We start from the raw sequence: 48,993 nt of genomic DNA on the forward strand, positions 1-48,993 counted from the left end.
TGAGTCGCTGGCACCGCTGATGATGGCGCAAATCTTACAGCAGCTCGATTTTTGTCAGCCGCAGGGCTGGACAATCCCCGCGCGACTGCAACAGCTGGGGATCGACCCGCGTTTTACCCGGCTGTTGACGCGCTGGCACGTTATTTTGCATCAGGAAGGCGTACTGCAATTGCAGCAGGATCGCTGGCAGCTCAGTGACTGCGCCGCGAATGCGCGGACACTGGCGCAGCGCCTTGATGATGGTCAACACCGTTTGCGGCAATTCCTCAGCTGGCTTGAGGATGGGCAGCTGTTTGCTGACTGGCTGTTTGCCAGCGGCGAGGCGATTGAAGCGGTACTGAAACAGCCGCAGCTGGCGAGTACGTTGCTGTTCCCGGAGGGCGACAGCCGTGCCTCTGAGGCGCTGTATCAGCGCAATATTATTGCCGATTATCTCGGCGCGATTGCCGCCCGGCTGTTAACGCCGTTGCTGAGCGATCATGCCGCGCCACAGGTGATGGAGATCGGTGCCGGTATCGGCGGACTGACCGCCAGCACCTTACCGGCGTTCAACGAGCTGGCGACGGCCGGTGAATATCATCATACCGATGTCAGCCCATGGTTCTCTCACTATGCCGAACAGCATTTTGGCCACTATGCGCCGCTGCGCACCGGGCGTTACGATATCAATCAGCCCGCAGCAAACCAGCGATATGTTGCCCGTTCGATGGACGCGATTCTGGCAGCCAACGTACTGCATAACGCCCATCAGATTGATGCCACGCTGAGTGATATCTGGCAGTTGCTGAAGCCCGGCGGCGCGCTGGTGATGCTGGAAGCCACCGGGGATAAACAACTGCAATGGGTAACCGCCGCGGCGGTGCTGGAGCATGCTGCCGACGGCGGCGACAATCAGGGCGATTCACCGCTACTCAGCGAGTCGCAGTGGCGCGATGCCTTGCAGCGTAATGGCTTTGAGCTGGTTGATGTCTGGCCGCACGCTCACACGCCGATGGCATTTACCGGTCAGCAGCTGTTTGTTGCCCGCCGTCCGTTGCTGGCCATCACGCTGGACGATCTGCATCAGCGCCTCGGCCAGCGCTTACCCGACTATATGCTGCCCGATCATCTGATTAGCGTGGAGAAAATACCGCTCAGCGCCAATGGCAAAATTGACCGCAAAAAACTGCCGGCCATGGCTCAGACCCTTGCGTCACGCGGCAGCATGTTGACGCCGCCGCAAACCGCCAGCGAACAGCGACTGGCGGCGATCTGGTGTGAGCTGTTGCGCATCGGGCAAGTGGGGCGTGAGCAGGAATTCTTTAGCGCCGGTGGTGACAGTCTGTTAGCCACCCGACTGGCCAGCCGTTTGAGCAGTGAATGGGGACGCCGCGTGCCGATTCGGCTGATTTTCACCCATCCGCAACTGCACCAAATGGCGGCTGCGCTGGATGCCAGCAGCCCGTCGGGCCTGCAACTGCCACTGGTCGAGCTTAGCGAGCCACAGGCGCAGCGCCTGATCTGTCTGCATGCCAGCGACGGTTTTACCCATGCCTGGCAACGGCTGGCTGGCGCGGTTGCTCAGCAGTTGCAGTGTATTGGCGTGCAGGCCAGTGGGCTGGTTGACGGCGAAGCACCGATTAGTCAGCTGGATCGTCAGGCCGAACGCGCACTGAATGCTTTGCGCCAGCAGGGAATCAGCGGGCCGTGGCATCTGGCGGGCTGGTCGATGGGCGCTTATCTCGCCATCGAAATGGCGCGTCAGCTGCGGCAAGAGGGCGAGCAGATTGCTTCGTTGATCCTGATTGACCCGACTCCGCAGCAGGCGATGCAGGCGTGTGCCAGCAGCGAGTATGCGCTGTGGCGCTCGATGGCCAATACACAGCAGGCCAGCGAGGTGGCGCAGTTTGATCGGCTGTCGGCGGCAGAAAAACTGGCCTGCTGGCGTCAGGTGCTGCCCGCCGCTGCGCTGCCGGACGATAACGAGCTGCAACGGCTGATTGCGGTGGTCCGCGCCAATGTTGCCGCGATGGTCAGCGCGCCCTGTCAGCCGCTGGATATTCCCGCACAGATTATTACCGCCAGTAAGCGCGCCGCCGACTGGGGCGATGACGCTGAATGTCTGGCTGACTGGTTCAGTCAGCCGCCGCAGCGCCAGCGCATCGCCGACAGTAACCATTTCACCATCATCAACCAGCCGCAGCTGTTTGACGTACTGCAACAGATTACACAAGGAAAAATGTGAATGTCAGAGACCATTATTGATACCCAGGCGTGGCCGCTGGTGCACTATGTGATGCCCGAGCAGGTCGACGACCAGCACGCCGAACAGCATATTGCCGCGTTGCAGGCGGTGCTCGATCGCCAGCAGCCGTTTGTGCTGATTTTCAGCGGCGTCGAGTTACCAAAGAATTCGGCGGGTTTCTTCCGCCGGTATAAAGAGTGGGGCAAGCGTACCCGCGACGCCCAGCAGCGCTGGTGTCGCGGCGCGGTGCGCGTCGAGCCGGATGCGGCCAGGCGCCGTTCTTTCTGGCGTAACGCACTGCGCTACCTCACCAGCCGCACCATTCCTTATCCGTATAAGGTGGTGGCCAATCATCATGAGGCCGAACAACAGGCCCGGCTCTGGTTGCAGGACAACCGTTAATCTGAGGCCCAACCATGTCTTCAACTCAACGCAGTTCGCCGGTGCAGACCTTGCTGGCGCTGGTGAGCGGTGAGAAAAGCGCCTTGATCCGCGCGCTGGTGCTCGCCAGCCTGTCGGTGCTGATGGAGCTGATCCCTTACGGCATACTCTGGCTTGCGGCCAGTCTGGTGCAGCCGGGAATGGCAGTGGGCCACCAGCTGCTGCAACTGGCGGGCTGGCTGGCGCTGGCGTTAGTACTGAAATATCTGCTGCTGTCGCTTGCCGGTTACTTTAGCCATCTTGCCGCCTTTCGCGTGCTGTATCAGGTACGGCTGCGGATTGCGCGAGCGCTGTCGCGCCTGCCGTTAATGCAGCTGGCACCTTACAGCTCCGGCAGTTTACGCAAAATTATTATTAATGATGTCGAGCGGCTGGAGAGCTTTATTGCTCACCACACCGTCGATTTAATCTCGGCGCTCATCAGCCCCTTAACTGCGGCGATTTTTCTGTTCTGGATCGACTGGAAAATGGCGCTGGCAGCGCTGATCACCGTGCCGCTGGCGTTGCTGGCGCAGAAAATCTTCTCACGCGGCATGGCAGAACGCGTGCGCCGTTACCATCAGGCCACGGAACAGCTGAACAGCGCGATTGTCGAGTTTGTGCGCGGTATTCCGGTGATGAAGGCGTTTCGTCAGAGTTCCACTTCTTTCCGGCTGTTAAACGACAGCCTGAAACAGTACCACGCGCTGGTTGAGCAATTTACCCGTCGGGCGGTGCCTTCCTGGTCGGTATTTGTGGTACTGCTGAATGCCAATATTTTTATCCTGCTGCCGCTGGGGATCTGGCGGATCGGCCAGGGCACGCTGACGCTGACCGATCTGGTGCTGGTACTGATGCTCGGCAGTGGCTTGCTGAAGCCACTGCTGCGCGTCACCTTTCTCAGTTCCCTGATGCGTGAAGTGCTGGCCGGTATGGCGCGTATCCAGCCGTTTTTAACCGAACAGCCACCGTCAGCGGCGGTGGTAATGTCGCCCGGCAATCCGCTACGGGCGGAAAATATCAGCTTCGGCTATGAACAACGTCAGGTGATCGGCCAGCTGTCGCTGCAACTGCAACCCGGCGGTTTTTATGCGCTGGTCGGGCCGTCGGGTGCCGGGAAATCGACGCTGGCGTGGCTGCTGGCGGGCTTACTGCCACCCGACAGCGGGGAGATTTATCTCGGCGAGACGCCCTTGTCTCAGCTGGATGATGCCAGCCGCGCCGCGCAGTTCGCGCTGGTCAGTCAGGATGTGTTTCTGTTTAAAGGCACGCTGGCGGATAACCTGCGTATCGGCAATCCGCATGCCAGCCCTGAACAGATTGCGCAGGCGCTGGCTATCGCGCAGGCGGGCGATTTTGTTAATGCGCTGCCGCAGGGCATTGACACGCCGCTGCACGAGCGCGGTTTACGCCTGTCCGGCGGTGAACGGCAGCGTATCGCCATCGCCCGTGCGCTGCTGGCCGACACGCCGATACTGATCCTCGATGAAGCCACCGCGTTCGCCGATGCGTTAACCGAAGCCGCATTTTATCGTCAGTTGCGGCAGGCGCGCCCGGAAACTTGCGTGCTGACCATCGCCCATCGTCTGTTTGCGGTGCAGCAGGCGGATTGTCTGCTGCTGATGGAAAACGGTCAGCTGGTTGCCAGCGGCAGCCATTCACAGTTGCTGGCAGACAATCCACTTTATCAGCGTCTCTGGCATAGCCAGTATCAGCTGCAACACTGGCATATTCGTTCACAGGAGTGCAGCGATGTCGATGCTTAATCAGCTTCGCGCAGCAGGCAGTAAGGGGATTGGTCGTATCAGCTACGGGATTATGCTGCGGATACTGGCGCAAATTTGCGCTATTGCACCGTTTTTTATCGCCTGGCTGGCGTTGCAGCAGGTGGTTTATGGCGAAGGTAGCTGGCCGCACTGGCCGCAGCTGACGCTGGCGCTGCTGGTGTGCTTTATCGGCCAGTTAGTGTTTTCACACTTTGGCCAGCTCGGCTGTTTCCTCGGCAGTTACGACATCATGATGCGCTATCGCAGCGCCGTGGCGGATCATCTGCGCCATATTCCGCTCGGCTACTTTCAGCGGCATCGACTGGGGGAAACCAGCGCGCTACTGACCGATCATATGCGCCGCGTCGAAGAGATCTTCTCCCATCTGCTGCCGGAAGTGATTGTCGGGCTGAGTGCGCCGGTGATTTTTGTCCTGGTGCTGCTGACGGTGAATGTGCCGCTGACGCTGGCGTTGCTCTGTACGCTGCCGTTGGGTCTGCTGCTGCTGTGGCTGATGTCGCGCATGATGCTGCGTGCCACCCGACAGCAGGGTGAGCGTTTTGCGCTGGCTTCCGGGCTGCTGCTGGAGTTTATTGGTGGCATCAAAACCTTACGACTGTTTAACCGTCATCAGCCGATGCTGGATAAACTCGACCACACCTTTGGCGAGATTAAGCAGGCCAGTATGGGGATTGAAGCCTGGGGCGGTGGCGGGGTGCAATTGTTCCGGCTGTGTGCCGAGTCTGGACTGGTTACGCTGTTTATCTGCGCCGGTTATCTGGCGTTAGGTAATGCGCTCGATCCTGCCAGCTGGCTGCTGTTTGTGCTGGTGGCGTTCAAAGTGATCGATCCGCTGCTGGATGCGGCGGCGTATTTCACTCTGATGAGCGTAATGCGTCAGTCGTCGCAGCGGCTGAATGCTTTAATGGCCGAGCCGGTGCAGGCGGAGCACAGCGATCTGCCACTGCCGCTCAGCAATGAGATCGCTTTTGAGCGGGTGAGCTTTGCGTATCAGCAGCAGCCAGTACTGAAAGATATCAGTTTCCGCGTGGCACAAGGCACGGTGACTGCGCTGGTGGGGGCATCGGGTTGCGGAAAAAGCACTATACTCCATCTGCTCGGCCGTTTCCGCGAGGTGCAACAGGGGCAAATTACCCTTGGCGGCAGCGATATTTCTCAGCTCGGCAGCGCGCAACTGTATGAACGGATGGGTTTTGTGTTCCAGGATGTGCAACTGTTTGACGGGTCGGTGTTGGATAATGTGCGCATTGGCCGACCGGATGCCAGCGATGAAGAAGTGATTGCCGCCTGTAAAGCGGCCTGCTGCGAAGAATTTGTCCGGCAGTTGCCGCAGAGCTGGCACACGCCGCTCGGCGAGGGCGCGCAGCGGCTGTCCGGCGGTGAACGGCAGCGGTTGTCGATTGCGCGCATGATGCTGAAAGATCCGGCGGTGATTTTGCTGGATGAAGCCACCGCACTGCTCGATCCGCTGACGCAGTCAGAGATCCAGCTGGCGCTGTCGCGGCTGGCGGTCGGCAAAACGGTACTGATGATCGCGCACCGGCTGCGCACCGTCGAATACGCCGAACAGATTCTGGTGATGGACAGCGGTCAGATTGTTGAACGGGGCAATCATCAGCAGTTACTGGCGCAGCCGGGTATTTATCAACAATTGTGGCAGGCACAGGAAAGTGGAGATACCCAGGGATGAGTGAACTGGCGCAGCAGCAACGTCAGAAAAAACGGCTGTTTAGTGGATTTGCCCTGCTGCTACTGGTGGCGACGCTGGTTGCCATTGGCTGGTGGTGGTTTGTCTGGCGCAGCGTGGAAACCACCGATGATGCGTTTATCGACGGCCATCTGGCGCAGATTTCCGCGCAAATCGCCGGGCGGGTGACGGCAATTGCGGTGCAGGATAATCAGCATGTGCGGCAGGGCGATCTGCTGGTGCAGCTCGACCCGCGCGATCGGCAGATTGCCCTCGATAAAGCGCTGGCGGCGCGGAGCATTACCGAGGCGCGTTTGCAGCAAAATCAGGCGGAGCTGAGCGCGCTGCAAGCCAGTCTCGGTCAGGTCGAAGCCAATGTTCAGCTGGCCGAGGCGGAATATCAGCGCGACCAGAAACAGTATTTACGCTATAAAAATTCCGGTAACGCCGTCAGCCCCAGCGAACTCGATGCGAAAGCGGCCAGCGCCAAGACCAGCGCGGCGTCACTGCTGGCACAACAAAAGAGTATCAACTACAGCAAGGCGCAGCTGATGAAAGCGCGCGCGGCACTGGCAGAAAACCGGGCAACATTGCAGCAGGATGAGGCGGAAATCGCCAATGCCCGGTTGCTACTCAGCTATACACGGATTACCGCGCCAGCGGATGGCTATGTCACCAAACGCAGCGTGGAGCTGGGCAACACCATCAGCGCCGCCGGGGTATTGATGTATCTGGTCGATAATCATGTCTGGGTGACGGCTAATTTTAAAGAGAATCAGCTGGCAGCGATGCGTCCCGGCCAGACAGTTGAAGTCAGCGTCGATGCCTGGCCGCAGCAGCGTTTTCAGGGGCGGGTTGACAGTATCCAGCGCGCCACCGGCGCGGTTTTCAGCTTGCTGCCCGCAGAAAATGCCACCGGCAATTACGTCAAAATTGTCCAGCGCGTGCCGGTAAAAATCGTCTTTACTGACGATGCCATCAGCCGATTCCCGCTGGCACCGGGGATGTCCGTGGTGCCGTATGTCAACATTCAACCCTGAGTTACCGCGTTCGGCGGCAGGGCGGCACAACCCCTGGCTGGTGGCGATAGTGGCGTCGATTGCCACCTTTATGGAAGTACTGGATACCACCGTCGCCAGTGTGTCCCTCTACCATATCGCCGCCAGTATGGGCGTCAGCTATAACGAGTCGCTGTGGGTCATCACCAGCTATATGGTGGCGAATGCGCTGATCCTGCCGGTCAGCGGCTGGCTGGCGAATACGCTGGGTCGCAAGCGCTACTATATGATTAGCGTGGCGCTGTTTACGCTGGCCTCGTTGCTTTGCAGCATTGCGCCGACGCTGGAGTGGCTGATTGTGGCGCGGGTGTTGCAGGGGATTGGCGGCGGCGGTCTGGCACCGGTCGAGCAATCGATTCTCGTCGACTCCTTTAGTGAGAAAAAACGCCCGCAGGCGTTTGCACTGTATGGCGTGACGGTACTGGTCGCGCCGGCGATCGGCCCGCTGGTCGGCGGCTGGCTGACCGACGCGCTCAGCTGGCACTGGGTGTTTCTGATCAATGTGCCGGTTGGCCTGCTGTCGCTGCTGCTGTGTTACTACCTGATTGATGAACCGCCGTTGCTGGTTGAGGAGCGCAAACGGCGGCTGGCCAGCGGTATTCGTATCGATTATATCGGACTGCTGCTGATTATCATCGGCTTCAGCGCACTGCAACTGTGCCTCGATCGCTTTGATCTGTATGACGGTTTTGATTCACACTTTATTATTGTCACGGCGGTGATTGCCGGGGTTTGCCTGAGTTTTCTGCCGCTGTGGGAGTGGTTTCATCCGCTGCCGATGCTGGATGTAAAGCTGTTTAAGCACGCTAATTTCGCCATCGGTTCGCTGCTGATGTTTCTGATCGGCCTGTTGGTGGTCAGCACCACCCAGCTGCTGCCGCAGATGACGCAAGAACTGATGGGTTACGATGCCTGGACCGCCGGGTTAACCCTTGGCACCGGTGGCCTGTTTATTATGCTGGCAATGATGGTAACTGGGGCGATCGCCAGTAAAGTCACGGCGCAGCGGTATCTGGTGGTACTGGGACTGGCGCTGACGGCGTTTTCCATGTGGTATTTCAGCCAGCTGTCGCTGCAAATCGATTTTTCTACGCTGATGTGGGCGCGGGCATTGCAGATGATTGGCCTGCCGCTGATTTTAATTCCGGTTGCGGCACTCTCTTATCGCGGTTTAGCTGCGGATAAAAGTAACGAAGCCTCGGCGATATCCACGCTATTACGCAACTTAGGCGGCAGTATCGGTATAGCCTGGGTGGTCAATCTGCTGCATCAGCGCACTCATCTGCACTATGAACGGTTAGGTGAGCATGTTACTGAAAGCAGTGTCTCGTCGCTTAACCTCACTTCAGTGGCTGAGGCGCTGTATCAGCAGGCACGGATTATCAGTTATCTGGATATTTACTGGATTATGGCGATGGTGGCGTTAGCGCTGGTGTTGTTGCCATTGTTGTTCAGGGAGAAGTGAGTGAATAACAGATATAATAACTAAAGCCGTTAATATCATCTCAGGATAAAAAGGGTTATTAACATTAATTTTCCGCTAAAATAGAAAGGATCTGCGCAGATTTTAAGTTTTTAGCCCAGCCTCTCTTTTTGAAATTTTTAGAAAAAGCTAAATGATTTCATAAGATGTTTCACACGTTATATGTTGTAAATTGAGTGTTGGTAATTTTTCATAATTGTGATCGGTGATTATTATTGGTACTGTCACTTTGAGGTATAATCGTTGCTAACGGAGAGTCAGTAAAGAAGGCAAGGGAATGAGTGATTTATTTCTGAGAGTGCATAATGTCAGAGGCGAGTCCAAAGATTTTAATCATATGGGTTGGATTCAGATAAACTCATACAGCTGGGGGGTTCAACGATCCAGCAGACGCTATCTGCTGGTCAGTACGCAATTTAGTTTTGAGATAGACTGAATTATTCATATGTTAATTATTCCTTTATTAAACACATTTCGAATTGTATCTTTTTTGCTCAGCCCTGTATATAATCTTACTTGAAATAAGATGTTGAGGAGGGTGGAATGTTAGTATTAAAAAAGATAGCTGTATTTTTATCTTTGTTTGTTTTTTTCTTTTTATATATACCTGAATTTTTATTCTGGGGACTTTCCACTGATGATTTTTATGCTCTGATTGACTTCTTTAACATACTTCCGATGAGATCCTTTGATGCGATGTTTTTTGAACTTGCATTCTTCGCGTTTATTCTCGCCGGTGTATTTACGAAAGTAGTATTTAAGATTGCGCCCAAATTGATAGCGAAATGGCGACAGAAATCAACTGTACAGTGAAGCTCAGCCTCGATGAGGAGTTAACCATTTACTTAGAACAACGATTTTTGCACCTCAACGCTATAATATTGCGTTTGTTTAAGGTGTAACTTCTCCCGTTGGTTGGTCAAAAGATATCTCTCCATGCAGATTCTTACTCGTGATGCTGCTCAGAAGGTATTCCAGTGTGAACTCGGTTACGCGAGCAGGTAACATTACGTTTCTGCTGTCTTTGACATCACGCTCCACAATGCCGTCGGTGCTCAAGTTGGTGGCTGTTATTGTTACATCCGGAAGCCCTACAATTGAGTTTGCCACCAGACCCTATCCGACGGCGATATCCCCTCCACCAGAAAAGCAGCACTTTTTTACGCATCACCGCGCTGATATTGGAGTATTATCGGTTTATGATATTTTGCCGCGACAAAAAAGTACGCGGCATCAGCTAATTAACGATATGACTGATACGCCAATTTCCACTCCCATCTTTGATGGCCATAACGATCTGCTGTTGCGCTTATGGCTGAATGACGCGCCGGATCCGGTGGCGCTGTTCCTCGATCACACACTTGACGGGCATCTTGACCTGAAACGGATGCGGCAGGGCGGTTTTGCCGGTGGTCTGTTTGCCGTGTTTATTCCGCCCGCATCCTATATGCCGCAGCTTAAACCCAACGCCGCGCCACAACCGCACGATGCGTTAGCCATTACCCATGCGCAAATCGCACTGTTGCAGCGCATCGAGAGCCAGTCCGCTGGCCGGGCGAAAATCTGCCGCAGCGCGGCGGAAATTGAAGCCTGTATTGAACAGCGCGTGCTGGCAATGGTGCTGCATATTGAAGGGGCAGAGGCGATAGACGGCTCGCTTAGCCAGCTTGATGCGTTATATCAGGCCGGTTTGCGCAGTATCGGGCCGCTGTGGAATTTACCTAATCAGTTTGGCGTTGGCGTGACCGGCGATTTTCCCGGCTCGCCGGACAGCGGTGATGGCCTGACTGACGCTGGTCTGGCGCTATTGCGCGCCTGTAACCAGAAAAAGATGGTGATCGATCTGTCGCATATGAATGAGAAGGCTTTCTGGCAAACTGCGCAGTACAGTGATGCACCGCTGGTCGCCACCCATTCAAATGTTCATGCACTTTGTCCGCAGCCACGTAACCTGACTGATAAACAACTGGCGGCAATTGCCGAGAGTAACGGTTTTGTCGGCGTCAATTTTGGCAACGCTTTTCTGCGTGCCGACGGCAAGCGCGATAAGAGTACCGCGCTGGGGGAGATTGTCCGACACCTGGATTACCTGCTGGAGAAACTGGGTGCAGACGGCGTCGGCTTTGGTTCCGACTTCGATGGTATCTCGGTGCCGGATGCGCTCGGTGACGTCAGCGGTTTGCCGTTACTGATCGAAGCGATGTCTGCCGCCGGTTACAGCCGCGCACTGACCGAAAAAATCGCCTGGCGCAATTGGTTAGACGTATTAAAGAGAAGCTGGGGCGAGTAAGCCACGGCCTGCTATATCCCTGCTGCTTACAGGGTTGATATCGTGCGGCTTCAGGCGCAACATCTGCGCCGCGAAATTTCCGATACTTGACAATAAGCATCCTGGCTGCCGCAATGTATTTGGCAGTATATTTAAACTGTGAACACCAAGAGGAGTGAATAATGACTACGTGGACTAAACCTAAATTTGTTGATTTACGTCTGGGCTTAGAAGTTACGCTGTATATCTCTAACCGCTAAACCCTTATGCCCGCAGCATGCTGTGGGCATTTTTCTTTTCATTTCCTCCGGTGTTACACATGCAGATTAACGTTCTTGGTTCCGCGGCGGGCGGTGGTTTCCCTCAGTGGAACTGCAACTGTAATAACTGTCAGGGCGTGCGCAACGGCACCATGAAGACGTCCGCACGCACCCAGTCTTCGATTGCTATCAGCGATGACGGCACCGACTGGGTGTTATGCAACGCCTCGCCGGATATTTGTCATCAGATTGCTGCGACGCCGTCACTGATTAAACATGGCGTGCTGCGCGGGACGGCGATTGGTTCGATCATTCTGACCGACAGCCAGATTGACCACAGCGCTGGCTTACTCAATCTGCGCGAAGGCTGCCCGCATCAGGTGTGGTGTACGCCGGAAGTGCATCAGGATCTGACCACCGGTTTCCCGGTGTTTACCATGCTTTCACACTGGAATGGCGGTCTGGTGCATCATGAGATGCAGCCAAATAAACCGTTTTCGGTTGCCGTTTGCCCGGCGCTGAAATTTACCGCGATTCCGATTTTAAGTAACGCGCCACCGTATTCCGAATACCGTGGAAAACCGCTGCCTGGCCACAATGTTGCGCTGTTTATTGAAGACACCCGCAGCGGCAAGACGCTGATGTACGCGCCAGGTCTCGGCGAGCCAGACGATGCGCTGCTTGGCTGGCTAAAACGTGCCGATTGTCTGCTGATTGATGGCACCCTGTGGCGCGACAACGAGCTGGCTAATACCGGCGTCGGACGCAATACCGGCAAGGATATGGGCCACCTGGCGCTGGCCGAAAAGCAGGGGCTGATGGCACTGCTGTCGTCGCTCCCCGCGGAGCGCAAGATCCTTATCCATATCAATAATACCAACCCGATCCTTGATGAATCCTCTGCTGAACGGCAGGCACTGACTGAAAGCGGTATTGAAGTCAGCTGGGATGGTATGCGTATCGAACTTTAGGTGAATCACCATGAATGCAAATAATCCCGCTCAGCCGATGACCCCGCAGCAATTCGAGCAGGCGCTGCGCGATAAGGGTGCTTATTATCATATTCATCACCCTTACCATATTGCGATGCATAACGGTCAGGCGACGCGCGAGCAGATCCAGGGTTGGGTAGCTAACCGTTTTTACTACCAGACCAGTATTCCGCTGAAAGACGCGGCGATTATGGCGAACTGCCCGGATCCGCAAACCCGGCGTAAATGGGTTCAGCGTATTCTCGATCACGACGGATATGGCGACAGTGAAGGCGGTATTGAAGCCTGGCTGCGCCTCGGTGAAGCGGTCGGACTGGATCGTGAGGTGCTGCTGTCGCAAGAGCGGGTGCTGCCTGGCGTGCGCTTTGCCGTGGATGCCTACGTTAACTTTGCCCGCCGTGCGGGCTGGCAGGAAGCGGCCTGTAGCTCGCTGACCGAACTGTTTGCGCCGCAAATTCATCAGTCGCGTCTCGACAGCTGGCCACAGCACTATCAGTGGATCGAAGCTGAAGGCTATGATTACTTTCGTGGCCGCCTGAGCCAGGCCAACCGTGACGTTGAGCATGGTCTGCAACTGGCGCTGGAATATTGTGACACTGTAGAGAAGCAGCAGCGGATGCTGGAAATTTTGCAGTTTAAACTGGATATCCTGTGGAGCATGCTGGATGCGATGACCATGGCCTATGAACTTAACCGCCCGCCGTATCACAGCGTGACGCAGCAGGCGGTCTGGCATCGGGGACGACTGCTGTGATTGAGATTAACCCGGATCAACTGCCGATGTTCCGTCGCGGTTTTCGCCTGCAATGGGAACCGACGCAGGATTGCCATGTGATCCTCTATCCTGAAGGGATGGCGAAACTGAATGAGAGCGCCGCAGTCATTTTGCAGCTGGTTGATGGCAAGCGGGCGCTTTCAGGAATCATTGCTGAACTGAATGGCCGCTTCCCGGAAGCCGGTGGTGTCGATGACGATGTGCTTGAGTTTTTTGCTCAGGCGTATGAACAGAAGTGGATAATTTTCCGTGAACCTGCTTAAACCTCAGGTCAATCCGCCGCTGTGGCTGCTGGCGGAGCTGACTTACCGTTGCCCGTTGCAGTGTCCGTACTGCTCGAACCCGCTGGATTTTGCTAAGCAGGAGCAGGAGCTGACCACTGCCCAGTGGATCAAGGTGTTTGAGCAGGCGCGGGAGATGGGCGCGGTTCAGCTCGGCTTCTCCGGCGGTGAGCCGCTGGTGCGTAAAGACCTGCCGGAACTGATTCGCGCGGCGCGTGATCTCGGCTTCTATACCAATCTGATCACCTCAGGAATTGGCCTGACCGAGAAGAAAATCGATGCGTTTGCCGATGCCGGACTCGATCATATTCAGATCAGTTTTCAGGCCAGCGATGAAACACTGAATGCGGCGCTGGCTGGATCGGCGAAAGCTTTCCAGCAGAAACTGGCGATGGCCAAAGCGGTGAAAGCCCATGGCTATCCGATGGTGCTGAATTTTGTGCTGCACCGCCATAATATCGACCAGATCGACCGCATTATTGAGCTGAGCATTGAGCTGGAAGCCGATGATGTCGAGCTGGCGACCTGCCAGTTCTACGGCTGGGCGCAGCTGAATCGCGAAGGTTTACTGCCGACCCGCGAACAGATTGCCCGCGCCGAACAGGTGGTGCATCACTACCGTGAAAAGATGGCTGATAAAGGCAACCTGGCCAATCTGCTGTTTGTCACGCCTGACTATTATGAAGAGCGGCCCAAAGGCTGTATGGGCGGCTGGGGCGCGATTTTTCTTAGCGTGACGCCGGAAGGGATGGCGCTGCCGTGCCACAGCGCGCGTCAGCTACCGGTGGAGTTCCCGTCGGTGCTGGAGCACTCGCTACAGCATATCTGGTATGAGTCCTTCGGCTTTAACAAATATCGCGGCTTTGACTGGATGCCGGAGCCTTGTCGCTCCTGTTCGGAAAAAGAGAAAGACTTTGGTGGCTGCCGCTGTCAGGCGTTTATGCTGACCGGCAATGCGGATAATGCCGACCCGGTCTGCGGTAAATCCCCGCACCATGGCAAAATCCTCGCGGCGCGTGAACAGGCTAACTGCACCAATATGCAGATCAGTGAATTGCAGTTCCGCAACCGCGCTAACTCGCAGCTGATCTACCGCGGTCAGCCATCCTGATGCAGCAACTGCTGACGCTGAGCAATGGTGTACGGGTCAGACTGATTCATGATCCGTCCGCCTCGCGCGCGGCAGCACTGGTGCAACTGGCGGCCGGAAGCCATCATGAGCCACCGCAGTGGCCGGGACTTGCCCATCTGCTGGAGCATGTGGTGTTTACCGGCAGCGCCCACTATCAGGGTGATGATCGCCTGATGAGCTGGGCGCAGGCGCAGGGGGCGCGACTCAATGCCACCACGCTGCCGACCACCACCGCCTGGTTTTTTGATCTTCGCGCCGCACAGCTCGGGCAAGGGCTGGCGCGACTGACGGATATGCTGGCGCAACCGCTGTTTGCCCGCGAGGCTATCGAGCAAGAAGTGGCGGTGATTGATGCTGAATATCAGCTGTTATCCACCCATGCCGACACGTTGCGTGACGCGGCATTAAGTCTGGCATTTGACGCGCCGGCGGCTTTACAGCATTTTCACGTCGGCGATGCTGTGCACTTTGGCACGGATTTCACGGCCTTACAGCAGGCGCTGCGTGACTATCATCAGCGCTATTTTCACGCGGCTAATCTGACGCTATGGCTTCAGGGGCCGCAATCCCTTAGCGAACTGGCGGCGCTGGCTGAACGCTATGCCACGCAGTTCCGGCCAGCCAGCACGGTGGCAGCTTTACCCGCGGCGCTGGCTCTGCAACCGGCGCGACACTTCGCTTTACAGCTTGCTGATACCCCGCGCTTACGTTTTTCCTTTCCGCTGGCGGATGCGCCGTCGCTGACCCTGCTGCGTCAGCTGGTCACGGATAAAGCGGCTGGCAGTTTGCTGGCGGTGCTCGGTGAGCGCGGATATGCTGATGATGCGCAACTGTTAGTGCCTTATCGCAGCGAGAATGGCAGCGTAGTCAGCATTGAGTTTCAGCTTACGGCGGCGGATACCTCGCTGTGCGCCGCGGTAGAAAGTCTGTTTTGCCACTGGCTGCGCCAGTTAACAATATTAACTGAGCCGCAACGTGAGCATTACGCTGCCCTGGCGCAGCAGCAGTTTCACCGTCTTTCACCCGTCGATCAGCTGCGTGAACGCGCCTTTGGTTTTTCGCCGGTCGCGCAGTGTGATGAGGCAAACTGGCAGCGGCTGCTGGCGCAGTTAACCGCCAGTAATATGACCCGACTGCGGGTTGCGCCGCAGCTGGATGCTGAGCAGCAACGGGTGCAGGGCTTCCCGCTGTCGCTGACGGTCACGCAGTGGTCAGCTACGATGGCGAAGAGCAGTTTGCCACAATGGCATTTTTATCCATGGGCAACTGGCCGCGCATTGCCTGCTTTGCCGCAGCAACAGTGCTATTTACCCCATATTGATCCGGACCAGCACAACGGCGTGTTGATGCTTAGCCCGGCAGTGGGAAGCACACTGCCGGCGCGCTGGGGGCATATTATCCAGTCCAGCCTGCGGGCAATAATTGCACAGTGCGCCCATGCTGGCGGCAGCCTGAGTTTTAGCCCGCGTCAGGGGCAGTGGTTATTACAGCTTACCGGCAACCATCAGGTGCTGTTGCACACGCTGGATGCGCTGCTGACACAGTTGCAGACGATTCCTGCCAGTTTGCGGGCGCAGGGCGAGCGGAACTTTGCCCGTCAGCAGCAGCAGTGGCGTTCAGATATTGCGGTGCGCTGTTTGCTGAATCAGCTACCGCAGCTGATCGGCGGTGAAGCGGGGCGGCAATCAGCTGAATCCAGCCTGCCGCGTTTACCGTGGTGCGCCACGCTGTACGGCGGTGATAAAGCACTTCAGCAGGCGGTGTCCCGCTTGCTGACGCGTTTTCCTGGCGATATCAATGCTGAGTTGCCGCCAGCGGCTGCGCCGTTGCCGCAGCAACCCGCTTATTGTTTACCGACCGACAGTCAGGATGCGGCAGTGGTGCTGTTTTGTCCGCTGGTCGAACAAACCGCTGCGTGTCTTGCCGCCTGGCGCATACTGGCACTGCTGTTCGAACCGCGTATCTTCCAGCAGTTACGCGTGGAAAAAAACCTTGGCTATGTGGTCAGCTGTCGTTTTATGTCGGTCGCGGGCGAGCATGGCCTGCTGTTTGCCGTGCAGTCACCAACTCATAATCTGGCGTCGATAACTGCGCATATCCAGCACTTTATCAGCCAGATGCCGCAGGTGATCGCCACTCTGGAGGCGCCAGACTTCGCCGAAAAATGTGCACTGCTGACGGAAAGCCTGCATTCATCGCATCAGGATCGACTGGAGCAGTGTGGCGAACGGTGGCTGGATCAGCAGAGCTTTGCGCCAGCGCTGACGCAGCAGGCAATTTCCCGGCTGACTATGGATAATCTGCTGAATTATTGCCAGCGTCTGGTGAAGGAGCAAGCGCGTTGGTGGATGCTGAATAATCATCCACGTTGACAGTGGAAAAAGCGGTTTATGCTTTACCCGACATAATTGTGTTCAGCTCCTGCTCACATTCTCTGAGGTGATACGAAAACCGGCACTGGGACGGGTCATTAAGCCATTTTTTTAAGGCAAGACGCCAGAAAGTGATCCCGATTGCTGCAACCATATTGGCATCAGAGGGAGCTAACCCACGCTGAGTCAACGCTGTCGCGATAGCGTCACTAAATTCGAGCATCTTCATCAACTCTCTTTCCTGAAACTCGATATGGGAATCAATTATCTCGTGGCGAGCAATTAAACAAAGTCGATTTTCATCAAAAAAGATCCCCGCCTTTTCAAGTGCACTCATAACCATTTCCAGAGGTTTAACATCACCAGCGCACGCGATGGATTGGGTAATTTCACACTGGATTTCACTTGCGCGCCAGAAAAGCACTTCAGGCTTATCAGCGAAGTAACGGAAAAAAGTCCGTTCCGTCAGCCCTGCAGCTGCAGCGATCTGAGACACTGTTGTTCCGCTGTAGCCAGACTGGTGGAAAAGTTCCATTGCCGCCTTACCAAAGCGTTCCCGGGCATTTTCAGCCTTGCGCACCATAATTCACCTTGAACATTGTCAGTGACTGACAATGAGTCTATATTGACAGACAGTGACAGTAAAAAATGACGGGGAAAAGTTCAACCAAATCCCGTCAATTCTTAAACTCTGACGGTTTATAGTCAGTCTTTCGACGGAGGCTACGATGCCGAGTGTTCTCATTATTGGTTACGATCCGGAATTCGTGGATTTTAATGATCCTGGACCGCCGCAGGGTTTGAATAAAGACATGATATGGGCAGGTGCTGAAAAAAGTCTTCAGTTGATTACCGGGCATGGCTGGAAAGCGGTGCAATGTATGGTTCGCCCTGATGAATCTGCGGTGAATGATATCGAGCGGGCGCTTTCACGTGACACCTGGAGCTGTATAGTCATTGGTGGTGGCGTCCGCATGTCTCAGAACAGCGTTCCCGTTTTTGAAGCGATCCTTGACACGATTCGCAGGGTTGCGCCGGATACGCCCATTGCATTTAATGCAAAACCAGACGGCAGTCTTGAAGCCGCTCAGCGCTGGATTAAAACGTCCTGATGCTTGTCGCTGATTATGCATCGGAAGAGATGAGAGATCGCCGTGCACAGTGTTGTTGTCGAAAACATCCGGCGAATATGACCGCGACGCCGGATGGGCAGGGGGTTAAGCTGTTAGCTTCTGTCCGTCGAGCAGGCTATTGTCTCCAGAGACTCCAACATTGTAAGTCTCGCCTGTAGTGCTTTTTTTATATTGGCAAATGCAGTGCTTCCCAGCGGTAATCTGAAAGGAGGCTGTTTTTCAATCGCACAGTTAATCATCATCTCAACGGTCTTATCGGCGTCACCGTTAATTTCAAACTCGCCAGAACTCACTGCCTTCCTCATTCTGCCGGATGCCGTATTGCCATAGCAAGGCAGCGCCGTGGCCTGGTCCAGGCCGGCGGCAAAACCTGTTGCCGTAGGCCCTGGTTCGGCAATAATAAAGTCGATAGCAAACTCTGCAACCTCCTGCGATACGGCCTCGATAAACCCTTCAATTCCCCACTTTGACGCGTGGTAAAGACTGAAGTTTGGATACGCGATTTGTCCGCCTTCTGAAGAGACCTGCAAAATACGTCCTCCCCCCTGGCGACGCAAAAAGGGCAGAACAGCGCGGATAAGTTGGATAGAACCGGTCAGATTGGTAGCAAGCTGGCGCCCGATCTGCTGATCATCCAGTTCCTCTGCCGCACCAAATAAACCATATCCGGCATTACTGACGACAACGTCAATCCGGCCTGCCCATGCGAACGCCTCAGAGACGGTGGTGCGAAGAGTATCGGTATCGGTCATTTCGATCGGCAGGACTTTCAGATGAGTAACGTACCGCTTTTGTAATTCACGAAGTTTGTCAGGCTGACGCAATGCAGCGATGACACGTTCACCTTTGTGGAGCAGTTTCTCTGTCATCAGACGTCCCAGACCTGATGATGCTCCGGTAATTAGCCATGTTTTGTTCATCTTTTACTCCTCGCTAAATGTATGGCTAAGCTTAAGGAGCGATTACTGTTAAGTTAATACCCAATAAATTTCGTGAGTTAGTGAAAAAAGGACAGCAATGAAAAGACCTTCCTGGAATGAGCTGATGATATTCATCACAGTGGCAGAGCAGAAAAGCTTCCGAAAAGCTGCCGATTTACTGGGAATGAAGCCTTCAGCACTCAGTCATTCTCTGAAAGGGCTGGAGGCACAGCTACAGGTGGCGCTTTTCTTCCGCACCACCCGTAGCGTTTCATTAACAGAGGCGGGTAAACAGTTTTACGTGCGGGTACTGCCTTTGATGCAGGAGATGGATGATGTGATTGGCAGCGTGACGGCGATGGGGGACATGCCGGGAGGCACACTGCGCCTGAATGGCAGCGATGCCGCCCTGAGCCTGCTGATAGACGAGGTGCTCCCGGTTTTTATGCGTCAGTATCCTGCTATTGAGCTGGACTTGCGCGTCGATAACACACTCAGTGATATTGTCGGAGAGGGCTATGATGCAGGTATAAGACTGTATGAAGATATTCCACAGGATATGGTTGCCGTCAGGCTCAGCAAAAAAATACGGTTTCTGACAGTAGCCTCCGTTGACTATCTTCAGGGCGCACCCGAATTGTCCGTTCCGCAGCATCTTTTTCATCATCGTTGTATTCGTCAGCGACTTCCCGGAGGAAAACGCTATGCATGGGAATTTACAAAAGATGATGAGGCCCTGTCACTGGATGTTCCCGGCACGCTGACGCTTAACAACAGTCGTTTAATGGTTGAAGCGGCCTGTAAGGGGCAGGGCGTGGTGTATGTGCCTGAGCTTTACGCCCGTCCCCATATTGATGCCGGTGTGCTGGTTAGCGTACTTGAGGACTGGAGCGTATCGTCATCCGGTTTATTTCTTTATTTTCCCCATAACCGGCATCTTTCTGGTGCGATGAAAGCGTTTCTGGAGACAGTCAGAGGCTCGCTTAAGGTGGAATAACTGCCGCAGGAAATCTTTCCGCAGGAGCCCTGTCCAAACTGGACGGCAGTGGGAGTAACCTGGCTTGCAGGTTTCGACTTTGAAATTAAAGTGATTGCCCGGATTCCTGAAAGCAGGCTTTAAGCTGTCTGGCACGTGTCCATAAGTCGTTAACCGAAGGTGGCAAGCCGGGCTGGGGGTTCGAGGTCCAATAATGTAAAAACCACGCTAATAAGTTAATTAATTGTTTGTATTGAAATTTAATGGCCTTAACTCGCCCTTCAAAATATCTTCTGGTAACGAAAACGTATAATGCCCCAGCATATTTATATGGCCGTGTATCAGCGGCGATAATCTTGCCAGGTGCTCTTCCTCAGGAGTTTCCCCCGATTTGCGAAGATGTGACAACGCCTCCTGCATGTAAAGTGTATTCCACAGCACAATCGCATTGGTTACCAGGCCCAGAGCACCCAGTTGATCTTCCTGACCTTCACGGTAGCGTTTTCTAATCTCACCACGTTGTCCGTAGCAAATGGCTCGAGCCACTGCATGGCGTCCTTCTCCCTGGTTGAACTGAGTGAGTATCCGACGCCGGTAATCCTCATCATCGATATAGTTGAGAAGATACAGAGTCTTGTTGACCCGGCCCACTTCCATAATCGCCTGAGCCAGACCAGATGGTCGGCTACTTCTCAACAGTGAACGAATAAGCTCTGATGCATGGATGGTCCCAAGCTTCAGTGAACCCGCCATTCGCATCATTTCATCCCATTGGGATTCTATTTTTGAAAGTTCAACACATCCCCGGGCCAGCTCATTCAGGGCACCATAATGGGCCATTTTATCCGCCCGCCAGAATATCGCCCCACCTGCATCGGCCAGACGAGGGGAAAACTGGTAGCCTAGTAACCAGAACAGGCCAAAAATGATATCGCTGGATCCTGCCGTGTCCGTCATAATTTCTACCGGATTCAGCCCGGTCTGCTGCTCCAGAAGCCCTTCCAGTACAAAGATGGAATCACGAAGCGTACCGGGAACGACAACGCCATGGAAACCGGAGTACTGATCTGAGACGAAGTTGTACCAGGTGATACCGCGCCCTGAACCAAAGTAGTAAGTAATACTGCGGCACTGACGGCTTCTGCCTCGTTGATCCTTGGACAGGCTATTGGCCCATTAATAACGGGGGAAATCGTGCATCGCGGTTTTTATGCACTTAAGGCTCCCTACGTAATTCTTTTTATTCTGGTTACAGCTTCAGTATTTGCGATCAGGGGCAGTCGTCTGGTGATTAACAGGCAGAGTACGCCCATAACCGGTGAAAGGAAAAATGTCAAAGCTCAAGGTCATAAGGCGCTCTCTTTCCGGGACGTCATCGTCTGCTGCATGGCCATATTTCTTTCATGGGCGATGGCGTCCACATTTATGTCCCAGGGGCCCACCCTCGCCCGCACCTACTTCAATGTCACCAGCGTGCAGCTGGTAAGCTATTCGCTGTCGATATTCCTGCTGGTTGCAGGTATCACCCAGATAGTGATGAGAAAAAAACACCATTATTCATCGCTGAAAATCGGAATTGTTACCCAACTTGCTGCGGTTTTGCTCGTCCTCTGCAGTGTATACACAACGGATCCCTTCCTTCTTTTCATAGCCGTGATGCTCGAAGGATTCGCCTATGGGGCAATACTGGTCGGTGCCGCCACTATCGTTAATGTGGTCGCCAGACAGAGTCAGCGGCACCACCTGATAAACCTTCTTTACATTGTGGGATACGTGGGTAACTGGTTGCCGTTTTCGCTGAGTGTGATGATGGATCATTTCTCACAGGAAACAGCTCTGAATGCCTATCTTTTTTTGTGCAGTGTTTTAAGTACGTGTATTACTTTATCGGCGTATTTCGCGGGAAGGGGGCAGCCAAAATCATGGGTTGGAGCATAAAATACTAAATAACATACACGGAAAAAATAATCATCCTGGCCCATCTATGCATGATGGCCGGAAATTGAATGCGAAAAATTCAAACGTAAACTCAATATTAAAGGAAAATAAAGATGTTATTATGAATGCTAATTTCCCGGAAATCGACCACGCCGTCTGAGGAAGACTCCTCCCTTACGAGCGCTCAGCCTTGATGACCTGGTATTGCCATCTTCGTGGAAGAAAACACGTCTACGTTTGCTGAAATTGCCACGATGACCGGTATGCTACGTATTCCTGAATCAAAGCTGGCATGCAAAAGATAAGCACAATCAGCGCTGTTTATCTTTTTCCATCAATATGTTTAAAAATGAGCGTACCTTTGTCGGGCGAAATCGAGATGCGGGAAAAACTGCATGAATCTCCCCTGAAGGTAGTTCCCATTCCGGGAGCACCTGAATTAAGCGGCCAGAAATAAGATCATCACTGACAACGTAATCCGGCAACACAGAGATGCCTGCACCTTCTCTCACCGCTTCACGGACCGCCAGTGTGTTATTAATGAATATCGAGGGCTGAACGTTGACACTTTGTTGACCCGATCCATTCAGCGTGAAATGCCACTGAGAAGGTTTACGCAGAGCTGTATTGGCTATAAAAGGCAGTGGTTTGATATGTTGTGGTTTATTAATTTTTTCTACCTGCGGCTGCATATTGCGCGGGGCTACCAGCAGCTGCCGGAAGTGCCCGATTTTCCTTGCCTGCAACAGTGAGTCATCTAACCAGCCCACACGGATGGCTATTTCTATATCTTTGTCTACGATATCAAACTTGTTATCACTTATCACGGCATCAACTTTGCAGTCTGGATAGCGCTGACTGAATGCCGTGATAGCTGGAACGACGACGCTGATCCCATAGTCAAAAGGGGCTGTCAGCCTCAATGTCCCAGAGGGCTCAGCCACCAGTGCGTCTAACTCTGCAAATGCTTCCTCTGTTTCACGTAGAATAGATGCACAGTGCTCATAAAAGACTTTTCCCGCATCCGTTAAGCGAATGGTACGAGTAGTACGGATAAGAAGAGTCGTGTTCAACTCCTCTTCAAGACGCGCGACCTGATGACTTACTACCGCTTTAGTTATACCCAAACGCTCTGCAGCTGCAGTAAATGAGCCAGCCTCAACCACGGAGACAAAGTAGGCAAGGCGTCTGATATTTCCCAGTTTTCTCACTATCGCATTCCAATTGTATGTTTTAAGGTGACAGGCTGTTTACCATGGATGCATTTAACATCCAATAAAAGTTTTCTATGATGAGTTGCTTTTAAAAATAGGGGGCACCTGTGAACATGACTCTTAATTACTTATTCGATCCGCTTTGCGGTTGGTGCTACGGCGCGTCACCTGTGCTTACTGAACTAAATGACATTCCGGGCATTAAACTTAAGTTCATGCCAACCGGCCTGTTTTCAGATGCCGGTGCACGTCCCATGAATAATGAATTTGCTGCTTTTGCGTGGGAAAACGACCAGCGAATTTCTAATATCACCGGGCAGCCTTTTTCCGAGATTTATCGCGAAAAAGTTCTTCATGGCCAGCAGAAAAAATTTGACAGTGGTTCAGCCACGCTTGCGATTACTGCAGTATCACTTTCAAACCCTTCGCGGGAAATTGAAGCGCTGAAAGCAATACAACGCGCCCGTTATGTTGAGGGGCTTGACGTCACGTCATTGTCGGTTCTTGCGGGTGTGTTAAGTTCTCAGGGGCTGGAAAATGCAGCGAAGAAAGTGTTGGATCCCGCAGCAGACTTGCTCGAAGCAAACCATACTCGTACTGAGCGTGCGAAACGATTAATGCGGGAATTTGGCGCACGCGGTGTTCCCACTTTTATTGCCGAATCCGGCTCAAAGCGCTGGATGCTAAACTCAAGCGTTTTGTTTTCAAACCCTCATGAATGGGTACGTCAGTTAGTGGATTCATAACGTCTGGTGATAGCAATTCTCACCTAATTACCACTTTAATAGAAGGCGAAAAATATGATGACACTGCAAACCAACGTCCCTGATGCAGGGAAGGACATTGCCCTGAGTTGGACACATTTTCCTGCCGGCGAGCACGGTTTTTATCGCTCGCCAGTGCTGATAACGGGCGATAAGGAAGCCGTACTTATTGACGGTGGTTTTACGCTCACCGATGGCAGACTGCTGGCAGAGGCTATCCACAAAACAGGTAAAAAGCTGACCACTATCTATATTAGCCAAAGCGACCCTGATTACTACTTTAGCCTCGGTCCGGTAAGAGCAGCCTTTCCGGAAGCTCGTGTCGTTGCCGCATCGTCGACAATCGACGCTATTAAGAAAAGTGTTGATAAGAAACTGGCAGTGTGGGGCCCACAACTCCAGGACAACGGTCCGCAAACGTTGTCAGACATCGTTATGCCCGAGGTATTTGACGAGGATGCGTTATCTCTCGAAGGCCACGCCCTCGAAATCATCAATGCTGATGGCCTCGCTAACCGTCGTTATCTCTGGGTACCTTCGCTTAACGCCATTTTTGGCGGGGTGCTGGTGTTCTCTGGTGCCCATGTTTGGACCGCCGACACTCAGGGTCCAGAGGGTCGCGCACTTTGGATAAAAAATCTGGACACTATGGCATCCAGACATCCCACTACGGTCGTCGCAGGGCATATGTTACCTGAGGGTGCTACAGATATTTCAGCAATAACCTATACCCGCGACTATCTTCTGGCTTTTGAGAACGAGCTTAGTCTGGCCGGCGACAGTAACGAACTGATTGCAGCCATGACAAAACGTTATCCTGAAGCTGGCATGAGTGTCGCTTTACAAATTGGTGCAAAAGTCGCCAAGGGCGAAATGAGTTGGGGATAGAATAATGAAGAGTAATGTGGAAATTATACGCGCGACGTACGAAGGTACATCAGAAGAAAATGCAAAGAACCTGCTTGCTGTCCTGTCCCCCAATGCGACATGGACTGAAGCGGCTGGGTTCCCCTATGCAGGTACTTACATCGGTGCAGAAGAGATAATCGCTAACGTATTCCAGAGACTGGCAACTGAGTGGACAGACTATCAGGCAAAGACTCATACGTTTCTTGCAGACGATAACTATGTTGCTGCTTTTGGGATTTACTCCGGCGTTTATAAAAAAACCGGCAAGGCGATGACGGCATCATTTGCGCACCTTTATCGCCTTGAGGATGGAAAAATTATGACCATGGAACAGTATGTCGATAGCGCGTCGGTCATGTCGGCGTTAGCATAAAGTTAACGCCGCCTGACAGGTCTCTACACACTTGTAGTGGTTTACTGAATTTGGTCAGCATCAATTGTGGGCAGTTTCAGTAAACCACTACAACTGCAATCTGACTATGCCAAAACATTCTTTAGCCATAGGCTCAAATCATGGAGTTCATCATTACTTACTGTGTGTCCAACAGGATAGGTCTTCCATATAGCATCATGCCCTGCATTTTGCAGAGTATTCCGTGCCGTCATTGCCAGCCCGGGTAATACGATGTCGTCTGGCCATAAAGACAGGTGTTATTCGATGTGTATTATGCTGCTCAGTTGAAGAAGCAGAGGCAAGAGGCAAATAGCCAGACATATCAAAAATACCGGCCAGACGATGTCTGAAACGGCTCCCTGTCATCAGGGATAACGCGCTGCCCTGAGAGAGTCCTCCAATGACAATCCTGTTTCATACCGCGCGAATTTCGCGGTGTATCAGACTCTCATAATATCCCATCATATTACGCAGTCCTTTTCGTCTTACGAACGAGAAAAATCAGAATGACGTTAATCGTACCAGGCCGGTCTGTACTGTCCCCGGCCTGCGATAATGCTTGAATTGTTAGAGCTTTAACGACCAGCGCTTCTGGATCGAGATTTTCTGGATCAAGTTAAAAATAATGAGGTTATTATTAGAGCATTATTCCCAGGGTAATCCTTGCTCCCAGCTTTCAACCAGTAAGTCGATAAAGGCGCGAATTCGCGGTGATAAATGTCGTTTACTGGGATAAATGAGCCGAATAGGTTCCGAAGGGAAAGGAAACTCCTCAAGCACGGGTATTAATTTACCGCTACGCAAATCCTCCCCTAGCAAATAGGTCGGTAAGTGAACGATACCAAATCCTGAAATTGCAGATGCCCGCATGGCTTCGGAACTGTCGAGGTTTAGCCGCCCGGGTCCTTCATACACAAAAGTACCTTCCGGAGTCGCAAACCGCCAGCTGCGCCTCTTTTCTGCACTCAGAAGAAAAATAGTGTCATGCCTGATTAAGTCTGCGGGCGTTTCTGGAACGCCCCGTGAGGACAAATATTCGGGAGATGCACAAGTGACAATGTGCTGCGAAGCAATCGTTCGGGTAAGCATACGCGAGTCATCGCGGGGTTCACCGATGCGAATGGCAATATCAAAGCCTTCTTCAATAAGATCAACAAACCTGTCGCTAAAGGACACCTCCGCACGAAGTTCCGGCCACTTTTTCAGATAAACATCCAGAATGGGAAGGATATGGCGCTGCCCAAAAGAAAGCGGAGCACTCAGCCGGAGAGTCCCCGTTGGCTTCCCCCTGCGCATGGCCATGGCGGCATCGACCTCTTCCAGGTCATCCAGTATCTGTCGGCAACGGTCGAACATGACCCTCCCTTCATCAGTCAGACTCAGACTCCGGGTGGTGCGGTTAAGGAGACGAACACCCATACGCGTTTCGAGCCTGACAATACTCTTGCCAATGGCAGAACGAGTGAGCCCGAGGGAACCCGCTGCGTGGGTGTAACTCCCGGCTTTTACAGCCGCGACGAATGCGGCGATATCACCGATGCTATTGATCTCCATGATTTATTTATCTCCTTTAATACGGGCTTTAACGTACCCTGATACGGGAAGCACATTCCCTAAATGTTTATATACTATAGGCTCCTGTTATTTTTTAACGCAAATACAAACAGGAATAAAAATGCTGAATCAACAAACCAAACAAGCCGTAAAGGAATGGTCAGAAAGCCTGGCCGGCCTGGGTCCAATCCTTACGGGTGAGGATACCGTAACGCCTATGAGCGAAGTGCGTGACGCCTATACCCGTATGCTTGCTAAAAATCCTGCACCTTCCGGTGTCAGTTTTACTGAAGTCGACATGGGGGGCGTGCCGGGCACGTTGGTGACGCCTGACAAACTTGAAACTGATGCCATCGTTATCTACATCCACGGCGGGGCTTATATTGTCGGCGAACCGGCGGGCTATCACGGTATTGGTGGTAATTACGCCAGCATGCTGGGCGCACGGGTTTACATGCCGGATTACCGTCTGGCACCGGAGTATCCTTTCCCCACGCCCGTTACCGATACCGTTCGTGCGTATGAGTGGTTGATTGAACAGGGATTTGATGCCAGCAAAATCTTACTGGCGGGCGAGTCTGCGGGCGGAGCGATGGTGGTTACCGTTATGGTTGCTGCACGCAACAAAGGACTGCCGCTTCCGGCCGGCGGTGTTTCTATTTCCCCATGGGCCAACCTTGAGCACACGGGCGTATCCATGACCAACCGGGAAGGCCTCGATCCGCTGAACACCAAGGCCGGTCTGGATTTCCTGGCACGCACTTTCCTGGGCGATGCGTTACCTAATCACCCAATGGCATCTCCCGTGTTTGCCGACGTGACGGGTTTGCCGCCGGTGCTGGTTCAGATTGGTGAAAACGAACTGATGCTGAGCGATGCGATGCGTCTGGCCACTCACCTGGGCGATCACCGCGTTCGCGTAAATCTGGAAGTCTGGCCAGGTATGTTTCACGCATGGCATTTCTTCTCCACGCTGCAGCCAGAAGCGGTACAGGCTCTTGAGAGCTCTGTCGTCTTTATGAAGCAGGCTCTGCGGGATGCCGCGAAGTAATCATCTATGATGAACTGAATAACGGGCGCGGCTGACCGCGCCCGTCAGGAGTGAAAATGCCCCATTTACAGACCCAACTTACTTATCCGCCGGATCTTGACTCACACAGCGCTTATAAGCGCGTATTTCGCCCGGGCCGCCTGACCTTCGGCTTTATTATGCCACTTGAAGGTTATCCGGATTCGCCTTTCCCGACTCTGCAGGATCATCAGGCGCTGGCAAAATATGCTGATGACGCTGGTTTTTCCGCTCTCTGGATGAGAGATGTTCCCTTTTATGACCCGCGGTTTGGTGACACCGGACAGATGCTGGATCCTATGGTCTACCTCGGATTTCTTGCCGCTCAAACTAAACGCATAACGCTGGGTACTACCGGTATGGTGTTACCCCTGCGGGACCCGATTATATTGGCCAAACAGGCAGCCTCTGTGGACCAGCTAAGTGGTGGGCGCCTTCTGCTGGGCTTGTCCAGCGGCGATCGCGCTGTTGAATATCCTGCTTTTGGAGCCGACTACGATAACCGTGCCGAACGCTATCGGGAGGCGTTTGGTCTGATAAAAACCGTCAGTGAGACGTCCTTCCCGGTAGCAGAAACGGCGTTTTACGGCAAGCTTTCAGGCAACCTTGATCTCATTCCTAAACCATTTAAATCACGCATTCCGATGATTGTGGTTGGTCGTGCACGACAGGACCTGAGCTGGATAGCGGAGGAAAGCGACGGATGGATATGGCATCTGAGTGACTTCTCAACGCTTCCGGAATTGCTTGAATTCTGGCGTGGCGGCTATGAAGACAATCGTTTCAGACCTTATGGTTACGCCACCTTTTTTGACCTCGATGCTAACCCTGACGCGCCGCTTCGCCGATTGATGAATGGTATCACCGTCGGCCGTAATACGCTGATAAAGCTATGGAAGGAGCAGGAACGGCAGGGAGTAAACCACGTTGCGTTAAATCTGAAACCGCTGACACGACCCGCAGCCGAGGTGATGGCTGAAATGGCAGAATTTGTGTTACCCGAGTTTCCTTCTGAATAAATGCAGGGTAAAAAATGAACTGTTTATTTCATTCTTCGGTGCAGAGCCTGAATACTTTTTGTGAAGCCTGGTCCGGTAAAGCTTGCTCCGATAATAGCCAGTGGCTGGACCCCTCCGTCAGATTAGTCAGCAGCCATCGTGGAAGCGTTTCCGGCCGTGAAAATGTCACCGCCTTTTTGCAAAATGACTTTGCTGACCTGGACAACCTATCCGTTACGCTGACAAACACCGTTGAGCGCAGGAACGATAAAGATTACGTTGCCAGTGCATACCTGCACGGACATGCTTCGCGCACAGGTTCCGGACGTCATAACCAGGTACGGTTCGGTGGGACGGTCGTGATGAGGGCAGGCACAGATGAAGTCCAACCTTTGATCCATACCCTTCACCTCCAGATAAACTGGACCTCAGGTGCAAGGCAGTTGTTATCGGGATGGCAGCTACCGGCTGAAGAGTCCGGCTGGCATCAGGGATTTCCTCCCGTCGCCATTATCAGTGAACTTGATGCTCCCTGGCATGTTGTGCCGGAAAACCACCGTACTTCGGGTGACGAACAGGAGGTGATCGACACCTGGTATCGCTACGCGTGGGCACTGGACCAGGCAGACTTCACGCTTTTCAGCACATGCTTTAGTGAAAACGCCGCGGGTAATTTTACTCCACTGGGATATATAGCCGGAAGACGCAATATTGTTGCTGCCATGAAAGCCTTCAGGCTTCCCTGGCCCTGGATGCAGCATTATGGGGTACCACTAAAGGTATGTATTCACCCCGATCGCCAGTCAGCCTTTCTGATAATTGGCCGGGTTATTGCAGAGCATACACATGATTCTGAAGGACGAAAAATCTACGGCGCGCATTACCGGGTTGGAATGGAAAAAGACGCTCACAACCAGTGGTCAATTTGCTGGAGCGAATATAACCCGGGCTGGCTTTCAACAGACGATGTATCCGGCATTGAAACTTTATTACCGCGCAACAGATGAACGCTGCGCGTTCGACAAGCGTGCCGGTAACTCTTTTTTCAGTTCTTCAATAAAAGTTCTTACTTTAGGAAGGACCGTGTGAGTCCTGGGCCACATTGCAGAAATGGGGGTGGGTGGTGCCTGAAATGTGGGTAGAATTGGACGAAGCTGCCCCTTATTGATGGCATCACCGCATAACCAGTCCGGAAGTTGCGTCACCCCACATCCGGCGATAGCCGCTTCCAGCATGGCTTGACCATTATTAAAACGGTAGGCTGAGGAAACAGCATGTCTTACAACGTGCCCCTCTTTGCCCCGGATTAGCCAGTAAGTTTGCCCGTCTGATGGTAACCCTGAAATGCATCTGTGTGACGAAAGCTGACGAAGATCAATGGGGGTGCCTGCTTGTTCCAGATAGCCCTCAGAGGCGCAAATGATAAGCCTTTGCTCGCCCAGGCGGGTGGCAACCAAATCACCTGAGTCAGGCAGGGGGCCAAGCCTCAGCGCCAGGTCAAAGCCGTCTGTCGCCGGGTCGCGAACCCGATCGCTTAAATCAACTTCGATGTTCAGGGTCCGGTATTTTAACGCCATGATATTGAGTAAGGGCATAATGAAAAGATGCCCAAAGGCCACGGGAACCGTCAGCCGCATCAGTCCAGACGGCTCCACTATCCCCGCCTCTATTATGCTTTCAGCATCTGAAATCATATCCAGAGCAGCAGTGCAGCGATTGAAATAGATCTCACCTTCCGGCGTCAGCGACAGGCTTCGCGTACTGCGGTTGAGTAAGCGAATCCCCAGGCGGATTTCCAGACGCTTGATGCTTTTACTGAGTGCAGAACGCGTCACGCCTAAACCCTCAGCTGCAGCAACGAAACTGCCTTTTCTGACAACTTCAGTAAATTCCTGTACGCCATTGAGTTGTGCCGTCACAAATATTGGTTCCTTTATCTCAACACTGAGGGGCTTTTTTCCCAGGTAATCATGGGCTTCAAATAAGGATAAGATCGTCGCTAACAGATTTTTACCATGAAATGGCTTCAGGAGACAGAATGAGCGAGTTACTGAATATCTATACAATGAATGCAATAAAGCTCAATAATCGTGTCGTTATGGCACCAATGACCCGTTCGCGGGCCTATGACCTTGTTCCAACTGACAGTATGGTCACCTATTATCGCCAGCGCGCAACAGCAGGTTTAATTGTTTCCGAAGGTTCACCTGTTTCAATGGAAGGTCGTGGACAGGCTTACACGCCGGGAATTTACACTGACGAGCAGATAGAGGGCTGGAAAAAGGTGACAGAGGCAGTACATGCGCAGGGTGGGAAAATATTCATCCAGCTTTGGCACGTAGGACGTTCCTCACACGTTGCTCACCAGCCTGATGGGCAGGCCCCGGTCAGCTCCGTCTCACGCGTTGCAGAAGGCTGCACCACTCACATTCCCGGTGATAACTGTCAGTCTGTACGCGTATTTCACAGCCAGCCCCGCGCATTAGCAACGGATGAAGTTCCGCGGGTGACACAGGATTTCGTTCGGGCGGCTAAAAATGCCATCGAGGCGGGTTTTGACGGTGTGGAGATCCACGCAGCTAACGGCTACATCTTCGAGCAATTTATCAATGGTGGACTTAACGACAGAACAGATCGTTATGGCGGTAATATTGCCAATCGTCTGCGGTTTACGCTGGAAACTGTGGATGCTATCTCTGCAGCCATCGGGAGTCATCTGACAGGTATCCGTATTGCACCCTTTGGCCGCCTGCAGGATATGCATGGCTTTGATGATGAGCAGGATACCTGGTTAGCTTTAGGTATCGAACTGCGTCGTCGACATCTCGCATATGTGCATTTGAGCGATCAGGAATCTCTCGGAGCTCAGGCCATTCCTGCTGGCTTCCTGACAAAGTTTCGCAAAGCCTACGAAGGTACCCTCATCGTAGCGGGCAGCTATACACAGGCGCGTGCAGAAATGGCACTCAGAGAGGGGTTTGCCGACTTAATTGCATTTGGCCGTCCTTTCATAGCCAATCCAGATCTCGTTAAACGCATGAAGAATGGATGGCCCATGGTTGTTCCTGATAAGGATACGTTTTATACCGGGCGAGATGCAGGTTATATAGATTATCCCACGTATCACGTCGATTAAGTTCCCAGAAGCTGGAACGTATCCGGAATGCCTCCGATCCTAAAACAGCTCCGGTTTTCAGCCATTCGGAGAGGAGGAATTCCATTAATAGTGAAATTGCCAAATAAATACTCATATTTCATATAATTACTTCGTTAGAGTGGTTTTTTACATCATTGGCCCTCGCCCCCGGCTGAAGGTAAGTGTCGCTCTTAATCATCGGGGCGTTTGAGAATAGGGTGATGGCATAGTTTGTCCAGTAATGCCAGGGCTTGCGCACTCGATGTATAAATAAATATATAGCGATATGCCAGAGTTCATCCGGTTGTCTGGTCGTGTCCGGGCGCAGCGGAATTCTGTTGAGAGCACAATGATAAAAAACCTGATGATATCGCTGGTGGCGGCATTCAGCCTTGTGGCGTCAACGCTGGCTGTTGCCCGCACGGTAAGCGATGACGCCGGAAACACTGTAACCGTGCCGGCGCAGGCACGGCGTATCGCCGATGGCTGGTACGCGCATCACTCGCTGCTGATGACGCTGGGTGCCGGTGACCGCATTGTGGCTACTGTTAATCATGCCAAAGATCGCCCGTGGATGTTTACCATCCAGCCGTCGCTTAACCAGGCGCTGTCGGTGCATGGCCGCAGTTTTTCCAGTGAGGCGCTGCTGGTACGTCAAGTGGATACGGTATTTGTCGCCGCAGAAGATGCCGATGCCGCGGCTTATCGCCAGGCCGGTTTACCGACGCTGGTGATGGGGTTCGATGATTTTCCTTCCATGAAGCGCTCGCTGCTGACCACCGCCGAAGTGGTGGGAACCGACAGTGCCCGTCAGCGGGCAAGGGCGTATAACGCTTATCTGGATCAGCAGGTGGCAGCGATTCAGGCGCGAACCGCGAAACTTCCTGCCGGGAAACGACCAGGCGTATTGCATATTCAGTCGCTGCATCCGTTAAAAGTCGATGGCCGTGATACTTTGATTGACAGCTGGATAACGCTGGCCGGTGGTCGCAATGTCGCCGGGCAGATTGCAGGCAATATGAAGGAAATCTCACCGGAGAGCGTGCTGCACTGGCAACCGGATGTGATTATTATCGGTGCGGGCGCGGGTACGCTTGCCACTTCGGATTATGCTGCGCTTTTCAGCAGCCTGAAAGCGGTGCAAAACCATCAGGTATGGCAAAACCCGGCGGGAGTGTTTCCGTGGGATCGTTATGGCACCGAAGCCGCGCTGCAAATTCAGTGGGCTGCTGCCATACTGCATCCCGAGCTGTTTGCCGATCTCGATATGGTGAAAGCGACGCAGGATTTTTATCAACGCTTCTTTGATTACCGCTTATCCGCAGAAGAGGCTAAGCGAATTCTCCAGGCGCTGCCGCCTGAAATTGTTGGTTTCGACCAGCGCGTAAATAATATTACCAATAAGTAATCATCACTGAAAATACATAAATTAAATCGTGTATTTTTCCTGTCGGTAATTCGTTAAATTTGTGTTTCTGAAATGTAATGTTTCGTAAGGGTAATTATTGCCCATTTGTTCACCTTGAGAGAGCACCATGCTAAACAAATTAACGAGTATCGTTATAGCGATTATTGGTATCGCTATGCTTTACATGGGAGGACAGTTGCTGCTGATTGGCGGCACGCCGTTCTATGTGGTTATGGCGATTGGCTTGCTGGCAACGGCAATCACCTTGTTCAGAAATAAAAAAATCGCCTTATCGATTTACGCCGTATTAATGTGGATTGTCCTGTTGTGGACCCTTTACGAGGTGGGATTTGATAAATGGCAGTGGATTCCACGCGGCGATATTATTGGCCTGATTGGACTCTGGCTGGCAATGCCGTGGGTGGTGCGTCCGCTGTATAGAGCGGCGAAAGTCTCGCCGCCGCGCAAGTTCCATCCTTTCCTCGGCACCACGGTCGCGGTGGTGATTGCGCTGGTGATCGGCCTGATGTTTTACGATCCGTATCCACAAGCCGGTGATATCACCACTAAGCGCAATACCACCGAAACGGATGTGGCGGGAAATGACTGGACGGCTTACGGCGGCACCACCAATGGGCTGCGTTTTTCCACGCTGAACCAGATTACTAAAGAAAATGTGAACAATCTGGAAGTGGCCTGGACCTATCACACCGGTGATATTCGCGATGCGGATAAAGATGCAACCGAATATACTTTCGAAGCCACGCCGCTGAAAGTGAATAACAGCGTCTATTTCTGCACCCCGCACAATGAAGTGCATGCGTTAAATCCGGAAACCGGTGAGCTGAAATGGAAATATCAGCCGGCGAAAGATCGCTCCTATTTACAGCAGCATCAGACCTGTCGTGGCGTCAGCTATTATGAAGCTCCGGCCGCTGAAATAAATGACACGGCAGCCAGCCCGGCAATGTGCCGCAAGCGTATTTTCAATGCCACCACGGATGCGAAATTAATCGCGCTGGACGCTGATAGCGGCAAACTTTGCGCTGATTTTGGCAACAACGGTATGGTCGATTTAGCGGCCAATATGGGCACTATCCGTCCACATGCGCTGATGCAGACCGCCGCGCCACTCGTCGCCGGTAATCTGGTTATCGTCGGCGGCTCGGTGATGGATAACGGGTATAACAGCGGTAACCCGTCTGGCGTCATCCGTGCTTATGATGTGAATTCTGGCCGCCTGGTCTGGAATTTCGATCCGGCGACTCCGGAAAATACGCAGCCGATTGCCAATGGCGAAAGCTATCCACAGGACACGCCGGTTGCCTGGGCAACCTTAAGCGCTGACCTGAAAAATGGCCTGGTGTATGTGCCATTTGGTAACGCTTCACCGGATGAGCTGGGGATTAATCGCGACGCGAACAGTAATACCGAGAAATTCCGCGACACGCTGGTGGCGCTGGACTTAACCACCGGTGCATTTAAATGGCGTTTCCAGTCATCAAAAAATGACCTGTGGGATCGTGATAATCCGTCGCAGCCTTCACTGCTGGATATTGATTATCAGGGCAGCAAGCAGCCGGTGGTGATTTTACCGACCAAAACCGGCAACCTGTTTGTGCTGAATCGCCTGACCGGTCAGCCGGTCTATCCGATTAATCAGGTTGATGTCTCCACCAAAGGCGGCGTGCCGGGCGAAAAATTCTCCCCAACGCAGCCGGTATCGAAGCTGAACTTTATTCCGGAACCACTGAGTGAAAAATCGATGTGGGGTCTGACGCCATTTGATCAGATGGCCTGCCGTATCGATTTCAAATCACTGCGTTATGACGGTAATCCATGGACACCGGCCACCGAACAAGGCTCGATTGTGTTCCCGGGTAACATCGGAGTATTTAACTGGGGTTCCGTGGCGATTGATCCGCAGCGTCAGATTCTGATCGCCTCGCCGGTGCGTCTGGCTTACAAGTACAATCTGATTAAACGCACCCCAGAAACTGCCGATAAGCGCCTGTTTACCAAAGAAGGCACGCCTTACTGGAATGAAAACTTCGACGGCGACTATGCGATCCATATTCAACAGATGGCATCAAGCCTCGGTATTCCCTGTATCGCGCCGCCGTGGGGCCGTATGGTGGGTGTGGATTTAACTACCGGTAAAACCGAATGGCTGCGCCGGGTGGGAACCACCAAAAACCTGAAAACCACCTTCCTGCCGGGTCGCTTCCCGATTGGTTTCCCGATGGGAATGGTGGCGCACGGTGGTCCACTGGTCACCGCCGGTGATGTGGTGTTCCACGGCGCAACCGCGGATAACTTCTTCCGTGCTTACGATATCAACAGCGGCAAACTGCTGTGGCAAACCGAGTTACCGGCCGGTGGACAGGCAACGCCGTCTACCTATCTGGGCGCGGATAACAAGCAGTATGTGGTGATTGCTGCGGGTGGTCACGGTTCGCTGGGAACCAAAGGCGGAGATGCGGTTGTCGCCTATCGTCTGAAGTAAGTTACTCAGTTAAGAAAGGTAAAGCCTGGATTGCTCCAGGCTTTTTTTTTACGCGGCCATGACTTTGTGAGCCTGATCTTACTGACAGATGATTGATGCAAATCCGCTGGATTCTGTTGCACATTGCATTCACCCTCGCACGTTATCCTGTCACTTGTTTTCTTAAGGAAGAGCTGATGAGTCACTATTGCGGTTTTAACGGCCAGCGGCTGGATCCCGTTGGCGGTTTTTATGCTTTGGGTCATGGTTACCGGGCATATAATCCCGGAATTAAGCGTTTTAACTGTCCGGACAGGTTAAGTCCGTTTAACGCGGGTGGTATCAATCCTTATGCTTACTGCGATGGCGATCCGATTAACCGATGCGATCCGAGCGGGCATTTTAGCTGGCAGGCAATCGCAGGGATTAGCCTGGGCATGCTGGGTCTGGTCGGCGCCATCTTTACCGCCGGTTCATCGCTAATCGCGGTGGGCAGTATCACCAGCGCGCTGGCCGCCAGCTCCACCATGACGCTGGTTGTCGGCAGCAGTGCACTGGTGAGCGATATCACCGGCATTGTCAGCCTGGCGACCGCTAACCACGATCCGCGTGTCTCGACGGTGGCAGGATGGCTGTCATTTGCCAGCGGTCTGCTGTCGCTGGGCGCAGGGCTGGTCAATGCTGGCCCGAAGTTAGCACGTTGGCTAACCCAGCCACTCAGTAGCAGGCTGGATACGATGTTAAAGGTGGGGTTAAGCGGACGCGGTGCTACTGGCCTGTTAAAGCAGCAGAGATCGTGGGAAGAGATTCGCGCCTTTATCGACAGTCCGGATAATTTTATCCACCTTATTTTTGGCGACGATAATTGCGAAATGATATCTACCGGCGTGCATCTGAAGTCTGAACCTGCAGAGACAGTTTTTCAGGGGATTTACCGGCCTCATGAATGGATTTTGAAAGACATTCTGCGGGCGAATAAGTCGGTGCCGTTTTACGCCAGCGATGTCATCAGATATCAGTATGAGCGCGTTGCGGCAGAAAACGGATTCACCGGAAAAATGCCTGGGGTATTTATTCTGAAAAATGTGGTGAATAGTGAAGCACGAGCCCTTACGCAGGGCAAAGAGGGGCAGCCACTTTTTGACGCCTTTTTCCAGTCCATACTGGGTAAAACCACGCGGCATGTTCTGACTCAACTGGAGCTTGAAGCCAGCAGCGTTGAGCTTTTTCGCCAAAATCACAGTTATGATCTGGTGGTTAATTTATTAAAAGCCGGGCGCTCAGAGGGTAACTGAGCGCCGGATACCACGGTTATTTGCTGTGCCAGTACGCCACTGCGCGCAGCAGCCGATCGTCAACCTGCTGTTGTTCAAAAATGCGGCTGTAATCCTTAACCGTTTTACCTTCACCGGTCAGCCACAGATAATAATCGTGTTCTGGTAGCGTCAGTTGTGCCAGGCGCTGAGCAACGGCCTGTTGCCGATCGCCAATAAACCATTCAAGATTGAAACCGCTAAGATGGGCAAAATAGTCCTTGCTTGCGGCATCCTGTACGGAAATCAGCGCCGTCACCTCAACCGGGGGGGCTGATTGGCTTAATGCTTCCAGCCGACGCAGCAGGGCAGGCATCCCGGTTTCATCACAGACATACAGTTGCCAATGATAATCCTCCGGTATCACCAGTGAGCCACGCGGTCCACCGACGGTCAGGCGGTCTCCGGGACGTGCCTGGTTCGCCCAGTCACTGGCAACGCCGGACTGGTGAAGATAGAAGTCGAGCGTCAGCTCATTGCGCGCCGCATCAAACATCGGCGTGTAATCGCGCGAGGCGGGGCGAATATCATTTTCCCAAATAATGCCGTCGTCGGTAATTGTCGGCGCTGCAAATGTGCTGCCGGGCTGCGGGAAAAATAACTTAATATGATCGTCAAAGCCCAGTGAGGCAAAGCCTGTCAAATCATCACCGCCAAATACCAGCCGCTGGAAGCAACCGGCAATACGCACACTGCGCAGTACGGTAAGATTGCGAAAGCGCAGCTCATTGCGGACGCGTTCAGGAAATTTTGGCGCAGACAGATTTTGCTGGCTGCCGGAGAGTTCTGCTGTCATTACTGTGACCTCGAAAGTCACCCGTTAACGGGCAAGGGAGCTGATCGCTCTGGAAACTCGAAATACGATATATCTAAAACTAATGTTCAGATGAAACCATAGGTTACATCATGTTTCAAAGGAAGGGTTTCGATATATCGGATTCTGCTATTATGCTGCTCACTTAATGTAGCAAAACAGTGCAGCAAATGAGAACGAAACGCATTATTAACTCTCCAGCTTTCACAGATGGCTTGCGTTACAGAGAGTTACATTTAACCTGCTTTGAACATCGCCACGTCACCGTGCACAATAGCCGCCATCAGCGCATGTCGAGTCAGAAGAGGTCAGATCCTATGTCACATCATTCCCGTCAGCGGTTTTTTGCCCACGGCGATTTGCGGCTGGTGGTGCTGGATATCCTCAGCCGCAGTGCCAGTCATGGTTATGAGTTGATTAAGGAAATTGAATCCCTGACGCTGGGCCACTACGTCCCCAGTGCCGGGGTGATTTATCCGACGCTCGACTATTTGCAGCAGCAGAACTTTATCCGCGTCAGTCACGGAGAGCAGGGAAGGAAAGATATCGCCATCACGGATAATGGCCGTTTCTGGCTTGATGAGCAGAGCACGCAGTTAGAGCAGATCAAACAGCGTATTAATGCCCGTATTGTCGGCCATGGTTTGCGAAAAAACCCGGCGATGAAACTGGCGCTGGATAATATCAAAGCGGTGCTGGATCAAAAGGTGAACCGCGAAAGCGCCAGTGAACAGACGCTGGAGAAAATCATCGCTATTCTTAATCGCGCCAGTGAGGACATTTCAGCGCTGGACGAGCGCTGAACGCCCTTCCTGAGGTGTGAAACAGGGGGAGTTAAATTGAATCTGTCTGAGCAGTTGCAGCAGGTTAATGCAGGAGAGAAAGCTTGAAGCGTGAGACGACCGCAAACCTCAGAGATGGCCTGCTGGACGGGGCGATCAAATTATTTATCGAGAAAGGGGTGGAAAACGTTACTACGCGTGAACTGACTGATTTAATGGGCATATCCCGCAGTCATATTTATCACTATTTTAAGAACTGGCAAGCGCTGCGCCTTGCCGCCTGTTCTCATTTTATGTATGCCGAGCTCAACGAGATGGCGCGTGAAGTGGAAAACATGCCACCGCAACAAGCGCTGGATCGGCTTATTGCCCAGTATTTACCGGTCAGCATGGATGCGACATGGGTGCTGTATATGGATGTCTGGCGTTTGGCGGGCCAGGATAAGGAGTATTCGCGACTGACGGCAGAACTGATTCAGGCGTGGGATCGGCTGATGGAGAAAGCGATCCTTGACGGCATTCAGCTCGGGGTGTTTAGGCCAGTTGATGCTGCCCGCGCCGCTCGCCAGCTGGCTGCGCTGGTCAATGGCTATGCCGACACGCTGATGTTTATAACCCCGTTGCAGACGCGGGATGAAGTGATTGATGAAATTAATCAGGTGGTGCGATTAATTCTCGGTTAATACCTGTCTTTCGCCGGGGCGGTATTCTCGCCGCCCCGGCCAGGGTTTTGCACTGAACGGGAGCCGAAAACGGCTCGCCAACGATGTTTCAGTCAGATTACCAGGCTTTGATGGCGTCGCCTTTATACACTTCCTGCGCTTTATCGGCGACTTGTTGTGACTGGAAAGCCTCTTTCAGCTTCTGAACTTTCTCACTGTCTTTATTATCTTCACGGGCCACCAGCGCATTAACATAAGGTGAAGCCTTATCTTCCATAAATAAGCCGTCGCGTACCGCCGATAAACCTGCCTGGGCTGAGAAGTTAGTATTAATAATCGATAAGGAAACGTTTGGATCGTCCAGAGTACGGGTTAACTGTGGCGTATCCACCTCAACCAGCTTCAGATTTTTCGGGTTGGCAGTAATATCCAGCGTGGTTGGCAGATAACCCACATCGTCTTTCAGCTTAATTAAGCCCTGCGCCTGTAACAGCAATAAGCTGCGTCCCAGCGTGGTCGCTTCATTGGAGAGGGTTATCGTGGCGCCGTTTTGTAACTCATTGATGTTTTTGATTTTATGCGAGTAAGCTGCGATAGGGAAAATAAAGGTTTTGCTGACGATAGCAAATTTGTAACCGCGCTCTTTGGTCTGATCTTCCAGATAAGGCAGGCTCTGGAAGGCATTGGCATCGACGTCTTTATTTCTTAATGCTTCATTAGGCAGAACATAATCATTAAAGGAAATAACGTCGAGATCTAAGTTATACTTATCTTTCGCTACTTTCTGAACCACCTGCCAGATTGCCTCATCCGGCCCGGTATTAATCGCAACTTTGACTTTATTATCTTCATCCGGTGAACAGGCGGATAAAAATAACGCAGATGTGGCGATCAACGCCGAAAAAATCACTTTCTTCATGAACAGCACTCTCCAGATTATATTATCGCAGAAATACTATGCTATTCATATGCCGCTGTACAGATGACCATTCGCCTCTGACGAAAGTGTTAACGACATAAAACCTTCACTGCGCAATTCTTTCCAATACTGCCCGCGTGTTAACTGGTGTAGTAAACGCCTGTTTACCTTGTGAGGAGGAAGAAATGTTAAACTCAGCTATACGGGTTATCTGGCGGGGTACGTCGGTATGATGCCGTTTTCTAATGGTTTTCTGCTCAGCCTGTCGCTGTGTCTGGATATCGGTATCGCCAATATTGCGATGATTACCCTGGCGATGCAGCGCGGTTATTTTCACGGCTTCTGGCTGGGAATGGGCACCTGTATTGGCGATCTGGTCTATGCACTGCTGGCGCTGGCCGGTATGACTATCCTGTTGCAGTTTGAGGCAGTGCGCTGGGTACTGTGGATCGGTGGCGGGGCGATGCTGTCCGTGTTTGCCGTGAAGATGCTGCTGGCTGCCTGGCGCCAGGCGCAGCAAATACCGCTGGCGGGAAATCAGCGACCTCGTCCGTTACTGCGCGAGTTTGGCCGCGGTGTGATGCTGGCGATGTCCTCGCCGAGCGCCATCTTATGGTTTGCCACGGTAGGTGGCGCGCTGATTTCCCGGATGGGGAACAGCGGCGTGGCGGCATCGTCATGGTTTCTCAGCGGATTTTTTCTTGCCGGGGTATTCTGGACTGGCATCGTCTGCCTGGTGGGCAGCTTTGGCGGAAAGCTGCTGGGTGCGCGTCTGCTGCGTTACTCTTATATCGCTTCGGCGCTGATCTTCACCTACTTCGCGGGTTACGTTATCGTTTCAGGTTACCGGGAGTTTATTCTGCGCTGAACCGACACTGACGCGCATAGTGTTGGGGCGTGGTCCCCATCACTTTTCGAAAGGCGTTAATAAAATGGCTCTGGTCGTAAAAGCCCAGCAGCATCGCAACCTCCAGTGGCGCGACGTTTTTACGCAGCATATCGCGGGCGCGGTGCAGGCGTAGTTGCATATGATATTGTAACGGCGGCATGCCGACCTGCTGACTGAAGCGTCGCACCAGGTGATATTTACTCAGGCCGCTGACCTGTGCCAGCATATCCAGCTGCGGTTTGACGGTTAAGCTGTCGTGCATCCAGGCTTTCACCGCATTGATCGCCGGCTGATCCGCCTTATCGTGCTCGCTGTGCGGGTCCAGCAGTTCGCCGCATAACACGATTAAATCCTGTTGCTGCCACTGAGGGTCGCCATGCCGGGCAGTCAGGGCAAACCGGCAGATGGCCTGATGCAGTTCAGGGTTGTTCAGTACGCCGTCATACAGTATCGGTGCGGCATTGCTGCTGCGCAGATTCTGCTGGCTGGCGATGCTGCTGAGCAGTGACTGAGACAGATGAATACTGACAAATTCAACACTGTCGCCGCCAAATTTTGAAGCCTGAACCGACGTAGGGTTATACACCGTGACCTGACCCGCACTGACGCTGGCGGTTTTGCCATCCAGCCAGATCTCTTCGCTACCGCTCAGATTGGCGCTGATAACATATTCATCATGCAGATGACGCGGAAAAGCATCGTTCGCGGCTTTTACCCGCGAACATTCGATACCTTTATGGCTGAACCACTCTGAAGACTGAAGAGACACGGTTGGCTGACCCTGACGATGCCGTAAACCTCAATAAAATCACGCCTCAACATTGGGTGCAAGTCTCATGACTTAGCGGTGCGTGCCAGCAGGCGGATCAGCAGTCCCGCGGTGGCGGTGAGGGTTGCCAGAGCCACCACGCCCGGCCAGCCAAAGCTTTCCAGCGCTTTGCTGCCGAGTGCCGCGCCGCTGGCCATTCCGATAAACACCATAGTAAATAAGATCGCATTCAGGCGGCTGCGGGCGGCCGGGTTAATCGCATAAATAATCGTCTGATGTGCGACCAGCGTCGCCTGAATTCCGAGGTCAAACCCGACTGCACTGACGACAATCAGCGCCAGCTGGGCCGGTAGCGGCAGTAACGGTAACAAAAACATCAGGGAAAATGAGGCCACCACAATCGCGGCACCGGCTTTAGTGACATAATTCGGGCCGTGACGATCGGCCAGCATCCCGGCCAGTGGCGCGGCCAGCGCACCAGCGGCGCCCGCCAGACCAAAGGCACCGGCCACGGCGCTGCCCAGCTGATAACGTTCTGACAACATAATCGCCAGCGTTGACCAGAATGCACTGAAAGCAATCGACAGCAGTCCCTGTGCCAGCGCGGCGTGGCGCAGAGCCGGGTGCTCCAGCCATAATTTCGCTAAAGAACGCAGCAGTGCCGGATAACTTAATGCCGTCTGTGGGGTAAATGCAGGCAGTACGCGCCATACCGCGGTAATAACGATCAATACGCCACCAGCCGCCATAAAGTAGACGCTGCGCCAGCCGAGATATTCAGCCATAAAGCCGCTAACCACCCGCGAAAGCAGAATGCCGGCCAGCAAGCCGGTCATCACCATGCCGACGGTTTTACCCCGGCTGCGATCGGATGAGAGCGTGGCGGCGGCCGGGATAATATCCTGCGCCACAGTGGCAGTCAGGCCGATGGCCAGGCTGCTCAACAGCAGCAGCGGGAAAGAGCTGGAAAATGCACACAGCAGCAGGGTTATCGCCAGCAACAGGCCTTTAATCAGAATGATGCGCCGACGGTCATGGCGGTCGCCCAGTGGGGCCAATAGCAGAATACCCAGCGCATAACCGATTTGCGTCAGCGTCGGCACCATACCGCTGTCACCGACGCTGGTATTAAAGGTTTTCCCCATAATCCCCAGCATCGGCTGGCTGTAATAGATTGAGGCGACGCTCAGCCCGGCACCGGCGGCCAGCAGAAAGACAGTTTTGGTCGACAGGGCGCTGTCGGCGTGGGGCGAATCGGTTATTACCTGGCTCATCAGAGCGCTCCGGGCAAAGTGAATGTGCGGCTATTTTTATCGTTATCCCCGGCAAACTGTAGCCCCCGTCGGGGTAAAACTGTTATACCTATAGCGTATGAACAAAAACTTATCTTCTTCTGGTGATCGTATATCCCTGCTGCACACCTTTGTGCGAATTGTTGAGAGCGGCAGTCTTTCGGCAGCAGCGATGCAAATGACCACCTCACAACCAACCATCAGCCGACGTCTGCAAACGCTGGAGCAGCTGCTTGGGGTGAAATTAATCCAGCGCACCACCCATACCATGAAGCTGACGGATGACGGTGAGCGCTGCTACCGACATGCTCAGCAACTGATTGAAAACTGGCAGAGTATGGAAGATGACATCAGCGTGGTGCGGGATGAGCCGGTCGGTATCTTACGGGTACGGGCACCGCACGCCTTTGGTCAGGATCAGTTAATCGGCCCGCTGGGTGACTATCTGCGTCGCTACCCGCAGACCAGCGTTGAATGGACGCTTAACGATCATTCGCCGGACTTTATTGTTGAAGGCATTGATTGCGCGATTCATGTTGGGCCAGTCAGCGATCCGGCGGTGGTGGCGGTGTTGCTGGCGGAGGTTCCGCGCATCGTCGTGGCTTCACCCGCACTACTGGCGCAGTTTCCGGCCATGACTGAGGTGGCCGATCTGGCACAGTTGCCGTGGCTGGCACTGAACAGTTTTTATCGCAATGAAGTAACGCTCAACCATATTGATAATAATCAGGCGTATCACTTTGCCATCGCCCCGCGAATAAGCACCGACAGCCTGTATGCGGTGCGTAAAGCGGCGCTAAACGGTCTCGGTGCCGCGATGGTTTCTGCCTGGCTGGTCAAGGAGGATCTGGCGCAAGGGGAATTGCAGCAGTTACTACCGCAATGGCAGGCGGCACCGTTGCCGATCTATCTGCTTTATCCCTACGCCAGTTATTATCCGGCGCGCCTGCGCAAATTTCTTGAGTTAATGAAAGAGGTGATGCCAGGAATTACCGGTACGCGCCAGCCGGAGGCGCGCTCAGTACCACGGCAGCAAAAAACGGCGAAGTAATGCTAAAATTTTCGGCATGAAATGTTGTCCAGTATCCAATTAAACCGTACCGCATCAAATAAAAGGGAAAGAGTCAGGCATGATTAAAGCTTCAATATGGTTCAGTTCAGCGGTACTCAGTGTTTTCTGTTTTTTTGTCTGGTTTTTATTGTATATCACCCTGCGTTTTCTTCCGTGGTTCTTTCCTGCTATCACCAGCGAAGATATTGATATGGCGCATATTGTGCTGAATTTCACCATGGCAACAATAGTCGCAATTTATAGTATCCGCGATCGTTTTAAGGCATTTGAACAGTCAGGTTATCGATTTATTAACCAGTTTTATCCGCTGGGATTCGCCATTTTCCCGCTCAGCGCCGTACTCTGGGATCTGGCCGAGAAACTGAACAATCATTATATCGGTGTCAGCCTGATATTTTTGATGCTGTCCGCAGTGTGCATAATGGAAACCGCCTTTCTCTGCGAGGATCAGGAAAGAGAACCGATTATTAACGTTAAATACTTTCCCTGGTTAAAAATGCGGCTGTTTTACTGGCGATTTATTTCCCATCTGTTTCTGGCCGCTTCGCTTATGCTGGCATCAATAGTGGTGGTTTATCAAAAGGAGCGCGTTAACCACTATTTTGACTTGCCCGCTGAGCATAAAGCGTTAAGCAGCGCAACCGGAGCATGATTTTACTGGCCGTAACGGAACGGGTGTTATCCGGCGCGTTACGGCTGAAGCATGGTTTTCCCCTTCACCTGCCAGATTAGTACTTCTGCGAAAATACTAAGACGATATTCATATTTAGCCTGCGGCGGGTTATATGAAATTCTCCTGTGACAGAACCATCAGAAAACCCGGTGTGAATCAGCCTGTTATCTGATGAGTTAATCCACCGATAAATCGGAATAATTTATCCTGTCGCGTATTGCTGGCTGGCCAGTAATAAGGAGAGAGAATGAGCAACCCTTCCCATAATATTAAGCTCGGGCTGATGCTGCACGGCGCAGGCAGCCATATGAATGCCTGGCGACATCCTCAGCCGCCGGCTGATGCCAGTGTTAATTTCCGTTATTTCACCGAGCTGGCGCAACGCGCGGAGCAAGCCGGGTTTGATTTCTTGTTTGTCGCCGACGGGCTGCATATTAATGAGAAATCCCTGCCACATTTCCTGAATCGTTTTGAACCGGTAGCGTTGCTGTCGGCGCTGGCGGCGGTAACCGAACGTATCGGGCTGGCCGGCACCATTTCCACCTCCTACAGCGATCCCTTTACCGTCGCTCGTCAGCTGGCGACGCTGGATAATATCAGTGGCGGACGTGCAGGCTGGAATGTGGTCACGTCTCCGCTGGCGGGCTCCTCGCGTAACTTTGGTAAACAGCATCCGGATCACGCGCTGCGTTATCAAATTGCGGAAGAGTACATTAACGTGGTGCAGGGGCTGTGGGACTCCTGGGAAGATGACGCCTTTATTCGCGACCGCGACAGCGGCGTATTTTTTGATGCTGCAAAGCTGCATAAGCTGAATCATCAGGGGACATTTTTCTCGGTAGAAGGGCCGCTGAATATCCAGCGTTCACCGCAGGGACAGCCGGTTATTTTCCAGGCCGGCGCTTCGGATACCGGCATTGCGCTTGCCGGTAAATCTGCTGATGCGGTATTTACCAATGCCCGCACGCTGGATGAAGCGCGGGAATATGCCGATAAATTGCAGGCGGAAGTGGCGAGTCACGGTCGCGACGCAGTGGGAATTTTTCCCGGCATCACGCCGATCGTCGGCAAAACGCCGGAAGAAGCCGAAGCCAGGTATCAGCAGCTGTTGTCGTTGCTGTCGGTGGATGATGCGCTGGCCTACCTTGGCCGTTTCTTCGATCACCATGATTTTAGCCAGTATCCGCTCGACGGCCCGTTCCCGGAACTCGGCGATCTGGGGCAAAACACCTTCCGATCCACCACCGACAGTATTAAGCAGCGGGCGAAAGAACATCAGCTGAGCCTGCGTCAGGTTGCCTATGAAACCACATTGCCACGCGGTGAGTTTTTTGGCACCCCCGGGCAGGTGGCAGAAACCTTTATTCGCTGGGTTGAAGAGGGCGGCGCGACCGGCTTTATTATCACCGGACCGGTACTGGTGGAAGCGCTGGATGATATTACCCGCTATGTATTACCGATCCTTAAAGCACGCGGTTACTGGCAGCCTTCCTCCGCCGCAACGCTGCGCGAGCGTCTTAACATTCCGTTTAAAGCTAATCGCTATACACAGCAGCCTCAACAACAGCACCTCGAAGCCGCGTTGTTCGCCAAATAAAATACTCAGGACGGAATATGTTTCAGCAAAATTTTTTCAGTAAAGCCGCACTGGCTTTGCTTATTGCAGGGTCGCTGGTGGGTTGCGATCAGGCGGCAAGCAGCAGCACCGAGGCGAGCAAAGCCCCGGATGCGCCGCAGCGTGGTGGTAAGCTGTTGATCGCCATTGATACCGATCCGAACTGCCTCGACCCGCAGCAGGCGGGAAATAATAATTCACTGAATATTGGCCGCCAGCTGACAGATTCCCTGACCGATCAGGACAGTAAAAGTGGCGAGATTGTGCCGTGGCTGGCGACCCAATGGCAGGTTGATGATGATAACCGCCGTTTTACCTTTACGCTGCGCGATGGCGTCAGTTTTAGCGATGGCAGCACCTTTAGCGCGCAGTCGGTAAAAGACAATTTCGAGGCGATCGTGAAGTTGGGGGCGCGGGCATCGCTGGCGTCAACTTATCTGAAGGGGCTGAAGCAGATCGAAACTCCGGACGAACACACCGTGGTGGTGACCTTTGATCAGCCCAATGCGCAGTTTTTGCAGGCCACCTCCACCATGAGTCTGGGATTCTTTTCCCCGGCCACGGTAAAGGCGACGGCGGAGGCGCGCTGTCAGGGTTCGCTGACTGGCACCGGCCCGTTTGTGCTGAAGCAGTTTGTGCATAACCAGAAAACAGAGCTGGTGCGGCGCGACGGCTATCAATGGCCGTCGTCACTGGCTGCCCATCAGGGAGAAAGCTATCTCGATGCGGTAGAGTATCGGGTGATCCCGGAGAGTGGCGTGCGTTTCGGCAGCCTGATTTCGGGGCAGCTGGATGTCAATGTCGGTGTAACGCCGCAGGATGAGTCGCTGCTGCTGGCGAAAAAGATTAAGCTGCTGGCCCGTACCAATCCGGGGCTGGTTTACAGTCTGTTTCCGAACCATTCAACGCCGCTGATGGCATCGCAGCCGGTGCGCCAGGCGCTGAATCTGGCTATCGATCGTCCGGCGCTGAAACCGGTGTTATCACGCTATCAGGCATCCGCGACGTCGGTACTGGCAAAGACCACGCCGTTGTATCAGGACCGCAGCAGTGCGCTGAAATACGACCCGCAGGCGGCGGAAAAGCTGCTGGAGGATAACGGCTGGAAGCGCGCTGCCGATGGTATCCGCAGCAAAGATGGCCAGCGCCTCAGTTTCCGTATCAGCTACTGGCAGAACGCCCCGTTTATAGAACTGGTACAGCAGCAGGTGAAAAAGGTGGGTATTGATTTGCAACTGGAGAAAGCGCCGATCGGCCAGGTGGTCGCGCGGCAGGCCAGTGGCAATCTGACGGTCGATTTTTATAATCTGACGCGCTCCGATCCCGATGTATTACGCACGGTATTTGATGCCAGCGGCCGTAATGTTAACCGCCGCCAGCCGTCAGAGGTTGATCGACTGTTGTTGCAGTCGAGCGAAACGCTCGACAGCGCGCAGCGGCAGAAATATGTGACTGAGGCCGCTGATCTGCTGATCGCCGAAGGCAATGCGATTCCGCTGGTGGAACTGGCGACGGTGATTGCCACCGGACAGCAGGTGCAGGGTTTCCATTTCGATGCCTCATCCCGATTCCAGCTGTATGACACCTGGCTTTCAGCGAAGGAGTAATACGATGGCCGATGCCTCGATCCTGATTACCCGGCGTTTGCGCCAGCGTTGGTCACTGCTGCTGTGGCGTGTATTGCAGGGCGCAGCGGTGTTATGGGCGACCTGGAGCCTGACGTTTCTGATTCTGTATATCTTACCTTCAGACCCGATCACCATCATGCTGAATCAGGGAGAGCAGAGTACGGTGGACGTGGCGCAGGTGGCGGCGCTGCGGGCGCAGTATCATCTTGATTTGCCGATCTGGCAGCAGTATGGGCTGGCACTGTGGAAGGTATTACATCTGGATCTGGGGCGATCGATAGTCAGCGGTGACAACGTCACGTATTTAATCGCTCAGGCGCTGCCCGCCACGCTGTTGCTGGCCTTTAGTGCTCTGATCAGTGCGCTGGTGATTGGCGGAGGGCTGGCGGCGGGTGTGAGTGTATTGCCGCCTGGACGGATAAAGTCGGCGCTGCTGGCGTTACCTTCGCTGGGTGCCGCCCTACCGATGTTCTGGCTGGGTCTGTTGCTGTTACAGCTGTTTTCCTTTAATCACGCCTGGTTTCCGGCAATGGGCAATGTGGGCTGGCAATCGCTGGTATTGCCGACGCTGGCGCTGACCATTCCCACTGCGGCGATGATTGCGCAAGTGATGAACCGTTCACTGTCGGACGTGTGGCGTCGGCCGTTTATCGATGCGCTGCGCCTGAAAGGCGCGGGTACCGCCCATCTGCTGTGGCAGCATGTGCTGCCGAATGCGGCCATCCCGTTACTGACCTTGACCGGCATGATTTTTGGTCATCTGCTGGCCGGCTCGGTGATTACCGAAACCATCTTTTCGCGTCAGGGGCTGGGGAGACTGGCTGAGGGGGCGGTGTCGGCACAGGATATCCCGGTAGTACAGGGCGTGGTACTGACCGCCGCGCTGATTTTTGTCGCCATTAATTTTATCACCGACGCGCTCTATCC

General features: G+C 53.4%; 46 protein-coding genes and 2 pseudogenes. 37 read left to right on the forward strand and 11 right to left on the reverse strand.

The features are described 5' to 3' along the window. The 15 genes from NG42_RS17315 to pqqF all read left to right on the forward strand — a co-directional run. The coding region (locus tag NG42_RS17315; protein ID WP_162231038.1) for a thioesterase domain-containing protein at positions 1-2,224 on the forward strand (2,224 nt) is incomplete at its 5' end. Next, positions 2,225-2,626 carry a hypothetical protein gene (locus NG42_RS17320; protein WP_052901411.1) on the forward strand — a complete coding sequence of 134 codons (402 nt, stop codon included), beginning with the start codon at positions 2,225-2,227 and terminating at the stop codon, positions 2,624-2,626. Positions 2,627-2,640: 14 nt separating this feature from the next. Beyond that, positions 2,641-4,410, forward strand: a complete 1,770-nt coding sequence (locus NG42_RS17325) for an ABC transporter ATP-binding protein (RefSeq protein WP_052901414.1) — start codon at positions 2,641-2,643, stop codon at positions 4,408-4,410. After that, the gene (locus tag NG42_RS17330) at positions 4,397-6,121 is read left to right on the forward strand and encodes an ABC transporter ATP-binding protein (RefSeq protein WP_052901417.1); all 1,725 of its coding nucleotides are present in this window, start codon (positions 4,397-4,399) and stop codon (positions 6,119-6,121) included. Before NG42_RS17325 ends, NG42_RS17330 begins: the two co-directional genes overlap by 14 nt. Further along, positions 6,118-7,158 carry an HlyD family secretion protein gene (locus NG42_RS17335; protein WP_053115707.1) on the forward strand — a complete coding sequence of 347 codons (1,041 nt, stop codon included), beginning with the start codon at positions 6,118-6,120 and terminating at the stop codon, positions 7,156-7,158. Before NG42_RS17330 ends, NG42_RS17335 begins: the two co-directional genes overlap by 4 nt. Beyond that, positions 7,139-8,641 carry a DHA2 family efflux MFS transporter permease subunit gene (locus NG42_RS17340; RefSeq protein ID WP_052901420.1) on the forward strand — a complete coding sequence of 501 codons (1,503 nt, stop codon included), beginning with the start codon at positions 7,139-7,141 and terminating at the stop codon, positions 8,639-8,641. Before NG42_RS17335 ends, NG42_RS17340 begins: the two co-directional genes overlap by 20 nt. Before the next feature lie 295 nt (positions 8,642-8,936). Beyond that, positions 8,937-9,095, forward strand: a complete 159-nt coding sequence (locus NG42_RS23900; protein WP_082203904.1) for a type VI secretion system tube protein Hcp — start codon at positions 8,937-8,939, stop codon at positions 9,093-9,095. Positions 9,096-9,202: 107 nt separating this feature from the next. Continuing rightward, positions 9,203-9,472: a hypothetical protein gene (locus NG42_RS17345; protein WP_053115708.1), complete on the forward strand. Its 270-nt coding sequence runs from the start codon at positions 9,203-9,205 to the stop codon at positions 9,470-9,472. A 436-nt stretch (positions 9,473-9,908) separates the two neighbouring features. Next, a complete protein-coding gene (locus NG42_RS17350; protein WP_052901423.1) occupies positions 9,909-10,949 on the forward strand; it encodes a dipeptidase in 1,041 nt (346 codons plus the stop codon). 161 nt (positions 10,950-11,110) lie between these two features. Further along, positions 11,111-11,188 carry a pyrroloquinoline quinone precursor peptide PqqA gene (gene pqqA / locus NG42_RS22195; RefSeq protein ID WP_038328232.1) on the forward strand — a complete coding sequence of 26 codons (78 nt, stop codon included), beginning with the start codon at positions 11,111-11,113 and terminating at the stop codon, positions 11,186-11,188. A gap of 59 nt (positions 11,189-11,247) precedes the next feature. Continuing rightward, on the forward strand, positions 11,248-12,159 hold the full coding sequence (pqqB, locus tag NG42_RS17355; RefSeq protein ID WP_052901426.1) for a pyrroloquinoline quinone biosynthesis protein PqqB: 912 nt from the start codon (positions 11,248-11,250) through the stop codon (positions 12,157-12,159). 10 nt (positions 12,160-12,169) lie between these two features. Next, positions 12,170-12,934 (forward strand): pyrroloquinoline-quinone synthase PqqC, encoded by a 765-nt coding sequence (pqqC, locus tag NG42_RS17360; RefSeq protein WP_052901428.1) that lies wholly within the window; start codon positions 12,170-12,172, stop codon positions 12,932-12,934. 26 nt (positions 12,935-12,960) lie between these two features. After that, positions 12,961-13,218, forward strand: coding sequence for a pyrroloquinoline quinone biosynthesis peptide chaperone PqqD (pqqD, locus tag NG42_RS17365; protein WP_052901514.1), 258 nt, complete (start codon positions 12,961-12,963; stop codon positions 13,216-13,218). After that, positions 13,205-14,347 (forward strand): pyrroloquinoline quinone biosynthesis protein PqqE, encoded by a 1,143-nt coding sequence (pqqE, locus tag NG42_RS17370; RefSeq protein WP_052901431.1) that lies wholly within the window; start codon positions 13,205-13,207, stop codon positions 14,345-14,347. The genes pqqD and pqqE overlap by 14 nt, the downstream gene beginning before the upstream one ends. Then, entirely contained in the window at positions 14,347-16,740 is a 2,394-nt protein-coding gene (gene pqqF / locus NG42_RS17375; protein WP_052901434.1) for a pyrroloquinoline quinone biosynthesis protein PqqF, read from the forward strand. Before pqqE ends, pqqF begins: the two co-directional genes overlap by 1 nt. A 16-nt stretch (positions 16,741-16,756) precedes the next feature. On the opposite strand, the gene NG42_RS17380 is transcribed toward pqqF, so the two are convergent. Next, positions 16,757-17,323, reverse strand: a complete 567-nt coding sequence (locus NG42_RS17380; RefSeq protein WP_052901437.1) for a TetR/AcrR family transcriptional regulator — start codon at positions 17,321-17,323, stop codon at positions 16,757-16,759. A gap of 145 nt (positions 17,324-17,468) precedes the next feature. Between NG42_RS17380 and NG42_RS17385 the strand changes: the two genes are divergently transcribed. Continuing rightward, a complete protein-coding gene (locus NG42_RS17385) occupies positions 17,469-17,852 on the forward strand; it encodes a hypothetical protein (RefSeq protein WP_052901440.1) in 384 nt (127 codons plus the stop codon). Positions 17,853-17,965: 113 nt separating this feature from the next. Here NG42_RS17385 and NG42_RS17390 read toward each other — a convergent pair whose 3' ends face one another. Further along, positions 17,966-18,793: an SDR family oxidoreductase gene (locus NG42_RS17390; RefSeq protein WP_052901443.1), complete on the reverse strand. Its 828-nt coding sequence runs from the start codon at positions 18,791-18,793 to the stop codon at positions 17,966-17,968. A 124-nt stretch (positions 18,794-18,917) separates the two neighbouring features. Between NG42_RS17390 and NG42_RS17395 the strand changes: the two genes are divergently transcribed. Both NG42_RS17395 and NG42_RS23600 read left to right on the forward strand, forming a co-directional pair. Beyond that, positions 18,918-19,790, forward strand: a complete 873-nt coding sequence (locus NG42_RS17395) for a LysR family transcriptional regulator (protein ID WP_338152348.1) — start codon at positions 18,918-18,920, stop codon at positions 19,788-19,790. 6 nt (positions 19,791-19,796) lie between these two features. Further along, positions 19,797-19,913 (forward strand): annotated as a pseudogene (locus NG42_RS23600) (RidA family protein); the annotation flags it as partial. 96 nt (positions 19,914-20,009) lie between these two features. On the opposite strand, the pseudogene NG42_RS17400 reads toward NG42_RS23600, so the two are convergent. Then, a pseudogene (locus NG42_RS17400) lies at positions 20,010-20,882 on the reverse strand (transposase); the annotation flags it as partial. Positions 20,883-20,918: 36 nt separating this feature from the next. Between NG42_RS17400 and NG42_RS17405 the strand changes: the two are divergent. Continuing rightward, entirely contained in the window at positions 20,919-21,707 is a 789-nt protein-coding gene (locus tag NG42_RS17405) for an MFS transporter (protein ID WP_052901449.1), read from the forward strand. Between the two features lie 311 nt (positions 21,708-22,018). Here NG42_RS17405 and NG42_RS17410 read toward each other — a convergent pair whose 3' ends face one another. After that, complete coding sequence (locus NG42_RS17410) at positions 22,019-22,918, reverse strand: LysR family transcriptional regulator (RefSeq protein WP_206541911.1); 900 nt, start codon at positions 22,916-22,918, stop codon at positions 22,019-22,021. A 116-nt stretch (positions 22,919-23,034) separates the two neighbouring features. On the opposite strand from NG42_RS17410, the gene NG42_RS17415 reads away from it, so the two are divergent. The 3 genes from NG42_RS17415 to NG42_RS17425 are packed head-to-tail and all read left to right on the forward strand — an operon-like array spanning position 23,035 to position 24,967. Then, positions 23,035-23,667, forward strand: coding sequence for a DsbA family protein (locus tag NG42_RS17415; protein ID WP_052901454.1), 633 nt, complete (start codon positions 23,035-23,037; stop codon positions 23,665-23,667). Between the two features lie 54 nt (positions 23,668-23,721). Further along, complete coding sequence (locus tag NG42_RS17420; protein WP_053115709.1) at positions 23,722-24,573, forward strand: MBL fold metallo-hydrolase; 852 nt, start codon at positions 23,722-23,724, stop codon at positions 24,571-24,573. Between the two features lie 4 nt (positions 24,574-24,577). Then, positions 24,578-24,967 carry a nuclear transport factor 2 family protein gene (locus NG42_RS17425; RefSeq protein WP_052901457.1) on the forward strand — a complete coding sequence of 130 codons (390 nt, stop codon included), beginning with the start codon at positions 24,578-24,580 and terminating at the stop codon, positions 24,965-24,967. A 195-nt stretch (positions 24,968-25,162) separates the two neighbouring features. Here NG42_RS17425 and NG42_RS23905 read toward each other — a convergent pair whose 3' ends face one another. Both NG42_RS23905 and NG42_RS17430 read right to left on the reverse strand, forming a co-directional pair. Further along, entirely contained in the window at positions 25,163-25,396 is a 234-nt protein-coding gene (locus NG42_RS23905; protein WP_420911315.1) for an alpha/beta hydrolase family protein, read from the reverse strand. Between the two features lie 237 nt (positions 25,397-25,633). Next, positions 25,634-26,542, reverse strand: coding sequence for a LysR family transcriptional regulator (locus NG42_RS17430; protein ID WP_052901460.1), 909 nt, complete (start codon positions 26,540-26,542; stop codon positions 25,634-25,636). Between the two features lie 121 nt (positions 26,543-26,663). Here NG42_RS17430 and NG42_RS17435 point away from each other — a divergent pair, with 121 nt between their 5' ends. Genes NG42_RS17435 through NG42_RS17445 form a run of 3 tightly spaced genes read left to right on the forward strand, consistent with a single transcriptional unit; the run spans position 26,664 to position 29,616 of the window. Further along, positions 26,664-27,593, forward strand: coding sequence for an alpha/beta hydrolase (locus NG42_RS17435; protein WP_052901463.1), 930 nt, complete (start codon positions 26,664-26,666; stop codon positions 27,591-27,593). A gap of 56 nt (positions 27,594-27,649) precedes the next feature. Continuing rightward, positions 27,650-28,630, forward strand: a complete 981-nt coding sequence (locus tag NG42_RS17440; protein ID WP_052901466.1) for a TIGR03571 family LLM class oxidoreductase — start codon at positions 27,650-27,652, stop codon at positions 28,628-28,630. Positions 28,631-28,644: 14 nt separating this feature from the next. Beyond that, positions 28,645-29,616 carry a nuclear transport factor 2 family protein gene (locus tag NG42_RS17445; protein ID WP_052901469.1) on the forward strand — a complete coding sequence of 324 codons (972 nt, stop codon included), beginning with the start codon at positions 28,645-28,647 and terminating at the stop codon, positions 29,614-29,616. On the opposite strand, the gene NG42_RS17450 is transcribed toward NG42_RS17445, so the two are convergent. Next, positions 29,599-30,528 carry a LysR family transcriptional regulator gene (locus NG42_RS17450; RefSeq protein WP_052901471.1) on the reverse strand — a complete coding sequence of 310 codons (930 nt, stop codon included), beginning with the start codon at positions 30,526-30,528 and terminating at the stop codon, positions 29,599-29,601. The two genes, NG42_RS17445 and NG42_RS17450, sit on opposite strands and share 18 nt — an antisense overlap. 119 nt (positions 30,529-30,647) lie before the next feature. Between NG42_RS17450 and NG42_RS17455 the strand changes: the two genes are divergently transcribed. The 4 genes from NG42_RS17455 (at position 30,648) to NG42_RS17470 (ending at position 36,933) form a co-directional block, all read left to right on the forward strand. Further along, positions 30,648-31,745: an alkene reductase gene (locus NG42_RS17455; RefSeq protein ID WP_052901474.1), complete on the forward strand. Its 1,098-nt coding sequence runs from the start codon at positions 30,648-30,650 to the stop codon at positions 31,743-31,745. A gap of 364 nt (positions 31,746-32,109) precedes the next feature. Then, entirely contained in the window at positions 32,110-33,153 is a 1,044-nt protein-coding gene (locus tag NG42_RS17460) for an ABC transporter substrate-binding protein (protein ID WP_053115725.1), read from the forward strand. 127 nt (positions 33,154-33,280) lie between these two features. Beyond that, a complete protein-coding gene (locus tag NG42_RS17465) occupies positions 33,281-35,659 on the forward strand; it encodes a membrane-bound PQQ-dependent dehydrogenase, glucose/quinate/shikimate family (protein ID WP_052901477.1) in 2,379 nt (792 codons plus the stop codon). A gap of 176 nt (positions 35,660-35,835) precedes the next feature. Continuing rightward, positions 35,836-36,933: an RHS repeat-associated core domain-containing protein gene (locus tag NG42_RS17470; RefSeq protein WP_052901480.1), complete on the forward strand. Its 1,098-nt coding sequence runs from the start codon at positions 35,836-35,838 to the stop codon at positions 36,931-36,933. 16 nt (positions 36,934-36,949) lie between these two features. On the opposite strand, the gene NG42_RS17475 is transcribed toward NG42_RS17470, so the two are convergent. Then, a complete protein-coding gene (locus tag NG42_RS17475) occupies positions 36,950-37,747 on the reverse strand; it encodes a siderophore-interacting protein (protein ID WP_053115711.1) in 798 nt (265 codons plus the stop codon). A gap of 335 nt (positions 37,748-38,082) precedes the next feature. Between NG42_RS17475 and NG42_RS17480 the strand changes: the two genes are divergently transcribed. Together NG42_RS17480 and NG42_RS17485 are read left to right on the forward strand one after the other, a co-directional pair. Continuing rightward, on the forward strand, positions 38,083-38,568 hold the full coding sequence (locus tag NG42_RS17480; protein ID WP_052901483.1) for a PadR family transcriptional regulator: 486 nt from the start codon (positions 38,083-38,085) through the stop codon (positions 38,566-38,568). 83 nt (positions 38,569-38,651) lie between these two features. Further along, positions 38,652-39,230 carry a TetR/AcrR family transcriptional regulator gene (locus tag NG42_RS17485; RefSeq protein ID WP_052901486.1) on the forward strand — a complete coding sequence of 193 codons (579 nt, stop codon included), beginning with the start codon at positions 38,652-38,654 and terminating at the stop codon, positions 39,228-39,230. Between the two features lie 97 nt (positions 39,231-39,327). On the opposite strand, the gene NG42_RS17490 is transcribed toward NG42_RS17485, so the two are convergent. Further along, positions 39,328-40,128: a MetQ/NlpA family ABC transporter substrate-binding protein gene (locus NG42_RS17490; RefSeq protein WP_052901489.1), complete on the reverse strand. Its 801-nt coding sequence runs from the start codon at positions 40,126-40,128 to the stop codon at positions 39,328-39,330. Positions 40,129-40,357: 229 nt separating this feature from the next. On the opposite strand from NG42_RS17490, the gene NG42_RS17495 reads away from it, so the two are divergent. After that, the gene (locus NG42_RS17495; RefSeq protein WP_052901492.1) at positions 40,358-40,996 is read left to right on the forward strand and encodes a LysE family translocator; all 639 of its coding nucleotides are present in this window, start codon (positions 40,358-40,360) and stop codon (positions 40,994-40,996) included. On the opposite strand, the gene NG42_RS17500 is transcribed toward NG42_RS17495, so the two are convergent. Both NG42_RS17500 and NG42_RS17505 read right to left on the reverse strand, forming a co-directional pair. Then, a complete protein-coding gene (locus NG42_RS17500; protein WP_052901495.1) occupies positions 40,983-41,786 on the reverse strand; it encodes an AraC family transcriptional regulator in 804 nt (267 codons plus the stop codon). The genes NG42_RS17495 and NG42_RS17500 overlap by 14 nt on opposite strands. A 65-nt stretch (positions 41,787-41,851) precedes the next feature. Beyond that, positions 41,852-43,060 carry an MFS transporter gene (locus NG42_RS17505; protein WP_052901497.1) on the reverse strand — a complete coding sequence of 403 codons (1,209 nt, stop codon included), beginning with the start codon at positions 43,058-43,060 and terminating at the stop codon, positions 41,852-41,854. A 97-nt stretch (positions 43,061-43,157) separates the two neighbouring features. Between NG42_RS17505 and NG42_RS17510 the strand changes: the two genes are divergently transcribed. The 5 genes from NG42_RS17510 to NG42_RS17530 form a co-directional block, all read left to right on the forward strand. After that, a complete protein-coding gene (locus tag NG42_RS17510; protein WP_052901500.1) occupies positions 43,158-44,129 on the forward strand; it encodes a LysR family transcriptional regulator in 972 nt (323 codons plus the stop codon). Positions 44,130-44,208: 79 nt separating this feature from the next. After that, positions 44,209-44,802, forward strand: coding sequence for a hypothetical protein (locus NG42_RS17515; RefSeq protein ID WP_052901502.1), 594 nt, complete (start codon positions 44,209-44,211; stop codon positions 44,800-44,802). Between the two features lie 268 nt (positions 44,803-45,070). Next, positions 45,071-46,420, forward strand: coding sequence for an LLM class flavin-dependent oxidoreductase (locus NG42_RS17520; protein WP_052901504.1), 1,350 nt, complete (start codon positions 45,071-45,073; stop codon positions 46,418-46,420). A 17-nt stretch (positions 46,421-46,437) separates the two neighbouring features. After that, positions 46,438-48,045 (forward strand): ABC transporter substrate-binding protein, encoded by a 1,608-nt coding sequence (locus tag NG42_RS17525; RefSeq protein ID WP_052901506.1) that lies wholly within the window; start codon positions 46,438-46,440, stop codon positions 48,043-48,045. Between the two features lie 4 nt (positions 48,046-48,049). Next, positions 48,050-48,993, forward strand: a 944-nt coding sequence (locus NG42_RS17530; RefSeq protein ID WP_053116371.1) for an ABC transporter permease, incomplete at its 3' end; no start/stop codon positions are given.

Origin of the sequence: Winslowiella iniecta (assembly GCF_001267535.1) — a bacterium.
GTDB lineage: Bacteria > Pseudomonadota > Gammaproteobacteria > Enterobacterales > Enterobacteriaceae > Erwinia > Erwinia iniecta.

Coding starts and splice junctions, on each gene's coding strand:
- NG42_RS17320 (WP_052901411.1), top strand. CDS start 2,225: ATGTCAGAGACCATTATTGATACCCAGGCGTGGCCGCTGGTGCACTAT.
- NG42_RS17325 (WP_052901414.1), top strand. CDS start 2,641: ATGTCTTCAACTCAACGCAGTTCGCCGGTGCAGACCTTGCTGGCGCTG.
- NG42_RS17330 (WP_052901417.1), top strand. CDS start 4,397: ATGTCGATGCTTAATCAGCTTCGCGCAGCAGGCAGTAAGGGGATTGGT.
- NG42_RS17335 (WP_053115707.1), top strand. CDS start 6,118: ATGAGTGAACTGGCGCAGCAGCAACGTCAGAAAAAACGGCTGTTTAGT.
- NG42_RS17340 (WP_052901420.1), top strand. CDS start 7,139: ATGTCAACATTCAACCCTGAGTTACCGCGTTCGGCGGCAGGGCGGCAC.
- NG42_RS23900 (WP_082203904.1), top strand. CDS start 8,937: ATGAGTGATTTATTTCTGAGAGTGCATAATGTCAGAGGCGAGTCCAAA.
- NG42_RS17345 (WP_053115708.1), top strand. CDS start 9,203: ATGTTAGTATTAAAAAAGATAGCTGTATTTTTATCTTTGTTTGTTTTT.
- NG42_RS17350 (WP_052901423.1), top strand. CDS start 9,909: ATGACTGATACGCCAATTTCCACTCCCATCTTTGATGGCCATAACGAT.
- pqqA (WP_038328232.1), top strand. CDS start 11,111: ATGACTACGTGGACTAAACCTAAATTTGTTGATTTACGTCTGGGCTTA.
- pqqB (WP_052901426.1), top strand. CDS start 11,248: ATGCAGATTAACGTTCTTGGTTCCGCGGCGGGCGGTGGTTTCCCTCAG.
- pqqC (WP_052901428.1), top strand. CDS start 12,170: ATGAATGCAAATAATCCCGCTCAGCCGATGACCCCGCAGCAATTCGAG.
- pqqD (WP_052901514.1), top strand. CDS start 12,961: ATGTTCCGTCGCGGTTTTCGCCTGCAATGGGAACCGACGCAGGATTGC.
- pqqF (WP_052901434.1), top strand. CDS start 14,347: ATGCAGCAACTGCTGACGCTGAGCAATGGTGTACGGGTCAGACTGATT.
- NG42_RS17380 (WP_052901437.1), bottom strand. CDS start 17,323: ATGGTGCGCAAGGCTGAAAATGCCCGGGAACGCTTTGGTAAGGCGGCA.
- NG42_RS17385 (WP_052901440.1), top strand. CDS start 17,469: ATGCCGAGTGTTCTCATTATTGGTTACGATCCGGAATTCGTGGATTTT.
- NG42_RS17390 (WP_052901443.1), bottom strand. CDS start 18,793: ATGAACAAAACATGGCTAATTACCGGAGCATCATCAGGTCTGGGACGT.
- NG42_RS17395 (WP_338152348.1), top strand. CDS start 18,918: ATGATATTCATCACAGTGGCAGAGCAGAAAAGCTTCCGAAAAGCTGCC.
- NG42_RS17415 (WP_052901454.1), top strand. CDS start 23,035: ATGACTCTTAATTACTTATTCGATCCGCTTTGCGGTTGGTGCTACGGC.
- NG42_RS17420 (WP_053115709.1), top strand. CDS start 23,722: ATGATGACACTGCAAACCAACGTCCCTGATGCAGGGAAGGACATTGCC.
- NG42_RS17425 (WP_052901457.1), top strand. CDS start 24,578: ATGAAGAGTAATGTGGAAATTATACGCGCGACGTACGAAGGTACATCA.
- NG42_RS17430 (WP_052901460.1), bottom strand. CDS start 26,542: ATGGAGATCAATAGCATCGGTGATATCGCCGCATTCGTCGCGGCTGTA.
- NG42_RS17435 (WP_052901463.1), top strand. CDS start 26,664: ATGCTGAATCAACAAACCAAACAAGCCGTAAAGGAATGGTCAGAAAGC.
- NG42_RS17440 (WP_052901466.1), top strand. CDS start 27,650: ATGCCCCATTTACAGACCCAACTTACTTATCCGCCGGATCTTGACTCA.
- NG42_RS17445 (WP_052901469.1), top strand. CDS start 28,645: ATGAACTGTTTATTTCATTCTTCGGTGCAGAGCCTGAATACTTTTTGT.
- NG42_RS17455 (WP_052901474.1), top strand. CDS start 30,648: ATGAGCGAGTTACTGAATATCTATACAATGAATGCAATAAAGCTCAAT.
- NG42_RS17460 (WP_053115725.1), top strand. CDS start 32,110: ATGATATCGCTGGTGGCGGCATTCAGCCTTGTGGCGTCAACGCTGGCT.
- NG42_RS17465 (WP_052901477.1), top strand. CDS start 33,281: ATGCTAAACAAATTAACGAGTATCGTTATAGCGATTATTGGTATCGCT.
- NG42_RS17470 (WP_052901480.1), top strand. CDS start 35,836: ATGAGTCACTATTGCGGTTTTAACGGCCAGCGGCTGGATCCCGTTGGC.
- NG42_RS17475 (WP_053115711.1), bottom strand. CDS start 37,747: ATGACAGCAGAACTCTCCGGCAGCCAGCAAAATCTGTCTGCGCCAAAA.
- NG42_RS17480 (WP_052901483.1), top strand. CDS start 38,083: ATGTCACATCATTCCCGTCAGCGGTTTTTTGCCCACGGCGATTTGCGG.
- NG42_RS17490 (WP_052901489.1), bottom strand. CDS start 40,128: ATGAAGAAAGTGATTTTTTCGGCGTTGATCGCCACATCTGCGTTATTT.
- NG42_RS17495 (WP_052901492.1), top strand. CDS start 40,358: ATGATGCCGTTTTCTAATGGTTTTCTGCTCAGCCTGTCGCTGTGTCTG.
- NG42_RS17505 (WP_052901497.1), bottom strand. CDS start 43,060: ATGAGCCAGGTAATAACCGATTCGCCCCACGCCGACAGCGCCCTGTCG.
- NG42_RS17510 (WP_052901500.1), top strand. CDS start 43,158: ATGAACAAAAACTTATCTTCTTCTGGTGATCGTATATCCCTGCTGCAC.
- NG42_RS17515 (WP_052901502.1), top strand. CDS start 44,209: ATGATTAAAGCTTCAATATGGTTCAGTTCAGCGGTACTCAGTGTTTTC.
- NG42_RS17520 (WP_052901504.1), top strand. CDS start 45,071: ATGAGCAACCCTTCCCATAATATTAAGCTCGGGCTGATGCTGCACGGC.
- NG42_RS17525 (WP_052901506.1), top strand. CDS start 46,438: ATGTTTCAGCAAAATTTTTTCAGTAAAGCCGCACTGGCTTTGCTTATT.